We start from the raw sequence: 43,238 nt of genomic DNA on the forward strand, positions 1-43,238 counted from the left end.
AGCTGTATTGCTGATACCAACTGCTCTGGCATTGATGAGCATAGGACTTAATTACAACTTTAAATGGTTTGTAACCATCGTAATGGACTTGCTTATTGTAAGTGATGGAATTTCTATCATCAGCAATATTATTGCCATAAAGACAAAAAAAGAAGTAGAAAATTTCGACGCAATGACATTAATTCTCAAGTCGGTAAGAAATCGCCTGATCCAACTTTTCAAAAGACTTCTGATCACAATCGATCCAAAATATCACATCGAAAAATAGAACAATCCCAAGACAATATTTTTTTACAATTACCATCCACTATTAAAATATAACAATCCTCTAATTTACTTTTCAAACCCATTAAATAATGGAGATAGTATAAAAATGATACGATTGACTTTTATACTATCTCTATTTATTACCGGGTAATACTAAAACTTCCTTTTTTGATAAGGTGTTCCTTCTCCATCTTCACAATAACTTTTCAGACTTAATAAAAACATTGCCCAATTGTAATTGCACCATTGGTAAAACTCAGTAAGTTCGCGCCAATCAAAATGTTTAAGGACAACCGCGGTTACTCCGTCCTTTTCTGTAAGGTCGAATGAAATTCCTGTCCCGATCCATTCCGGGTCAGAATCTACACATTCCCATACTATTCTTTTATTTGGAGACAATTCGACCACTTTCATTTTTGTATCATAATTATCGTCGAAATCAAACTCATTGATAAACCCCACTTCCGGCTTAACAATCAATTCTGTTGTCCAGACGGCAGCAAGACCTTCCTGTGTTGTCAGTACTTTATACACTTCTGCAATAGGTGATTTGATGTAATTAATGTGTTCGATTTTTTCCATTTTTATGATTGGTTATGGTTAGAAATTCAAAGTTAATAATTTTTATAGTACACAAATACAGTGTGTTTTTCTAAATATATCCGAGCGATTATGGTATTTATATTCAAAAATAGAAGAGCAATCTCAAACAGAATCAGGTGATCTATTTGAAGTTTTTCTCTGTTATGAGGATTAATTTAATTAACTTTAAATTAAATACTATAGTAAAAACAGATTAGGAATTACTTTGTTTTGTCCTGATCTAAAATAAAAGACACTATGAAAACGACTGCAGAAATAACATCCCCATACGATCTGAGTTTTATTAAGGAATTGCCCTTAATCAGTAAAAATGATATCGACAAAGTCCTCAATACCGCTCACAACTTGTTTACCGATCAGTCGAATTGGATTCCGGCGTATAAAAAAATTGAAATACTGGAAAAAACAGCTTCAATAATGACGGATCGAATCGAAGATTTATTAGTTACCGCAATAAGCGAAGGCGGAAAACCATGGCAGGATTCTAAAGCTGAGGTACTGCGCGCTATCAAAGGTGTAAAATTAGCCGCAGAACACATATCTCAAATAAAAGGGGAACAAATACCAATGGGGCTTACTGACGCCTCTTTAAACAGGATTGCTTTTACATCAAAAGAACCTATAGGAGTTGTAGCAGCTGTAAGTGCCTTTAATCATCCTTTAAATTTAGCTGTTCATCAAATCGTTACCGCAATTGCTGCGGGTTGTCCTGTAATTTTCAAACCTGCAACGGCAACTCCGTTATCCGGTTTCGCCCTTGCCGATATTCTAAAAGAAGCAGGATTGCCTACCGGATGGCTTCAGGTGATATTGTGTGACAATGAAACCGCAGAATTACTGGTAACAGATCCGCGTATTAATTTTTTATCCTTTATTGGGTCGGCAAAAGTAGGCTGGTATCTTAAAAGCAAGCTATCTCCCGGAACAAGATGTGCCTTAGAACATGGCGGGGCTGCTCCCGTTATTGTTGAAAGTGATGCTGATTTTGATGAAATGATTCCTTCTCTGGTAAAAGGAGGTTTTTATCATGCCGGACAAGTTTGTGTTTCGGTTCAGAGAGTGTATGTCAATCAGGAAATCTGTGATGCTTTTATTGAAAAATTTGCAGCGGCAACCAAACTATTAATTACGGGAGATCCGCTGGATAAAAAAACAGATGTAGGTCCGCTTATTACACCTAAAGAAGTTGATCGTGTCGAAGAATGGGTGAACGAAGCCATAAAAAAAGGAGCAACCTTAATAACAGGCGGAAAAAGAATTTCGGCTACTTTTTTTCAGCCTACTGTTTTGTTTAATCCTTCAGAGGATTCTCTTGTTTCTACTAAAGAAATCTTTGGTCCGGTGGTATGTATCTATCCGTTTATAGATCGGGACGAAGCAATAAAAAGAGCCAATGCTTTAGACGTTCATTTTCAGGCTGCTGTTTTTACAAAAAATATAGATATTGCTCTGGATACCGTTAAAAAACTAAATGCTACCGCAGTTATGGTTAATGATCATACGGCATTTCGCGTAGATTGGATGCCATTTGGAGGCAGGGATTCTTCAGGTATCGGAATGGGTGGAATTTCATATGCTATAAATGAAATGACCAGAGAAAAACTAATGGTTATTAAAAGCAAATTTTTATAATTTTTTCGTTGAGTATAATTTATAAACACATAAAAACATAGCTTTCATTTAGAAAAAAAAGTAACAAAAAGAAACTCATTTCTTTCAGATAGCTATGTGTATTTCAAATAAGTGAAACGCTTTTTATAAATAAACAAAAACTATGTTTCTATATGGTTAAGATCACACGCAACAGGTTCAACGTACTATAAGTAACCGAATTTAAATTCTAAAAAAAGAAAAAGTTTTAAAATATGGATACAAACATTGCAGGACAAAACAATGAAACAATAAAAAAAGTATTACCGCTCATTTTAGGGACTTCCATTTTTATGCAAATGCTCGATTCTACTATTCTTAATACATCGATCACTTCTATTGCCAAAGATCTCCACGAGTCGCCGCTTGATATGCAGAATGCCATTATCAGTTATGTTTTGACTCTTGCACTATTTATGCCTGTTAGTGGCTTTTTATCGGATAAATTTGGAACTAAAAAAGTCTTCATTTTTGCTTTGTTACTCTTTAGCATTGGCTCTTTATTTTGTTCTCTTTCTCAAAACCTAACTCATCTGATTTTTTCGCGTGTTATTCAGGGTATCGGAGGAAGTTTAATGACTCCGGTAGGCAAACTGGCGCTTATTAGAACATTTCCTAAAAAAGAATTATTAAAGGCAATGAATTTTGCTATTATTCCTGCCTTAATTGGTCCTGTATTAGGGCCGTTGGTGGGCGGATATATGGTCGATTATTTATCCTGGCACTGGATTTTCCTGATCAATATTCCTTTTGGGATTATTGGTATATTATTAAGTCTGAAATACATGCCGGATTACAAATCTCCAATAATCGATTTTGATTTAAAAGGCTTTTTAATCTTTGCAGCGGCTTCACTGCTCTTATCTATTTCTTTAGAATTATTTGGCAATACAGTTCGTCTAACCCCGGTTTTACTGATCTTAATGTCAGGATTCCTGATGTTGTACTGGTATTACCGCCACGCTGTTACGGACAACAACCCTCTTTTTCCTCTCAATTTATTTCAGGTGAGAACCTTTCGTGTCGGGATTGTAGGTAATCTGGCTACGCGTCTGGGTTTTAGTTCGATTCCGTTATTATTACCTATGATGATTCAAATCGCTTACGGACAATCGGCTGTTACTTCTGGATGGATTGTTGCTCCTATGGCTCTTACTGCAATGTTTGGAAAATCAGCTGTTATTGGGATTTTAAATACGTATGGTTACAGAAAAACTCTAATGGTCAACACTTTTATTATTGGTGTATTAATTTGCGCATTAGCCATTCCTTCTATTCATACCTCGATTTATTGGTACATTCCCATTATCTCGGTATTGGGTTTCTTTAACTCGATACAATTTACGTCTATGAATTCGATCTCTATTGCAGATTTAAGGGTTTACCATACGAGTAGTGGCAACTCTTTGGTTTCTGTAAATCAACAGCTGGCTATTGGTTTTGGAATCGCTTTTGGGCTTTTAGTACTTAAAATTTTTCAGGGTGATACAAAACTCATTCATAACGAAATACACAATGCTTTTCGATATACATTTTTAGTTGTAGGTTTTCTGACCATTCTTTCCGGATTCGTTTTTAGAAGACTTCATGATAAAGATGGTGACAACTTAAAATCAGCTAATTAATAAAAAACTAAAGCCCAATCTTTTACAATTGGGCTTTAGTTTTTCGTAAAATTCTTTATTTTTTTAGTTCCAGCCGCCACCAAGCGCACGATATAGATTTACAACAGCATGCAATTTCTGACTTTGATCGTCGATACCTCTTAATTGTGCGGTTAATAAATTCTGTTCGGCCGTTAGTACATCTGTATAATTAGTCGTTGAATTATTTAATAATTCTTTATTAAATTCTACCGCTTTGAATAAAGCTTCTAACTGTTTCTTTCTTTTTTCTTCTTTTAAAGCGGCATTATCATATTTTGACAAGGCATTAGAAACTTCCTCACTTGCTTTTAGCATTGAAAATTCAAAATTGTAAAGCGCTTCTTTTTGAATGGATAAAGCAGTAGCCAATCTTGCCTTATTAATTCCTTTATTAAAAATAGGCTGCGTAAGTCCTCCCGCGATATTACCAAAAAGTCCGCCGTTTGTAAACCAGTCTTTCAATCCAAAGCTTGAAAAGCCTGCCGCTCCGCTAATGTTTAAAGCAGGATAAAAATAGGCTCTTGCGACATTACTTTCTTCAAATGCCATTCTAAAATTATATTCGGCCTGTTGCACATCTGGTCTGTTTGCCAAAAGTTGCATAGGAACCCCAATTTTAAGATCGTACATCAGCTTTTGCTTTTCGAGAACACTACGCTCAATTTTAGAAGGTGATTTTGCCAGAAGTACACATAAAGCATGTTCCGTTTCGGTTATCTTTTGTTCGATATCCGGAATAGCCAATTCGGCTTCATAAAAATTAGCTTCACTTTGTACCACCGCTACTCCATTTATAATCGAATTTTCGAACAGTACTTTAATCGTCTCTGCATCGGTTTCTCTATTTTTCGCTGTCTTTTTAAGCACTTTTAGTTGTTCGTCTAGAATTAGCAACTCATAATACGAATTGGCAATATCAGCAATCAGCTGTGTCTGAACAGCACGTTTGGCAGCATCTGTAGCCAATAAATTGGCCAGGGCGCCTTTTTTAGTACTTTTTAATTTACCCCAAACATCTATTTCCCATCCGGCAGCAATACCCAAATCATATTGTGTCGACTGATCGAAAAGTCCAAATCCTTGCGGGAAAGCCAGTCTCGATTCTTTTACGGATAAATTCCCATTTACCGACGGTAGAAAAGCGGCTTTACTCAGTTTAAGAGTGATTCCTGCCTGATTGATTCTTTCTACCGCAATCTTCAAATCCAGATTTGCAGCCAATCCCTCAGCAATAAGTTGTTGCAAAGCAGGATCAGTAAATAATTCCGACCATTTCATGGTTGCCATGTTAATCGTGTCTTTGTTGTCAGGTTGACGATAATTTACAGATGTTGTGGGTTTTGTATAGGATTTCGTGATTTTGCACGAACTCCATATACCGGCAACCAACAGTACAATGGCTATTAGTTTATAATTGTATTTGTTCATTATAATATATTTTTATTTATTATTTATTTGACTGAAATTTAACCGCTAAGTCCGCAATCCCGATAACTATCGGGATACAAAAAGTTCACAAAGCTAACTCAGCACAAAGCTTTACGAACTTTATGTTTTTATAAAAACTATCCTTGTAAAAAACTTTGTGTGCTTTGCGGTAAAATAATCTGCTTGGTTATGAAATAAGATTTAACCACAGAGTTCACAATCCCGATAGCCATCGGGATACACAAAGTTCACAAAGCAGCTTCAACACAAAACTTTGCGAACTTTGTGTTGTTATAAACCATACATGTAAAATACTTGGTGTTCTCTGTGGTAAAATAATTTGCTTAATTATGAAATAAGATTTAACCACAGAGTCCACAATCCCGATAGCTATCGGGATACACAAAGTTCACAAAGCTGACTCAATACAAAGCTTTGCGAACTTTATGTTTTTATAAAAACCATCCTTGTAAAAAACTTTGCGCTCTTTGCGGTAAAATAATCTGCTTGATGTTGAACTGAGATATATCGCTCCGCTGAAGCTTTAATTACAGAAACGTGTATATTAGCTATAAATATTACGCTCCGCTGGAGCTTTACTCAATGACTCTAGGCTCATGAACCGGTATTTTCACCCCTCCAATCTTTTCTTGCAATGACTGAAAAATGATAAATAGAACCGGAATTACAAAAACTCCGAATAACGTCCCAATCAACATTCCGCCTACAGCAGCTGTACCAATTGACCTGTTGCTTAATGCCCCTGCACCAGTAGCAATCATCAACGGAATTAACCCGAAAATAAAAGCAAAGGAGGTCATTAAAATAGGTCGTAATCTGGCTTTTGCTCCAAATATCGCCGACTGCACAAGGCTTCTTCCACTTAAGCGATGTAATAAGGCAAACTCAACAATAAGAATTGCATTTTTCGCCAAAAGTCCAATCAGCATAATCAAACTGATCTGAAGGAAAATATTATTATCAACTCCAAATAGATTTGCAAATATAAAAGCACCTGCAAGTCCTATTGGTAAGGATAACAATACCGAAAGTGGTAAGATGTAACTCTTGTATTGCGCACTTAATAGGAAGTAAATAAAGATCAGACAAAGTGCAAAGATTAAAGTTGTCTGGCTTCCGCTGGAAAGTTCTTCTTTTGTCAAACCTGAAAACTCATAGGTATAACCTCTTTCTAATGTTTGTGCAGCTACTTCTTCGATTGCTTTTATCGCATCACCGGAACTATATCCTGCATTTGGTGAACCTGTAACTGTTGTTGAGGTAAAGAGATTGAAACGGTTTATAAATTCAGGACCATACGTTTTTTTCAAGGTTACAAATTCAGAAATTGGTGCCATTGCCCCTTTATCTGTTCGAACAAAAACTTTATTGATATCACTTTCTTTCGCTCTGTAATCTGGATGAGATTGCAACATTACTCTGTATTGTTTTCCGAATTTATTGATATCAGAAGCATAGATTCCGCCAAAATATCCCTGAAGCGTGTTGAGAACCGTATTTACACTTACGCCCGCATCTTTACACTTCGCTACATTTACGCTGACTTCCATTTCCGGAAAACCAATGTCAAACGGACTTGTGGCGTACATAATCTCTGGCCGCTGATTAATCGCTGCCATAAACTTCCCGATATTCTTATCAAAATCTTTATAACTGCCACCAGTTTTGTCCTGCAGTTGTACCTCGAATCCGTTGCTGTTTCCAAATCCCTGTAAAGTTGGTGCAGCAAAGAAAATAATATTTGCCCCTTTTATATGAGCTGTTTTTGCAAACAACTGCCCAACGATTGAAGTAACATCCTGATTTTTTCCTTTTCTCTCCTTCCATGGTTTTAGCCTGATAAACAATGCGCCATAAGAACCTCCGGATCCGTGAATTAAATCCATTCCGGAAAGTGTTGATGAAAGTTCAATCTCCGAAATACTTCTCGCGGCAAGATCTATTTCTTTTACAATTTCCTCTGTACGTTCTAATGTCGAAGAAGCGGGTAAAACTACATTTCCGTAAATTGCTCCTCCATCGTCATTAGGTACAAAACCAGTTGGCGTTGTTTTGATCAATACATAAAACACCATTCCAAATAGTGCGATTGCTACTAAAGAAATCCATTTTCTGCGGATTAGGAATCGGACTGCTCCAATATATTTATTCGTGACTGCATCGAAAGCAGCATTAAAGCCGGCATAAAATTTAGGCAAAAATCCTTTGGGATGATTTGACTTTTCAGAATCATGTGGTTTTAATAAAATAGCACAAAGCGCAGGACTTAACGTCAAGGCATTCACTGCCGAAATTAAAATTGCTACTGCCAATGTTAATCCAAATTGTTTGTAGAAAACACCAGCAGAACCTGTAATAAAAGTAACAGGAATAAATACTGCCGACATAATTAAGGTAATGGAGATAATCGCTCCGCTAATTTCGCTCATCGCATGAATAGTCGCTTTTTTGGCTGATTTTGCTCCCTGATCTAATTTTGCATGAACAGCTTCAACCACGACAATGGCATCATCGACGACAATACCAATCGCTAAAACCAAAGCAAAAAGGGTCAGTAAATTAATGGTGAAGCCAAATAATTTCAGAAAAAAGAAGGTACCAATAATCGATACCGGAACTGCAATTGCAGGTATCAGGGTCGATCTGAAATCCTGTAAAAAGATAAATACAACAATAAAAACCAGAATAAAAGCTTCAATAATTGTGTAGATTACTTTCTCGATAGAAGCATCCAGAAAGTCATTGGCATTCAGGAATGTATGGTATTCTAATCCCGGAGGAAAATCTTTGGACGCTTTTTTTAATATGTCTTCGCAAGCTATAATTAGCTCTCTCGCATTCGACCCTGAAATCTGACTGATCGCTCCTCCTGAAGATACATGCCCCTGAGTAAGCAATGAAGTCGAATAATCTAAAGCTCCAAATTCGATATCTGCTACATCTTTTAAGCGTAATAAGCTTCCTTGTTTACCGCTTCTGAGTACAATGTTTTCAAATTCAGCAGGATTTTCGAGTCGGCCTGTAAACTTCAATGCATATTGAACTGATTCTTTGCTGTTTTCCCCAATTTTACCCGGTGCAGCTTCGATGTTTTGTTCTTGCAGCGCTTTAATAATATCATCAGGAACTAAACGCTGATTGGCCATTGCATCCGGTTTTAACCAAATACGCATTGAATATTCCTGACTGCTGTAAATTTCCGTTGCTCCTACACCTACGACACGTTTCATCTCGGGCATAATATTTATCCTCAAATAATTATCGAGGAATTTTTCGTCATATCTCCCGTCTTTACTGTATAATAAAAAACTCAGCGCCGTACTGCTTAACTGTTTGCTTGTTGTAATACCAGACTTAATCACCTCGGCAGGAAGCAAACTTGTCGCTTTTGTAACTCTGTTCTGAACATTTACGGCCGCCATATCAGGATTTGTTCCCTGCTTAAAGAATACGGTAATCGAAGCACTACCATTGCTACTGGCTTTAGAAGTCATATAAGCCATATTCTCGACTCCGTTTATTTGTTCTTCCAGAGGAACAATTACACTTTTCAAAACCACATCGGCACTTGCTCCCTGATACGAAGCGTTTACCACAACCGTTGGAGGTGCGATTTCGGGGTATTGTGATACAGGCAAGGATGCTAATCCCAGTAATCCTAAAATCACTATTATGATCGATATTACCGTAGATAATACCGGATTTTCTATAAATTTTCTAAACATCTCTTTTTATTTTTTTGATGAAGCCACTATCGGTGCGATTTTTACTCCATCCCTTAAATTCCCAATTCCATTAATGACAATAGTATTTCCGGATTGTACTCCTTCAGTTACTACATATTCTTTTTCAGTGGCTGTGTTTCTTATTTTTATTTCGGTGTTGTGCACTACATTTTGTCCGTCTGTTGTAAAGACAAAATAGCGTCCCTGCTGTTCAAAGACTGCTTTTTTAGGAACCAGGATCGCATCAGAAAATTGGGTCGGAATAACAATTGTTGCACTTGCACCACTCCATAATTTGCCTTCAGGATTTGGAAAAACGGCTTTAAAATTTGCTGAGCCTGTACTTGCATTCAGAACACCGCTTAAAGTTTGAATATTTCCTTTTTGCGCATAGGTTTCTCCATCAGCAGTGACTAAGGAAACTGCCGGCATATTTCTGAATTTGTCCTTTAATTGATTGCCTGAATATTGGCTTAAGAATGAATTTAGCTGTTGCTGACTTAGCGAAAAATAAGCATAAATATGTTTGGTATTCGCAACGGTGGTTAAAGGATCCGGTGCCGAAATACTAACCAAACTCCCAATTTTATAAGGCAGACTTCCCACAACTCCATTAATTGGACTTACTATATTAGTAAAAGCAAGTTTCGATTTTGCTGCTGATAAATCTGCATTTGCCTGACTTAATTCTGCTCTTTTTACCCGCTCTACGTTTTTGGCAGATGTTAGTTCGTAGGTATTTATAATTTTCTTTTCTGCCAGTGCTGCTGTTCTTTTGGTCTGGATAACCGCTGTTTCCAAACTTGCTTCGGCGGCGAGAATTGCTGCTTTTTTATTATTTACTTCCTGCAGATAACTATTGGCATCTATTTTAAACAAAACTTGTCCTTTGGCTACAGCCGCACCTTCTTCTACATAAACCTGCTCAATATAGCCATCGATTTTAGAACGTATTTCTACAGTTTGCTCTCCTTCTAAAGTTGTTGGATATTGTACAGAAACATTCGCTTTTTGAGCTTTAAGTGTAAGCGTTGGATAAGACGCGGGACTTTGTGTTTGTTCTGTATTTTTTTTGTTACATGAAACGGTCAAAAGCGTTCCAAGAAACAATATTGCTATTATTTTTTTCATTATTTCGTTTATTTTCTTTTGTAAATCATTAGAGGTGAACCTGCTTCGCCCCACATTAAGGTTTGTACATATTTTATTAACTGACTTGTAGCCAATACGAGAATTTCTTCCGGTATGGATGAATTTGCTTTGAGCACCACTTTTTGACTGATAAAAGCCGAAAATTCTATTTTTCTTATTCGTTCGATCCATAAAAGACCTTCGTGATTTCCGGTTGTAGAATACACTACGATTGAGGTATGTGGAGCCACTAATGCGCTGATCAATACATAGGCCCAAAGTGGAACGATGGCATCATTAGAACAGCAAATGACTACTTCTTTTCCTGAATATTGGCTCCAGTCTATACTGGCCATTTCTGAACGAAAGGCTTTTTCCTGCAGTAGAAAATCTTCTAAAAGAAAGGGAACAATATCAAATACAACAAAGTCATTTTTGTCCGGTTTATAAGACCTGAGATCGAGAGTTTGTATGCCTGAAGCTTCTATTTTATTTAGTATTTCCATATTTATGACGATTAAAAAATTTGAATTATTTGCTGATTTTTAGGCATAGATATCCCCCGCCCAACCTGAATATTGTTTATCAGGTATGCTGAGCACATTGTAAAGCGTTTTATGCTTTAGCTAGAAGTTTTTGAGATTTTTAAAATCTTTGTTATAGATCTTATTTATAGATTTTTCATTAATACATTCCAGTACGGAACGATAGAGACTGGTAAATTGATCCTGTAGCAGGAAGTGGTTGAGGAAGATTGTAATTCTGGTACCATAATCTATATTTTGTATTAATAAATTCTGTAACTATCAACGTTCATTGCAATTAGGATAATAATATCTTAGAATGCGCTTTGATAAGTTATGCAAAATTAATATTTTTGCATAATAAAACAACTAAATACTTGTTTTATTAATTTATGACTACAAATAAGATTTTAATGTTGCTCAAAATGCGAGGTCCCCTTACGGCTCTCGAGATCGCCCATGAGCTTAAGATAACGAAGGAAGGCGTTAGACAACAGCTAGTTAAACTTACCGAAGAAGAACTCATTGAACCTCAGGAAGAATCAAAAGGTGTGGGCAGACCGCAAAAAACGTTTAGTCTTACAGCAAATGGAAATGCTAAATTTCCTGATACTCATGCCGAATTGACCTTAAAACTGATCACTATTATTAATGCAATGGGCGAAAACACCATGCAGGCGGTGATTGATGTCTATGAAGAAACAGGGAAAAAGAAGTATCATGAAGAAATTGATACGATACATAATCTGGAACTGAAAATAGAGAAATTGGTCGAAATAAGAACCCGAGAAGGTTATATGGCAGAATACTCTAAAAATGACGAAGGCTATCTTTTGGTCGAAAATCATTGCCCTATTTGTGCAGCGGCAACAATTTGCCAGGGTTTCTGCTCATCTGAATTAAATACGTTCAGATCTGTATTAGGAAAAGATGTTCTCATTAATCGGGTAAGTCATATTGTTTCGGGCGAAAGAAGATGTGCTTATCAAATTACTTTAAATTAATATACAATAAAAAAAATGCCTCTTCAGGCTGTCCCTGTTCACAAATACTAAAAATCAAATTGAACACGAATTACACCAATTCTAAAGGGTTGATTTTGTTTGTGAAATTAATTTCACAAACAAATAGTGTAAATTGGTGTAATTCGTGTTTGCATTTATTTTGAGGCAGACGAAAGAAGCGATTTTTATCTCTAAAACAGCAATTTATTTCTTAGCTAAAACTGCTAAAATCTTAGTATAAATTTCGGTGTTCTGATACACTCCCATAAATTTTTCAGCTCCTGGCCCGTAAGCAAAAACCGGAACCGGAACTGCCGTATGATCGTTAGTACTAAAACTGCCGTGCACATATCCCTTTTCTATATTTCCGTCAATTAAAGAAAGTCCACCCGTTTCATGGTCAGCGGTTACGATTAATAACGTTTCCGTATTCTTATCTACAAATTCCATAGCTTGTCCAACCAATTTATCAAAATCAAGCATTTCGCGAACCACATATTCTACATTGTTTTTATGTCCGCCGTAATCGATTTGCGCACCTTCTGCCATGATAAAAAATGGACTTTTTGTTTTAGCAAAAGTTGAGGTTGCTTTCGCTAGGGATTTCGCTAGAAAATCACCTCTTCCGTCTTTCATAGAAACTACTGCAGCGTCATCTAAAACAATAAATTTAGAGTTTTTGATGGTATCAAGACTATTGAATTTATCTGAAAAAGTATATCCTTTTTGCTTCAGTATTTTAGATAAGTCTTTGCCATCTTTTCTTGATGTAAATTCCTTTGTTCCTCCACCAATCAAAATATCTGATGGATTCGATAAAAAATCTTCGGCTATTGGTTCGCTGTAACTTCTTTCCGGCTGATGTGCATAAAAACACGCTGGCGTAGCATCTGTAATATTCCCTGCCGAGATAATAGCTGTTTTGTAATTTTTCTTTGCCAATTGTTGTATGATTAATTCCAGCGGTTTCCCATTTTCATCAACACTAATAAATCTATTATTGGTTTTATGCCCTGTTGCCATAGCAGTCGCTCCTGCGGCAGAATCTGTGATATAACTGTCTGAAGATTTTGTGACAGACAATCCCTGAGTTGGAATATTAAATAAACTCAACTGACCTTTATTAGCGGTGTAACCGGAGTAAATCTGTGTCAATCCCATTCCGTCACCAATAAGAAGGATTACATTTTTAGGTTGTTTTTTAGAAAATCCCAATCCGTTTCTAGGAATATAAGCTTCGTGAAAATCGGTATTTTGATAAAATGTCGATTTGATATTGTTGATAAAATGCGTCAATTCAGCAACGTTATCTGTCCCAATAAAATCAACTTTTAAGTTCATCAATGTCATCCAGGTATTTACATTATCCTGAGTTGCCCAGAATCGTACTTTTTTGTTCTGATCGTGTACTTTTTTAATAATCGATTGCACTTTTTCAGCATCCGTTTGTGTCATCACGCCTTTCCCGTTCCAGATTGTGATTTCTTTTAAATCTTCGCTGATCATTTCAACACGGGACAATTGTTCCGCAGAGTAATTTTCATTTAGCCTTCCGTCAAAATAAATAAATTCAGGATAGTCTTTCCAGTTTGCCAGAGAAGGTCTGTTTCCCGAAATTACCACTTTTATATTTTTATTCGAAATAATATCAGGATAGGTTTTAAGCTGCTGCGCAATTAATCTCAGCGTAGCATCACCTTCTGTTTTTATATCGATCATTAAAATCAAAGGTTTATTGCCTTGGTAAGCTTTTCCTCCTAAGCTTTTTAATTTTATAGTAAGCGGATCAAGATATTGTGTCTTAAGCGTATTCTGCGGATTAATTTCTTTGGATGTATGGGCAACAAAAAGCTCGTTATTGACTAAAAAAACATCGGCTTCAATAACGCCGGCTTCATTAGAATAGGCTTCATAAAAGGGTAATTTGCTGGCATAATCATTATGCGAATGAATGTTAGATGAACTGTATTCCTGTGCTTGTGCAATCAGCAAAAATTGGAGGCAAAAAAGGGTGATTATTTTTTTCATGAGAAAATTGGGTTTGTTTATTTTTAGAACTGTAGGATTTTAAATTGTTGAGGTTTATTTAAACACATTGGGACATAATTTTTTACAGCTAAATAAAAAGGTGTTTTACTTGTTTTTAATGCACATAGTTCATCCCGTTTTGTCATTTAATTATTAAAGCTCCGAAGGAGCGGTATATTTACAGCAATTATAGATTTCCATTTATTAAGCTCCAGAGGAGCGACATATTTATAGCAATTATAGATTCCCTACATTAAAGCTCCAAAGGAGCGACGTATATGCCACCCCGATGGGGTTTGGATCCTTTTTATCAAAAATTAATTGCTATAAATATATCGTCCCGCTAGGACTTACCTACTATTAGCGTAAGATTTTAAAATCATTTTTTTTATTTAACGAAGGAGAAATCACACGCGTAACTCGACAAAGATTGGCGATTTTCTTTGCAGATTTCTGATGCGATTTCTCTCCTGAAGCTTCGGGATCGAAATGACAATATTGGGGTTACCTTCTTCATGATTTTATCATTATTAAACCTCCGGATGAGCAATATATTTATAACAATTATAGATTCCCCCCATTAAGCTCCAGAGGAGCGACATATTTATAGCAATAATAAATTCCCATACATTAAAGCTCCAGAGAAGCGATATATATGCCACCCCGATGGGGTTCAAATTCTTTTTATAAAAATTAAATTTCTATAAATATATCGTCCCGCTGGGACTTGGTTTATGATTAATTAAAATGGGGCAAAATCATTTTTTTCATTTAACGAAGGAGAAATCACACGCATAACTCGACAAAAATTGGCGATTTTCTTTGTGGATTTCTGGTGTGATTTCTCCTGCGTCGAGATGACAACATTGGGGGTTACTACTTTATATTTCTTTTAAATACAAACCAGTCTTTTTCCTAAAAAAAGACTGGTTTATGTTTATATCTGAAATTCATTTGCTATTTTTTACAACTGCAAGCTCCGACAAGCTTGCAGTGTAAAAAAACTAAACAAACAAAATGAAACTACAAACTACCAACCTTTATTTTGCGTCAGTGCTCCTTTGCTTACTGCAATTTCATCCGGTGGTATTGGCCAAACTTTGTGAATTGCAGGGTTAAAATTACGAGCAGGATAAATCACGGTTCCGTTATAATGGTGTAACGGTTTTGCATAAGTTGCCTGAGCATCGCCCCAACGTACTAAGTCAAAATGACGGTCTGTCCATTCTCCGGCCAATTCACAACGTCTTTCTCTTTTTAGATCGGTTAATGTTGCTCCGGCAAGATCTCCAAGACCTGCACGACGACGGATCATATTAATTTCTGTATCGGCATTCAGGCCTTTCATAAGTTTGGCTTCTGCCAACATCAAAATCACATCGGCATAACGCAAAAGAGGAACGTTTAAAGCTGTCGAAGGTTTATCTCCGTTGGCATTTACATAACGAATATCAATCCCGCCCGAAGTTGTTTTGGCATAACCAAACGGCTCCATATATTTATTGAACTGATATCCGGTTCTATTACTGGAACTTACAAGATATTTACCTTCATTAAAAGTTACTAATTCACCAAAATACAGGAATTTATCACCTTTTTGCAAAATAGTCGCGCTGCGTCTTTTATCTTTTGGATCATAGGTATCAAATAATTCTTTGGTAGGATAAAAATTTCCCCAACCATTATAAACTCCCCAACCTTTGTCTTCTAGGCATACTCCCGGAAAAATAGATCCTAAAGAAGTATTCTCTGCACTTGACGTTACTGACCAAATGTATTCTGAAGACCAGTTGTTCTTGATTTTAAATACATCTTCAAAATTATCCAGCAACTTATGTTTTCCACTATTCACGATCATATTGGCATATTTTATTGCGTTGTCCCAATCTTTAGCATACAAATAGGTACGTACTAAATATCCCCAGGCAGCTGTTTTATGAGCACGTCCGTAATTATCAGAAGTCAGCTCATTAAAATAAGGTAGTAAATCGGCTGCTTTTACTAAATCGGCTGCGATGTAGGCATAGTTTTCAGCTACATTTTTAGCTCTTGGCACATATACATTTGTTGGGTCTTCGCGATCCTGAATCGGGATTCCGGCGCGATCATCTCCGTAATGATAAGCCAGTTCTAAATGCATTACAGCATGATTGAAGTACGCTTCTCCCAACATCCCATTCTTTGTTTTTTCGTCTAAGGAAATCTTAGGAATATTGCGAATAACATCGTTGCAGCGTTTCATTATTTCGTAGTGAATTCTCCAGATATCTTTGGTATCAGATTCTGCACCATCAACAATAAAATTCTTAATACGTTCTGCATTTTGTCTTGGCTTGGTTCCTATATCATCACTGGCGTTATTCAGCCAGAAAAAACCACGACCGTACATATTATCATCAGAATATAAAGCATAAATAGCGTTTACTCCTGCTTTTGCATCTGCTGGAGTTTTCCAGAAATTTCCGCTTGACGGAGCTCCTTGCGGCACCAAATCAAGTTCGCTTTCGCACGCTGTCGCGCCCAGTAAAAGCACAAAACTCAATACTAAAAGACTTAAATTTTTCATTTTATTTGTTTTATATTTTTTTAAAAAGTTGCATTTACACCGGTCATATAAATACGGGAAAGCGGATATTTTCCTAAGTCCATACCAAAGTTTTTAAGCCCTATTTCCGGATCCATTCCTGAATACTTGGTGATCGTGAAAAGGTTTTGAGCTGAGATAAAAAATCTCAGTTTTGCTTTTCCGTTCAGCCATTGATCTTTTACTGTGTATCCTATCGAAAGGTTTCTTAATCTTACGAAAGAAGCATCTTCGATATAAAAATCAGAGATTCGCCCGAAGTTATTATTGTTGTCTGTTGATGAAAGTACCGGAATATTGGTCTTTGTATTGGTTGGCGACCATGCATTTTTAGATTCTGCCAATAAGTTATATCCAGGAAATGAACCGTTTAGACCGGTGTGTTTTACAGCATTAAAAACACTATTTCCTGCTGCTCCGCTAAAAAAGACATTCATATCAAACCCTTTATATCTAAAGTTCATATTTAAACTGAAAGTCGTTTTAGGAAAAGGATTTCCAAGCACTACTCTGTCATTGTTATTGATGACACCGTCTCCATTTATATCTTTAAATTTAATATCTCCTGCAACCGCATTGGGCTGATATACTTCGCCTTTAGCGTTTACATATGCTTTTGCTTCAGCATTACTCTGAAACAGTCCATCTGTCGAATAACCGTAAAAGGCACCAACAGGGCTTCCTACCTGATAAATATTCGCTAAAGGCAAACTACGAACCCTGCTTAAATTTAATGGTTCAAGAGAAGTCAAATCATCTTTGATCGAAACAATTTTATTACTTAAAAATGATGCATTTGCTGTAATATCAAATTTAAAATCGCCACGCGTTTTTTGGTACATCAAACTTGCCTCAATACCTTTGTTTTCTACATCTCCAGAGTTTACGATTCTACCTTTTGGAGTCCCTGAAACACCCGGAAGCTGATCGCGAACCAACATGTCTTTGTTTGTTTTTACGTAAGCATCTACGGATCCTGACAAAGCATTATTGAACATTGTGAAATCTAATCCTACGTTGGTTTGCTCTGAACTTTCCCATCTTAAATTAGGGTTTGACAATTCGCTTTCAGAATATCCGTAGTTAATTACCGGACTTGACCCGATTAAAGATTGTGTCTGGTTTAATGGTACACTAAACTGGTAAGGCCCAAGGTTTCCTAAGTTTCCTATTTGTCCCCAGCTTGCACGTAATTTTAAGTTGCTGATTATTGGATTAATATTTTTCATAAATCCTTCTTCAGATACTAACCAACCTGCAGAAACAGAAGGATACACTTTCCAACGGTTCTCAGAAGTCAATTTTGAAGTTCCGTCGCGACGCACAATTCCTGAAATTAAATATTTTTGATTAAAGTCATAATTCAGCCTCCCAACATATGATGAGATAATTTCTTCGGCCATACCTGCCTCTATTTGTTGTACCAATTTGGCGTTTAATAAATAGCGCTGCGATGCATCTTCGCTATCAAAACCTGTTCCCTGCACGGTATAAAAATCTCTTTTGGTTTGTTGATATGTATAGCCGGCCAAAGCTTTAAAATTATGTTTGCCTAATGATTTTTCGTAAGAAACCGTTTGTTCCCCTAACAAATCTGTTGTTGTCGAGTTTGTTAAAGTCAATCTGTTGAAATCGAATATTTTTCCCGGCTCAGTAATTTTTGTTGCAAATTCTGTTGCATTGTTTTGTATTCTTGTATAACCCAAATTTGACTTTAGCTTTAAACCTGAGACAACTTCCCATTCGACATACGGATTAATTAAAACTGTCGAAATAGGATTTCTGTTGTCTAATCTTTTTAAATAAGCCACCGGATTTATTACATCTCCGTAAGAACCTATGTATTTCTCCGGAACACCACCAAATTGTCCTGAACCATCTTCTCTGTAAATGGTAGCATTTGGCGGATAAAAAATCGCCGCCAGAATCGCTCCTGTATAAGCATTTGAAGTATTGGCTGACTGACCATCTGTTAAGGAATACGAAAAGTTTTCTCCAAAGGTAAAATTGGGAGCTAACTTAAAAGAAGAATTTGCTCTTGCTGTATATCGGGTTCCAAAAGTATTCAATAAAATCCCTTCGTTTTTTCTATAACTTCCTGACAAAAAGAAATTAGATTTCTCTGTTTTTCCGTTTACAGAAATAGACAAATCCTGTATTTCGCCTGTACGAAAAATTTCGTCCATCCAGTTCGTTTTTGTTGTTCTAGCTGTTGGCTCAAATGCAGGATCAAAAGCGGGGATTCTAGGCATTCCCGCATTATCTCTGGCTGTATTCATAGCATCTGCATATCCTGCAGCGTCCAGAACATTTAATGTCTTTGCTACACTTTGAAAACCTCCCTGATAATTTACATTTACATTGATATGATCAGAAGTTCCTTTTTTAGACGTAATCAGAATTACACCACCAGAAGCTCTTGCACCGTAAATTGCCGCAGAAGCTGCATCTTTTAGCACGCTGATCGAAGCAATATCATTAGGGTTTAAAGTGTTTAAAGATCCGCTGTAAATAATTCCGTCTAAAACAATCAAAGGAGTTTCGGCGTTTAATGAACCAATACCACGAATGTTAATTGTTGGCTCTGCTGTAGGATCTCCACCATTATTGATCACCGTAACACCGGCCACTGTACCTTGCAATAATTCGGCTGCACTGTTATAGGTTCTGCTTGACGTTTCTTTCATAGAAACAGTTCCAACAGCTCCCAAAACTTCGTTCTTTTTTACAGAACCATATCCCATTACTACAACTTCCTGTAGTTGCTTCATATCAGCTAATAATCTGACACTGATATTTCTAGTCGACTGATTTACTTTTACTTCCTGAGTAATATATCCCACGTACGAAAAAACAAGTATGGCTTCAGCTGAATTAACTCCCATTTTAAAAGTTCCGTCAAAATCTGTCGTTGCTGTGGCATCAGAATCTTTGTCCTTAATACCAACTCCCGGTAAAGGCATTCCGTCATCGCCACCAAAAACAGTTCCTGAAATGCTTATTTTACCTTGTCCGGCATCAGTCAGTTTTTGATTCTTTTTGATTACAATATTGTTGTTTACAATTTCATATTTAAAGAAAAAATTACTGCATATTTTGTCCAATGCTTGTTCTAATGTTACGTTACTCAGTTTCAAACTAATTTTTTGATTCGTATTAACTTGATTGGTTTCGTACATAAAATGTACATCTGCCTGTTTTTCTATTTTCTGAAAGACAGTCTTTATACTTTCGTTTTCAACTTTTAAGGTTACTCTTTTACCAATGTCAACACTGCCTGCTTTTGCTGCTAATCCTATAAAAAATAAAGCAGTAAAAATGAGCGCTTTAGTCAGTACAGATCTTGTCATGTTTTGACTGTTTCTGACATACCGCATTTGTTTTTGATTCATGATTGTGTGTGTTTTTTAATTGTTTTTGGATTATTTATAGGCTTCTACGTAGATGTTTTAATTTGATTTTTACTTTGCCAGACCTAACAGGTTTTAAAAACCTGTTAGGTCTCTCTGGATACATGTTACTATATGGTCAAATCTATTTTTAGTTATCGTATGATATAAGTTCCTGATTCGATTTTATAATTGGCATTGATAATATTACACACTAGGGCCACAACCTGACCAACAGGAAGTTCTTTGAAATAGGCGCTAATTTTTAGATTGTTGAGATTTTTGTTTTCGATCTGGATCGCCACATTATAATTGCGATTGATTGTTGCAATAACTTCGGGTAAAGGCGCATCTTCAAAAACGATAATGTTTTTTCGCCATAGCGAAATAGAGTTCACCGGAATATCCGTAAAGGCTTGCAGTTTATTATTCTGCGATTTAAAAACTACTTTTTGTCCGGGCGTTACATAAACATTTTCTTCGGTAAAAGTCGATTTTACATTTACTCTTCCGGTTAAAACCGAAACTTCTTGTGTAGCATGATCCGGATAAGCCTGAACATTAAAACTGGTTCCTAAAACTTTGGTATCCATTTTATCGGTATGAATAATAAACGGATGTTCTTTGTCTTTGGCTACATCAAAAAATGCTTCTCCTGTTAAATACACTTCACGTGTTCCTCCTTTAAATTTTGCGGGATATTTTAGAAGACTTCCTGCATTGAGCCATATTTGGGTTCCGTCGCTTAGTGTTATTTTAGAATGTTCTCCTGATTTTGTAGCGTATTCTTTAGTTATAGTCTGCACAGATGACAAATAAAAGAAACAGGATAATCCCATTAAAAAGATTAGAGAAGCTGCTATAGCCCAATTTCTGTTTTGAAGAAAAATAACCGTATTTGTTTTCTTAATTTGCCTGATTTCCTTCTTTAGTTTTAAGCGATCAGATTGTATAAGGTTTGTAGTATCTGTTATTTCGTCCGGGTGATCATACCAGTTATTCCATAATTCTTCTCCTTTTAGAGAAGTCTTACCTTCTAAAAAAAGCTGTATTTCTTGATGTGGTTTTTCAGGCATTATAATGTGTTTATCTCTTTAATAGTATGTCTTAGAATTTTTACTTTTGGGTAGGCGGATGAGGTTACGCTTTTGTTAAGAAAAGAAAATGCACCTCACAATTTAGAAACCTCCCATCAGTTAAACTCACCTAAATAGTTTCGCATAAACTTTAGCGCATAAGCAATATGATACTTTACGGTTTCATGCGATACATTAAGTTCTTCGGCTATCTCTTTGTTTGTATAATGTTTGATGCGGCTCAGGATAAAAACTTCTTTGGATTTTTTAGGAAGTAATAATGTGGCTTTATCCACCGCTTGTTGCAGTTCCTGATAATGAATAGCATCTTCGGTTGTATTACTGCTGGTATAATCGTCATTGCTTCGATCAGTAACCTCCTTTATATATTGGTCTGTAATGGTGTGCGATTTTATATAATCTAAAGTCACATATCGAACGGAAGTATAGATGTAGGCTGCAAATTTCTTTTGAATAACCAAAGTCTTTCGACGTTCCCAAATAGTGGTAAAAACTTCCTGAACAATTTCTTCAGAAACCGGAATCGATTTCATTCTCATATAAACAAAGCGAACTAACAAATCCCGATACCGAAAGTACAATTCATCAAACGCTTTATCTTTTCCTTGTCTCAATAATTCAACAAGCTGCTCATCAGTAAACGCTTTATACATGACAGGCTTCTTTTTTATTATTGGGCGAATGAATAGCGCTTTGTAAAACACTTATTCCTTTTATTTTTCTGCGATGTATTCTTGATTTAAAAAATGACATATACTACAAGTGTGTTGTTTATAATATGTCTCCAAAATTAGAAATGAGGGTAGGTCTGCAAGGTTACGTTTACATTAATAAAACATCCTATTTATAAAGCATTATATTAACATTTCGTCTCTTATACGTTATGCGGCAAATTTTGTGCAGAAGCAGCACTATCTTTTTAGGGAGTATGTAGTTTAAAAATGTTTTCCTTATTTTTAAAACACGAGCTACATTAAAAAAATATTTTAATAATTAGATCCAATTCTTATAATTATTTAAAAATTATAGTAAGTTTGTAAGAGACACGTAATTATAAAAAACGATGAGTTTAAAAGATTTATTAGACAATAGTAAAGATAAAAGTCTTTCCGGCCAGAAATGGCATATGCTAAGACAATCGATAACAAAACGTTTACTTTCAGGAGGTAATTCTACAATTGCCGAATTAAGTACAGAATTACAATCAAGTGTTCCAACGGTAACCAAAGCTGTCAACGAATTACTAACCGAAGGTTATGTAGTCGACATGGGAAAAATTACCAATAGTGGCGGACGAAGACCTTCCTTATACAGTATCAACCCTACTTGCGCTTACTTTTTAGGTGTTGAGGTTGGCATCAGCAGTATGTCTATTGGACTGCAAAATATCAAAAATGAATTGGTTAGTGTTGATCTTGGCACTTCTTTCATTTTAGAAAATACTCAAAAATCATTATTAAAATTCTGTGACCTCATCAATTCTTTTATCGAAGATAGCTCTGTCGAAAAGAAATTGATTGTGGGGGTTTGTATCAACTTTTCCGGACGTATTAATTCGATGGAAGGTTTTAGTTATAACTATTTCTTTAGCGAAAACCGACCTTTAAACGAAATCATTTCTGAGCAATTAGATCTACCGGTTCACTTAGAAAATGATACGCGCGCAATGGCTTTTGGCGAATATTGCGAAGGCGTTATCGACGACGAACAAAACATCATTTTTGTCAATTACAGTTGGGGTGTTGCCATCGGGATGATTACTGATGGTAAGTTATATTACGGTAAATCAGGATATTCAGGCGAATTTGGTCATAGTACTATTTTCAATAATGAAATCATGTGCCAATGCGGAAAACTAGGTTGTCTTGAAACCGAAATTTCCGGCTGGTCACTCATCAACCAATTCAAAGATGCCATAAAAGAAGGCAAACAATCAAAAGTCATTCTTGACGAAAACTCTTCTACACTACAACACAATGCGATTATTGCCGGAGCTGTAAATCTCGAAGACACTCTTTGTGTCGATTTGGTAACCCAGCAAAGCGAAAAAATGGGACGTTATTTATCTATTTTATTAAATATCTTCAACCCTGACTTACTGGTAATTGGTGGAGATTTCGCACAATTAGGCGACTACGCCTTACTCCCAATTCAATCTGCATTAAAAAAATATTCACTCGGTTTAGTTAACCGTGATATGAAACTTAAAAAGTCTGCTTTAGGCCGTCGTGCGGGCGTTATTGGTGCCTGTTGTGTCATTAAAGAAAAGATGTTATTCCCTCTAATTAATAACTAAATTTCCCAACCACTTCCTTATTATTAAAATATTTTAATAACTAAACTTGTTATATTAAAATATTTTATATCTTTACTTCATAATAATAAATTAATTTATTCATAAGATTATCATAACATTTATTCATATTATGTTTTTTCATTGTTAAAAGGTAATAATAATGATAGCTACATTTTTAAAATATCCATAAATATTAAAATACATTTTTCGTAAAAAAAAGAAGGTATTTGCTTTTTATAGATAGAGATAAAATAAAAGTCAAGTAATGCGAACTTATCATGATGTTGTGTGAATAAATTTTAAAAAAGAGAATATCAGTTTTATATAGAGTAAGAAAATTAAAGATCAACTATAAATATCAACACTAATCATCGCATAAAAAACATTTGTTTTTAAGTCATAAAAAAGCCAGCTAATGCAGGAACATTGCTGGCCGGTTCCTTAATAGGAACAATGACTTGAAAATTAATAAACAGACCTTTAACAAAGTTATTATTAACCAAACCATTACAAAAGTATGAAATTATTGCCAAAAAGTAAACCTATAAATTGTAGGTTTACTCCTAAACACGTAAAAGTTATAAAACTAACATCTGCGTTGCTTTTAGTTTTTACAATGCAGTTAACCGCTGCAGAAACAGAAAAAAGTACCATACTTACAGATAAAAATGTAAAAAAGAATGACCTAATTCAAAAGAAAGTTACCGGAACAGTTACCAATGAAAAAGGAGAAGCTTTACCAGGTGTAAACATTGTAGCCAAAGGAACTCAGTTTAGCGCACAAACAGATTTTGACGGAAAATTTACTATCGAAGTACCGGATAATGCGACTACTTTGATCGTTTCTTATATTGGTCTTCAGGAACAAGAAGTTGCGATAGGTACTGCACCTCTTACTATTGTTCTTAAAGAAATAGGACAACAAATGAATGAGGTAATTGTAGTAGGATATGGTTCTCAAAACAGACGAACTTTAAGTACTGCGGTTTCTAAACTGGACAAAAAAGTATTAGAAAATGTACCGTATTCAAACGTAACACAATCTTTGCAAGGTAACGTAACCGGTTTGGTAGTAAAAACGTCATCCGGACAACCGGGGAAAGCTTCGAACATTCTGGTTCGTGGAGGAACTTCTATCGATAATCCTGCCGGAGCTACACCTTTATATATAGTAGATGGTGTTATTCGGACTCAGATAGATGACATTAACTCTTTTGATATTGCTTCGCTTCAGGTACTTAAAGATGCTGCTGCAACTTCAATCTACGGAGCTCGTGCATCAAACGGTGTTATTATTATTACGACAAATACAGGTAAATCAGGTAAAATGAAAGTGACTTATAATGTCTCTACTCAAAGTAGCCGAATTGGTAAAAAATACGATTTCATGGACGGTGGGGATTATATCAAATTTCAACGTCAGGGTATTTATAATGCCGCAGAACTTGCCGGACTTTCTACTACGACAGGTATCGCAAGACTGGGTCAGTTAACGGGCGCGACTCCCGCTGGTACTGGAAACAACCTTCAAAACAACACTCCGTTTGCTACTTTATTAAAGTCCAGTTTAACACCGGATTCAGTAGCACAGCTACAGGCAAAAGGCTGGCAGGAACTTCAGGATCCTTTAAATCCTAACAGTACTATTATGTACAAAAGTACAGATTGGAATGATGTTTTGTTTCAAAATGCCCTTACACAAAGTCATAATCTTGGGATAAGCGGAGGTAATGATACTGGAGTTTTTGACTTAAGTTTAGGATATTTAAAAGGTGACGGTATTACGATTTTTACAGGATACCAAAGATTTACAAGTAAATTAAATGCTTCGCTAAAAGTAGCTGACAATTTTACTATCAATGGCCGTATGTTGTTCTCTAAATCAAGCAATAATCAGGTGGTTGCCAATAGTGTCGTTTTCAACAGATATTTAGGAAACTCACCCACTACAAAATTATATCTTGAAGACGGAACATTGGCTCCGGGTCAAAATAACATTAACGGAAATCCATTGTACCAAATGGGGAAAGTTAAGGGAATCAACGAAAATAATAAATTACAAATAGGCGTAGATGGTGAATTAAAACTAGCCAAAGATTTCACCTTCACTCCTTCTATGTCTCTTTATAGCGAAAATGAAAATGACAACACTTTTCAGCAGGCGTTCTTAAGCGGAAGCAGTGGTTTAGTAGACAATACACGTACTGCAACAAGATTAAGCAACCAAATTTCGCAAGTACAATACGAAGGAGTTTTTGCCTATAAAAAAGGATGGGATAATATTGGAGATTTTGATGCCAAATTAGGAGTTTCAAAATACGACAGAACTATAAAATCTTTTAATGCTTCAGGAAAAGGAAGTCCTTCAGATCTAGCGCAGACTTTAGACTCTTCTCCAATTCCGGTTTCTGTTTACAGCAACAATACAAAATTGGTTTTAAACAGTGTTTTCGGACGTGTTAATTACGATTACAAAAACAGGTATTTCGCAACAGCATCTTTCCGTTATGACGGTTCATCAAGTTTAGGACCTGACAACAGATATGGTTTCTTTCCTGGGATCTCTGCAGGATGGAACATTCAGGAAGAAAAATTCTGGGAGAAAGCAATGCCAAAATTCTTCTCTTCTCTTAAACTTCGTGGAAGTTATGGTGTAAATGGTAACTTGGGAACTCTTGGAGATTTTCAGGCCGGAGGATTATACTCAGGTTCTACAAATGGTGTAGCAAATAGTTACAACGGACAATCTGCGATTATCAACTCACAAATTGCAAATCCGGGATTAAAATGGGAACAATCTGAAACTGTAAATGGTGGTTTCGATTTCGGTTTCAACGAAGATAAAATCAGAATTATTGGAGATTTTTATAACAAATTAACTTCTGATTTATTAACGAATCTTACTTTACCATCAAATAGTGGTTTCTCTACGGTATTAACAAATCTTGGAGGATTAAGAAGCAAAGGTTTCGAATTAGAAATACAAGCGAATCTTTACAATAAAAACGACTGGAAAATTAATGTTGGAGCAAACGTTTCTCACAATACCAATACAATTGAAAAATTGCCATCAAACGGAAATTTAAACAACAGAATTGGCGGAACAGAGATTTTCGATCAAAAAAGCGGAACATATCAATATGTTGGAGGTTTGCAGGAAGGACAAAAAATTGGAAATTTCTACGCACACAACCAATTGTATATTCTTTCGACTCAGGCAGAAGCAGATGCATACAACTTAAAAGTGCACGATACTTATGTAACTAAAACGGCTGCAAATGGCGGAAATCCTGAAGGTAAAAAATTCGCCGGAGATGCTGTATTTGAAGACACTGATGGAAACGGAGTAATCGACAGCAGAGACAGAAAGTATATGGGAAATATGTTCCCAACATTTGTAGGAGGATTTAATTTTGATACTTCATACAAAGGATTCTCACTTACAGTAAGAACAGATTACTCATTGGGAGCTACAATTTACAACGAAGCAAGAGCACGTTTCTTAGGTCAGTTTCAGGGTAATTACGGATTATTGGCAGAAAGTGCACAATCATGGCAAAAAGAAGGCGACATTACAGATGTACCTCGTTACCGTTGGGCAGATCAAACCAATCAAAACAACTTGTTCAGATCAGAAGCTAGCGGAGCAGCGTATAACACCAATATGTTTCAGGGAAATAGCCGTTACTACGAAAGTGGAGATTACTTATGTATCAGAGAAATCACTTTTAGTTACAACTTGCCTAAAATGTTAATCGACAGAGCAAAACTAACATCGGTTCGTGTTTATGTAACCGGAAGCAACTTATACTACTTCACAAAATACAAAGGATTAAGCCCTGAAGTACAAGGTATCGACGGAGGATCTAGTTTAGGATTATCTGCCGCAGGATCAACAGGTACATATCCTGTTCCAAGAAACATTATCCTTGGTTTAAATATCAGTTTGTAAATTTTAATACTAAAATCATGAAAAAGAAATTTCTTATATATACACTACTTTTTACTACTCTATCGCTATTCAACTCCTGTCAGGATGATTTAGAGCTAACATCTGATAGTGTTATTACATCTGATAGTTTTTGGAAAACCGAAGATGATGCCAAAGCCGGTGTAAACGGAATGTACGTTAACTTCAGAATCCAGACCCAACAAAATTATTATTTATTGGGAGGAGCCAGAAGTGCCGAAATCACTGGTGGTGTCCAATCACCGTTGACTTTGGCCAATTATTATAACAATCAACTTACGCCACAAAATGTCGACGTAGACTGGGCAGGATTATATACTGTAATACATTCTGCAAACTTAGTTTTAAAGTATGTACCACAAATTACCTTTAGCCCAACAACCTTAAATGAGCAAAAAAGATATCTTGCACAAGCGTATTCGATGCGTGCTTTATGCTATTTTATTATGGCGCGTTCGTGGGGTGGTGTTCCACTTGTAACAGATCCTACAGAAAACAGCAATCAGTCACAATATATTATTCCGCGTAATAGTATCGAAGAAACATTTGCTTTCATAAAAAAAGATATTGACGCAGCAATTGCAAATTTTCCTGATGCAACAAATAATAAAATTCAATTGTCGCTTGCCTCTGTTTATGCTTTAAAAGCCGATGTTAATTTATGGACCGCAAAACAATTAGGCGGAGGAACAGCAGATTTAAATACAGCATTAACAGCGATAAACACAATACCGGGAACTCCAACTTTAATGCCTAATTTTAAAGATGTTTTTGCTTATGACAAAAAAGCAAATGCTGAGGTAGTTTTTGCCGTTCGTTATTCTCTTGCAGATTTACCGTCGAATTTAGCCGACAACTGGAATCAGTTTATGTTTGTGGGGCCAAGCGATTTTGCACCATTAACATCTGCAACAGCAACAGCCACTTTTGGAACATTAGGAACCGGTGCCGGAAATGCCGGAATCTCAAGAGTGCAACCGGATATTACAAGATTTAACTTTGCATCAACAGACACCAGAAAAACTGCAACTTACCTGACTTTATACAACGGAGCCGTTCCTGTAGTAACAGGTTTGGTAAAATACAACGGAACTGTTGACGGAACTTTAAGACGTTTTGTAAGTGATATTATCATTTATCGTTGGGCAGATATTTTATTGATGAAAGCTGAAATTAAAAATGCTTTGGGACAAGATCCAACTGCTGAAATGAATTTGGTAATGCAAAGAGCAGATGCTACGGCTTCATTTACAAACGTATCACCAACTGCTAACGATAATGTGATCTTAAATGAACGTTTGAAAGAATTGGCTTTTGAAGGAAAATCATGGTGGGATTTAGTTCGTTTCAACAAAACAAGCTTAGTGCCATCGATGACAGCAGGAAAAGAAGTTTTGTTTCCGATCTCTCAGAACACAATCAACTTTAATCCAAAAATTGTTCAAAATCCTGTTAGCAAATAAGATTCTAAGCATTATAATCTATACGTTGGTGTAATTACGAAAAACGATTTAACACATAGAAACATAGTTTTTAAAAATGTAAAAGAATATAAAAAAGAAACTAGTTTCTTCACACATAGTCCTGATAAGCTATCGGGATGAATTAATACTAGTGAAACGCCTATTATAGCTTTACAAGATCTATTATTCTATGTATTAAAATAATTACATTCAATAAGTTAATTAAAAATTGGACTGAGAATCTAAAAGTTCTCAGTCTAATATCAAAATACAAACAACAAAAAAACATACTCATGAAAATTCAACATTTACAAGGTCTGATTTCTGCTCCTTTTACCCCTTTTGACAGCAACGGAAAATTAGATGTTAGCCTCATTCCCGCTTATTATACTTTTCTAAAAAGAAACGGGATCACCGGAGCTTTTATCAACGGATCAACCGGCGAAGGGGTTTCTATCACTTTAGAAGAAAAAAAGGCAGTTGCACAAGCCTGGGCAGATTGCTCCAACCACGATGATGATTTTAAAGTAATGGTTTTCCTTGGTGGAACTTGTCTGGCTGATTGTATCGACCTTGCAAAACACGCTTACGAAATTGGTTTATACGCTGTTTCTCTAACCGGAGCTTTTTACTTCAAACCAAACAATGTAGATACTCTTGCCGAAATCTGTATTAAAGTGGGAGAAAATGTTCCTAATATGCCATTTTATTATTACCACATTCCTGTACTAACAGGCGTAAATGTTGCGATGTACGATTTGGTAAGAGCTTTAGATAATAAACTGCCAAACTTTGCCGGAGTAAAATATACTCACGAAGATTTTATGGACTTCCAAAGTTGCATGAGCTACGAAAACGGAAAATTTGATATGCTTTGGGGACGTGACGAAAATATGTTATCTGCCTTAGTTCTTGGTGCAAAAGGTGCCGTAGGAAGTACTTTTAACTATGCAGCTCCATTATATTACGATCTAATTGATGCTTTCAATAATAATGATTTGGTTAAAGCAAGAGCGCTTCAGCAAAAATCAATTGATATGATTCGCTTCTTAGGTAAATATGGCGGAATCTCTGTCGGGAAAGCGTATATGAAATTGGTTGGTCATGATTTAGGAGAATTCAGATTACCGGTTAAAAATATGAGTGCTGAACAATTTGAGTTATTCAAAAAAGATGTCGCAGGTCTAAATTTCGATACTTTCAAATCTAAATAATCAAGTTCGTTTTCTCTAAAACAAACCCAATATGAATACGTCTTTTTCTTCCTTAATCATTACTATTTTTATTATGTCAACAACAATTGGTTTTTCGCAAAAAACAAAGATTTCAAATGTCGAATGGAAAAAAGCCGCACAATTGCAAAATGCTGACGGAAGTATTTCACTAGGTTTTGCAGGTCCAATAAACGGAGTCAGCAACAACGTTTTGATTGTTGCCGGAGGAGCCAATTTTCAAGATAAAATGCCGTGGGAAGGAGGGAAAAAACACTATTCGAATGAGATTCATGTTTTAGAAAAAGTGGGCGATGAATATCATTGGAACAAAAAAATCGTAAATACATTACTGGAACCCATTGCGTATCCGGGAAATACAACCACAAATTCAGGAATCGTTTATGTAGGCGGAGAAAATGAAAATGGACTTTCGAATAAAGCCTACATCCTAAAATGGAATCCCGATAAAAACGAAATTGAAACAAAATCATTACCGGATTTTCCAATCGCCATTACCAATATTGCGCTTACACATCATGAAAATATTGTTTACGCAATTGGCGGAGATGACGCAAAACAATCCTCGGATTTAGTTTTTAGTTTTGATTTGAATGCTGAAAAACCGGCATGGAAATCGTTACCAAAATTACCTTTTGCTTTAGCAAATTCGGTTGCAGTAATTCAAAATGATAAAATTTATGTTGTTGGCGGAAGAACCAAAACATCCTCAGGAATCAGTGATTTGCACAACACTACTTTAGCTTTTGATCTAAAAAAACAAGTTTGGGAAACGAAAGCTGATATCTCTGACGGAAAACACACCACCAATTTTTCTGCCGGCGCAGGAGTTGCTGTTGGCAATGAATATATTTTGATTCTTGGCGGAGATAACGGAACTACTTTTCATAAAATAGAAACCTTTTTATCTCAAATTGCAAAAGCCACATCTGAAGAAGAAAAATCAAAACTTATTGCCGAAAAAAATATTTTAAACACGACACACAAAGGTTTTTACAACGCTATTTTAGTATACAACACACATACAAATAAATGGTCAAAAATTGGCGAATTGCCTTTTCTTGCCCAGGTAACAACAACAGCTACAATCTGGAATGATCAAATAGTTTTATCGAATGGAGAAATAAAACCCGGAATTCGTACGCCAGATGTTATGTTGGGAACCATCAAATAAAAAATTAAACACGAATCGCACAAACTATCACGAATTAAAATCATTGTAATCTTTTTAATCAGTGGCAAAAAAATTTAAACACATAGAAACATAGTTTTAATCGAAGAAAGCTGGTTTTAAAAAAATACATTTTTTACACATAGCACTATGAGTTTTATTTGAAGTGAAACGTCTTTTCGCGCTATGCAAACTATGTCTCTATGTGTTTAAAAACCGATTCGTAAATAATTAAACTTAACCAAAGAGACCTAACAGGTTTTAAAAACCTGTTAGGCCTGACAAAGAATTAAAATGAAATCTGTTTATCCCGATAGCTATCAGGAGCGGCAAAAAAATTTAAACACATAGAAACATAGATTTAAAGTCGAAGAAAGATGGTTTTAAAAAACACCTTTTTTTCACATAGCACTATGAGTTTTATTTGAAGTGAAACGTCTTTTTTCAAGACCAACAAGCTATGTTTCTATGTGTTTAAAAAAATACCCAACCAATTAAATAAAATAAATCATATCAAAATATGAAAAACTCTAAATATTATCCGTGGTTAGTCGTAGCGTTACTCTGGATTGTAGCGTTGCTAAACTATATGGATAGACAAATGCTGGCGACCATGAGGCCTTCTATGGAAGCTGACATTCCTGAACTGGTTTCGGGTGAAAATTTTGGACGTTTAATGGCTATTTTCCTTTGGATTTATGCTTTAATGAGCCCTATTTCCGGAATTATTGCCGACAAATTAAATAGAAAATGGTTGATTATTGGCAGTTTATTTGTCTGGTCTGCCGTTACCTACGCCATGGGCTATGCTACAACCTACAACCAAATTTACTGGTTAAGAGCGATTATGGGCGTGAGTGAAGCTTTGTACATTCCGGCAGGTTTATCTTTAATCGCCGATTATCATCAGCAAAAAACAAGATCGCTTGCCATTGGTATTCACATGACAGGGCTTTATGTAGGTTCGGCTTTGGGAGGTTTTGGAGCTACAATTGCTGCAAGATTTTCATGGCATACTACTTTTCATCATTTTGGTATTGTGGGCATTGTGTATTCGGTAGTGTTGGTTTTCTTTTTATACGAGAAAAAAGTATCTACCAAAACATTTGATCCTGAGTTTAATAAAACACACGAAAAAGATTCCCTTTTTAAAGGTTTAGCGTTATTGTTTACCAATATTTCATTCTGGGTGATTTTATTTTATTTTGCCATAATCAGTTTACCGGGTTGGGCCACTAAAAACTGGTTACCTACCCTATTTTCAGACAACTTAGGAATTTCAATGGATCAGGCCGGACCAATTGCTACAATTACAATTTCATTCTCGTCCTTAATAGGTGTTATTTTCGGAGGGATTTTATCAGATAAATGGGTTCAGAAAAATATAAAAGGAAGAGTTTACACCAGCGCCATTGGTCTGAGTTTAACAATTCCTGCATTAATGCTGATTGGTTTTGGGCATTCCTTATTTCATGTGGTTGGAGCTGTCTTATGTTTTGGTATCGGATATGGTATGTTCGATGCCAATAATATGCCCATTATCTGTCAGTTTGTTTCCTCAAAACATCGTGCGACTGCTTACGGAGTTCTCAATATGACCGGAGTTGGTTGCGGTGCTTTGGTAACTTCATTGCTTGGAAAATCTGCAGATTCAGGAACTTTAGGTTTTGGTTTTGCCTTAATGGCCGGAGTTGTATTGCTTGCATTAATAGTGCAAATTAGTTTTCTACGCCCCAAAGTCAATGATTTTGCAGATGCGTAGAACATAAAGTTCATCCCCTTTTTTACAATTTAAGAGTTAGTTGGTTTTTTGAAGTTTTTATAAGCCAGGGCGGAGCTATGCCTTCTGCCCAGCTTATAAATGAGCCTTTTTTTAATAATAGTTCTAAAAAAAATGAGAACAAAAAAACGAAATCTTTTCATGGTTATGCTTTTCATTTCAATGATTTTCAATCTTGAAATGACGGCGCAAACTCCAATAAAAATTGCTTGCATTGGTGATTCTGTTACGGCTGGTTATCTTTTAGCCAATCCAACAACCGAATCTTATCCTTCGCAGTTGCAAATTTTAATGGGAAATCAATATGAAGTCAAAAATTTTGGACATAGCGGAGCAACGCTTTTAAAGAAAGGAAGTACGCCTTATTTTAAAACCGAAAAATGTGCCGAAGCCATTGCCTATCGTCCTGATATTGCCATTATTCATTTAGGATTAAATGATACCGATCCCAGAAACTGGCCGAATTACAGAGAAGATTTTGATGCAGATTATTCGTGGTTAATCGATACTCTAAAAACACAAAATCCGAAGGTGAAAATTTATATCTGCAAAATGACGCCGATATTCAATGAACATCCAAGATTTAAATCAGGAACGAGAGATTGGTTCTGGCAAATTCAGGAACATATTGAAGCAATTGCAAAAGCCAATAATGTCAAACTAATTGATCTTCACGAAAAACTTTATAATCGTCCTGATCTTTTTCCCGATGCTTTGCATCCCACAAAAGAAGGCGCAACAATTTTAGCAAAGACCGTTTACGAAAATATCACGCAGGATTTTGGCGGATTAAAATTATCGCCTGTTTTTACCGATAATATGGTGTTGCAGAGGAATCAACCAATTGTAATTTATGGAAATGCAAATGGCGGAGAAAAAGTCGAAATCACTTTAGACAATAAAAAAGAAATTACCACTACAAATGAATTCGGAAAATGGAAAGTCATTTTTCCTGCCATGAAATCTGGCGGAGTACATGAGATTACTATTTCATCCAAAGAAAAAAATATAGTTCTGAAAAATATTCTAATTGGGGATGTTTGGTTTTGTTCCGGACAATCGAATATGGCATTCCCTCTTTATAAATCAGAAAACGGAATTGCTGAGGTAAAAAAAGCCATCAACAACACCAATCTTCGGTTATTCAATTTTGAAGCCATTGCAGAAACAGATGAAAAAGCGTGGGATTCTATTACTTTAGAAAAAACGAATCGATTAGAATTCTTTTCCGGAAAATGGAAAATCTCTGATTCATTAAGTGCCAAAGATTTCTCGGCCATAGCTTATTACTTCGGACAAAATATTGCTCGCGAAGAAAATGTTCCAATAGGTTTAATACAAGTTGCCGTTGGCGGATCTCCCATAGAATCCTGGATTGACAGATATACTTTGGAACACGATGATAAAGTAGTCGACGTACTGACCAACTGGCGAAAATCTGATTTTATGATGCCGTGGGTAAGATCGCGTGCTGATGAAAATTTAAAAAATGCCAAAAACCCAAAACAGCGACATCCCTACGGACCTTGTTATAATTATGAAACCGGCGTAACTCATTTCACCGATTTTCCCATAAAAGGAATTATTTGGTACCAAGGCGAAAGCAACGCACATAACATCGAATTATACGAACATTTAATGCCTGTGTTGGTTGAGAGCTGGCGCAAAGCCTGGGCAAACTCCCTTCCGTTTTATTATCTTCAATTGTCAGGAACAGATCGTCCAACCTGGCCGTCCTTTAGAGATGCACAAAACAAAATTCAGAAAAATATTGCCAATAGCGGTATGGCGATTAGTATGGATTATGGTGATGCTACAAATGTGCATCCTATTCAAAAAAAGCAGGTTGGAGATCGTCTAGCGCTTTTGGCATTGAAATATACGTACGGAAAAGCGATAACCGCAAACGGACCGTCGCCACAAAAAGCAACTCAAAAAGATGATGTAATTATAGTTTCTTTTTCGAATGCCAAACAATTATCAACAGCCAATAATAAAGAATTAACAGGTTTTGAATTGGTCACCGAAAAAGGAATCCGAATCGAAAGTAAAGCAACAATTATTACAAACGAGGTTTTAATAAATATCCCAAAAGGCGAAAAGATAAAAACCGTTTTATATGCCTGGAAACCTTATACAAACGCAAATCTGGTCAATGAAGCAAATTTGCCGTGTTCGACGTTTCAACTGGATTTAAACAATAAAAATTGAAACACGAATTGCACAAATTAGCACGAATTAAAAAATCATTTTAAATCTGCTTAATCTGCGAGAAAAAAATTAAACACATAGAAACATAGATTTAAATATCAAAAAAGACAATTAAAGAAAATACATTTTTTCACATATCACTATGAGATTTATTTTAAAGTGAAACGCCTTTTTTTTAAGAATTAGAGAGCTATGTCTCTATGTGCTAAAAAAATATACCCAAACAAATACGAAATCAACACTTAGTAAAAAAACTAAGTCTAAAAAATATATAAAATGAGTTATTCCAATACTGATCTCTTACACCTAAAAGATTTTTATCAGAACCAATTACTACAGGATACCGTTCCGTTTTGGTTTCCACAATCAATCGATACGATTCACGGCGGTTATTTATTAATGCGCGGACAGAATGGCGACTTAATCGACGATGATAAATCGGTTTGGTTTCAGGGTAGAACCGCCTGGTTATTATCTACACTTTATAACACGATTGAACCTAAACAAGAATGGTTAGACGGCGCCAAATCCGGAATTGATTTTATCAACCAACATTGTTTTGATACTGACGGAAGAATGTTTTTTCATGTAACCCGCGAAGGAAATCCAATTCGTAAACGCCGTTATTATTTCTCTGAAACCTTTGCCGTGATTGCAATGAGCGCTTACGCGAAAGCTAGCGGAGACGAAGTTGTGGCAGAACAGGCACGCCATTTATTTGGAGAATGCATCAAATTTTCGAGCACTCCGGGTTTATTAGAACCAAAATATACCGGAGAACGTCCGTCGAAAGGAATTGGATCACCGATGATTATGATCAATACGGCACAACAAATCAGGGAGACCATTGGAGATCCGCGTTGCGATGAATGGATCACCAAATGGATTGCCGAAATCGAAAATGATTTTGTAAAACACGACATCGAATGTGTGATGGAACAAGTTGCTCCGGATGGCTCGATTATCGATCATATTGATGGACGCACTTTAAATCCCGGACACGCGATCGAAGGCGCTTGGTTCATATTACACGAAGCAAAACACAGAAACAATGATCCTCATTTAATAGAATTGGGCTGTAAAATGCTGGATTATATGTGGGAACGCGGTTGGGACAAAGAACATGGCGGCATTTTGTATTTCTGCGATGTTTATGGCAAACCTGTTCAGGAATATTGGCAGGACATGAAATTCTGGTGGCCTCATAACGAAGTAATTATCGCCACATTATTGGCGTATACGATGACCGGAAATGAAAAATACGCAACATGGCATAAAATGATTCACGATTATGCGTATAGTAAATTCCATGATAAAGAAAACGGAGAATGGTTTGGGTATTTACACAGAGATGGAAGCGTGGCGCAAACGGCAAAAGGGAATCTTTATAAAGGACCTTTTCATTTACCGCGACAAGAATGGTATTGTACACAAATTTTGAACGAATATCTTGAAAAAACAATGAAACATGAAAATCAAATTATGTAAATCGGTATTGGCAATGTTAGACATTTAGCCATCTATAAATAATGCCTTTTATATTAAGTTTTAGTGTGCCGTTTGGCAAGAAATATTGCTAGAAAACACAGATCAGGATTGAATTTAATGTCCCGTTAGATAATAAATATTTGCTAGAAAATTGATTTACGATCCGTTGGCGTGTGCCGTTAGGCACTACATGTCGGTAGAAATACAGATCAAGATAGGATCGTATGTGCCGTTAGGCACAACATGTCGGTAGAAAAAATACGTTCAAGATCCGTTAGCGTGCCGTAGGTACGTAATATATACGTTTTGTTGCGTACCTACGGCACGCTGGATCTATTGTGATTCTTTTTTCTACCGACATGTTGTACCTGACGGCACAACAAATAACATAACGCTATATGAAAAATCATTATTTTATTAAAAAGAACTTGAACTTAAAAATTTTAAATCTATCCCGATAGCTATCGGGACTATGTGTTAAATAAAAATGACACTAAATAATTGTAATAGTACCACCTATTCCATCAGGATTCTCGAGATTAAACCTTACGCTTATTAACCAATTTTAACCAAAATAAAAACTATGAAAAATTTATTACGCTTATTTTGTTCGTGTTTTATGTGTTTATATGGTATTAGTATCAAAGCACAAAGTGGTAAGGTTTTGAACCTCGATGGAATTTCTACTTATATGACTGTTCCGGATCATCCTGATTTAGACTTCGGCGCAAGCCAAAACAAAACGATTACATGTTGGATAAAAACAACAACTTCAACCGGAACTCCCAGAATTTTTGCCAAAAGAAATGGCTCATCCGGAAACGGATATGAATTTTGGACCGGCAATGGAACCAATGCCGGAAAATTTGCAATGAACATGAGCGGAACCGGAACGCCCAACAATATTAGTACGGCAGGATATTCGGCCAATTCTATTGCAGACGGAACCTGGCATCATATTGCACTGGTTATCGATGCTTCTAGTAATCGAACGATGTACGGTTACATTGATGGCGTTTTGGCCAATACCGGAAAACCTTTTACATCGGTTACTTCGGATTTTTCGAATGCTTTAAACTTTGTGGTTGGAGCGACTTCTGATGCCAGTAACAGTTACAAATGGGCAGGTCAGATCGATAATATTCGCATTTGGAACAAAGCGATGACAGCAACCCAATTGCAAGCTGATATGTCTGCAGTTGTCAATGCTCCGGCAACAGATCTTCTGGCTGCGTGGAATTTTGAAAACATAAGTGGTACGACTGTTCCTGATGTTTCCGGAAATAACCATCCCGGAACGCTGGTTGGATCTCCAACGACATCAAACGCTTTTCCGATGATTTTATCTTTAGATGGTGTTAATGATTATATGTCGGTTGTGAATCATAGTGATTTTAATTTAGCAGCCGGACAAAGCCTTACGGTGACTTGCAAAATAAAAACATCTGATTTTGGTAAACGTATTCTAAGTAAACGCCCTGGCGGAGCAGGAATTGGATATGAATTTATCAATAATACTTCAGCCGGCGGTGGACAATTTGGAGTAAATTTAACGACAAGTGGAGGAGCCGCAGGACCTCCATACGGAACTTCGAATATAGCAAACAATATTTGGCATCATTTGGCTATGGTCGTTGATGTTGCTTCAACCAGTTGTAAAATTTATGTTGATGGCGTTTTGCAACAAACCAAAACTACCACAAATATTGGCGGAACAAATACAGTTTCAAATACCGGAGATTTATTATTTGGAACGCTCAGTAATTTTGCCTCATATATGAATGCCCAACTAGACGATATTCGTTTTTGGAATAAAGCCATGACCACGGCAGAAATAGTAACGGATAAAACAGCGATTGTAAACGGAGCGCAAACCAACTTGATTGCAGCTTGGGATTTTGAAAATGTTAGCGGTACAAACGTTCCCGACATCTCAGGAAACAATCATCCGGGAACTTTAAATAATGGAGCGATGGTGATTGCCCAAACCAACGAAATGCAAATCAATGCAGTTTCATTAGTTCAAACTGAATTACCAACCGGAATTGGCGACACTAACCAACGAATTATTGCTGTAAAAGCTTCTGTTAGCGGCACACTAAATCCGCTTACGGCAAGTGCATTAAAATTTACAATGTCAGGAACTACCAATATTGCTGATGTTACCAATATCAAAATTTACTCCAGCGGATCTACTGCAATTTTCGATTCGGCAACGGCAACATTGTTTGGGAATGTGACTCCGTCAAGCGGAAATCTTGTTGTTAATGGTTCAAAAGCATTGATAAACGGAGACAATTATTTCTGGATTACCTATGATGTTTCGGCTTCAGCAACTGAAGGGAATTTATTAGATGCGACTTGCGAATCAATCGTTGCAAACAATATTACTTATAATACAACAGCTAATACGGTTTCAGGAAATCGTGTTATTTTATTGTCAAATACATTATTATTTACACCCGGAGATGCAGGTTCTGCCAGTTATCGTATTCCGGCAATTATCACCGCTGCCGATGGTTCATTGGTAACCGTAACCGATAAAAGATGGAATGGTTCCGGGGATTTAGCAGCAAAAATTGATCCTGTTGTTCGCCGCAGTACCGATAACGGAAAAACTTGGTCTGCTCCTATTGTCATTGCTAATTTTGGTGCTTCAACCGGAGCGGGAGATGCTGCATTAGTTTTAGATAAAACTACAGGAGAATTATTGTGTCTGGTTTCTGCCGAGAAAGGTTTTTTTGCTTCGACAAATGCGGCACCTGCCAAAGTTTTAGTGATTCATAGTACAGATAATGGCATAACATGGGGAACTCCTGTTGATATTACTAACCAAATTTATGGTCCAAATCCGGGTTGGAAAGGATTATTCGTTGCTTCAGGAAGAGCACATCAATTAAGAGACGGAAAAATTGTCGCTGCCATTGCTGTACGAGAAAATGTTTCAGGCGTTGAACACATTAATAATTATATGATTACCAGTGCTGATCACGGAATTACATGGACAGCATCAACCGGAAGAGCAGAATTAGACGGAGACGAATCTAAAGTTGTCGAACTAAACAATGGCAATATCATGATGAGTATTCGTAATCCGGGAACTCGCCGATTTAATGTTTCGACGGATAAAGGAGCAACTTGGGGAACTGCTTATAATCAAGCAAGTATTACTGACCCAAATTGCGATGGCGATTTTATTCGCTATACTTCTACCCTTGACGGATATGACAAAAACAGATTATTACATTCGATTCCGTTTTCTGGAAGCCGAAAAAATGTGAGTGTACAATTGAGTACAGATGAAGGAACAACGTGGGGATCACCTAAAACTATTTTTAGCGGAGCTTCGGCATATTCAAGTTTAACGATTTTGCCTGACGGAACCATTGGTATTTATTATGAAAACGGAGAAAGTTCAACTTATCAAATGTATTTTGTTCGTTTTAGTTTAAATTGGCTTACCAATGGCACGGATACATTTGTTCCAGCCAGTAGTCCTTCGTTAAGCAAAAAAACACAGGAAAACACCGCAATTGAAAATCAAAAATTTAGTATTGATGTAAATCCAAATCCAATTAATGATGTGGTTAGGATTAAAGTAAACAATGCGAAGGGAAATATTACGTTCAAAATTTATGATTTATCAGGTAAAATAATTCGTACTGAAAAATTAAGTATTAATGAAACAGAAATTTTCTTTTCGTTAGGAAATCAATTGAAAGGTATTTATCTTTTAAATGCAAATGATACCGAGACAACCATTAGCAGCAAATTAATTAAAAACTAAAAAAGACCATCGAATTAATCGTCCAAAAAAGAGCCATCGGCTCGACCAATATTGTAGGGCTGGATTTTAATCCAGTTCAAATAATAAAAAGAACCATCGAATTAATCCGTCCAAACAAGAGCCATCTGCTCGACCAATATTGTAGGGCCGGATTTTAATCCGGTTTAACAAAAAAAGAACCATCGAGATTAATCCCGTTTAAACAATACAAAAAACAATAAAGAAATAAATTTTAAAAATGAAACAAGCGATTATCAATACGACCGTACACACAGGCGATGAAATCATCGAAAACGGAGTTATTATCATCGAAAATGGAAAAATTATATCCGTACAAAAAGAAATCCCAGATGTTATTGAAACGATTGATTTAAAAGGAAAACATATTTCCGCAGGTTTTATCGATATCCAGATTAACGGAGGAGAAAAACTGTATTTCAGTCAAACTCCAACCGAAGAAACGATTCAGGATATTTATGATGCAAGCCTAAAACATGGAACTACACAAGTACTTGCATGTTTGATCTCTTCTTCGCATGAAACAATTCTTCAGGGAATTGAAGCCGTTCGCAATTATAGAAAAAAACACCATAATGGCGTAATCGGAATGCATTTGGAAGGACCGTTTTTGAATCCGTTAAAACGTGGTGCGCATAGTATTGATCAGGTTCGTAAACCAACGAACGGTGAGCTTGAAGAAATTATAAGACTTGGCAAAGATGTTATAAAAGTAATCACGATTGCTCCGGAATGTTTTACAGACGAACAACTGAATATGCTGTTAGAAAGTGACATTCAAATCTCAATTGGGCATTCGACAGTTACATACAAAGAAGCGCAGGTTTACTTTTCGAAAGGTATAAAACTGGTAACGCATTTATTTAATGCGATGACACAATTTGGGCATCGTGAACCGGGTTTGGTGGGTGCCACTTTTGAAAACGAAAATGTATATGCTCCAGTAATTCTTGATGGTGCACATTGTGATTATGCGGCGGCAAAATTAGCGTACAAACTCAAACAGGACAAATTCTTTTTGATTAGTGATGCCACATTTTTAGGCCGAAAGGTTGAAAACTTTAAATGGGATAATTTCGATGCACATCTTGACAATGGTTTTTACAGAAACGACGACGGAAATCTGGCAGGAGCAACAATCTCAATGTTAGAAGCAGTTCAAAATGCCTATAATCATCTTGATGTTTCGGCAGACGAAGCTATTAAAATGGCTACTTCGCGCGTTGCAAGTGCGATTGGTTTACAAGATCAATTCGGAAAAATAAAAGAAGGATTTCCTGCCACTTTTGTACAATTTAATGACGATTTATCTGAAATAGAAACGTTGGATTTTTCTAAAAACAAAACTACTATTTCATAAAATGATCAAAGAAAAAATGCTTCCGATTACTGCTAAAATCAAGGAATTTAAAATCATTATTGCCGGAATATTATTTGCCTTTTTATGGGCATCTGCATCAACGGCAACCAAAATTGGTTTGCATGCCGCACAGCCTTTTGTGATTTCTATTTTCAGGTTTATAATAGCCGGAAGCATTATGCTTTTCATTTCTCATATCGTAATGGCAAAACGATTTCCTCAAAAAAAAGAGTGGGTTCAGATCAGTATTTATGGTTTGTTTAACATCACTATTTATTTGGGGTTGTATGTCATTGCCATGCAAAAAGTATCCGCCGGTTTGGGAAGTCTGGCTGTAGCAACTAATCCTGTTTTTATTGTTTTGATCTCGGCTATTTGGTTATCGCATAAAATCAAGTTCAAAAACATTCTTAGTTTACTGCTGTGTTTTATTGGTGTATTTCTAGCGGCTTATCCTCTATTACAAAACAGTTTTGCAACTCCCGGCGGCATACTTATTTTAGTTACAAGTATGATTGCCTATTCATTAGGAACAATTTATTATTCCAGACAAAACTGGAACGGATTACACATTCTTACCATCAATGGGTGGCAAACCATTATTGGAGCTGTGTTTCTGCTTCCGGTTTTATTTTTAACGTATGAACCTGATAAAAATGTTTTCGACAGCGATTTTTGGTTTTCGACTTCTTGGCTGGCAATTGCGGTTTCTATTGGTGCGGTTCAGTTTTGGTTGTATTTATTAAAAAACAATCCAATCAAAGCTTCGTATTGGCTTTTTCTTTGTCCGATATTCGGATTTTTGATTGCGTATTTTGTGGTCGATGAACCACTTACTTTGTATACGCTTTTTGGAGTTGCATTTGTCATCATCGGATTGTATACTACCCTTTCTTCTGATAAAAAAATTATTAAACAAATAGAAACATAGATTTAGAAACAAATAAAAAGTGCTGCCAATTAGCTCCGGAGGAGCGTAATATTTATAGCCAATTATTAGCATTCACAAAAGCTCCGGAGGAGTGTAATATCTCAAACATTTATATTGTTATAAAAATATGTCACCCCGCTGGGGTTCATATAAGACAACCCGAATTTCTATAAATATAACGTCCCGACGGGACTTGTCCTATTCTAAAATTAAATAACCAAATAAAATTAATAAAAATGGAAACTGATCTAGAAACCAAACCTGATATCAGCTATAAAAGCGCGGGAAAATTTGAAGAGACCAGATTTGAAAAAATCCACAATGAAATCTTCAGAAATTCTACAGAAGCTTCGATAATTGTAGCGCAGGAAATCGCGCAATTAATTAGATCTAAACAAGAAAAAGGAAAATCTTGCGTATTAGGTTTAGCAACA

At 36.1% G+C, this 43,238-nt stretch carries 25 protein-coding genes and 1 pseudogene (1 of these 26 only partly in view); 16 read left to right on the forward strand and 10 right to left on the reverse strand.

The features are described 5' to 3' along the window. Positions 1-268, forward strand: partial view of a phage holin family protein gene (locus tag NJT12_RS12530; RefSeq protein ID WP_271336257.1) — the 3' portion only. 200 nt of this gene lie to the left of the window's left edge; the window shows 268 of its 468 coding nt (coding positions 201-468); its start codon lies off the left edge, out of view; its stop codon occupies positions 266-268. 152 nt (positions 269-420) lie between these two features. On the opposite strand, the gene NJT12_RS12535 is transcribed toward NJT12_RS12530, so the two are convergent. After that, positions 421-849, reverse strand: a complete 429-nt coding sequence (locus tag NJT12_RS12535; protein ID WP_271336258.1) for an SRPBCC family protein — start codon at positions 847-849, stop codon at positions 421-423. 258 nt (positions 850-1,107) lie between these two features. Here NJT12_RS12535 and NJT12_RS12540 point away from each other — a divergent pair, with 258 nt between their 5' ends. Both NJT12_RS12540 and NJT12_RS12545 read left to right on the forward strand, forming a co-directional pair. Continuing rightward, positions 1,108-2,502 (forward strand): aldehyde dehydrogenase family protein, encoded by a 1,395-nt coding sequence (locus NJT12_RS12540; RefSeq protein ID WP_271336259.1) that lies wholly within the window; start codon positions 1,108-1,110, stop codon positions 2,500-2,502. 233 nt (positions 2,503-2,735) lie between these two features. Then, a complete protein-coding gene (locus NJT12_RS12545; protein ID WP_271336260.1) occupies positions 2,736-4,145 on the forward strand; it encodes an MFS transporter in 1,410 nt (469 codons plus the stop codon). A gap of 63 nt (positions 4,146-4,208) precedes the next feature. Here NJT12_RS12545 and NJT12_RS12550 read toward each other — a convergent pair whose 3' ends face one another. From NJT12_RS12550 to NJT12_RS12565, 4 genes are all read right to left on the reverse strand, one after another. Next, positions 4,209-5,594 carry an efflux transporter outer membrane subunit gene (locus tag NJT12_RS12550; protein WP_271336261.1) on the reverse strand — a complete coding sequence of 462 codons (1,386 nt, stop codon included), beginning with the start codon at positions 5,592-5,594 and terminating at the stop codon, positions 4,209-4,211. Between the two features lie 596 nt (positions 5,595-6,190). After that, on the reverse strand, positions 6,191-9,340 hold the full coding sequence (locus NJT12_RS12555; RefSeq protein WP_271336262.1) for an efflux RND transporter permease subunit: 3,150 nt from the start codon (positions 9,338-9,340) through the stop codon (positions 6,191-6,193). Between the two features lie 6 nt (positions 9,341-9,346). Then, a complete protein-coding gene (locus tag NJT12_RS12560; RefSeq protein ID WP_271336263.1) occupies positions 9,347-10,471 on the reverse strand; it encodes an efflux RND transporter periplasmic adaptor subunit in 1,125 nt (374 codons plus the stop codon). An 8-nt stretch (positions 10,472-10,479) separates the two neighbouring features. Next, entirely contained in the window at positions 10,480-10,977 is a 498-nt protein-coding gene (locus tag NJT12_RS12565) for a DUF2480 family protein (protein WP_271336264.1), read from the reverse strand. Positions 10,978-11,387: 410 nt separating this feature from the next. Here NJT12_RS12565 and NJT12_RS12570 point away from each other — a divergent pair, with 410 nt between their 5' ends. Continuing rightward, positions 11,388-11,999, forward strand: coding sequence for a helix-turn-helix transcriptional regulator (locus tag NJT12_RS12570; protein WP_271336265.1), 612 nt, complete (start codon positions 11,388-11,390; stop codon positions 11,997-11,999). Positions 12,000-12,203: 204 nt separating this feature from the next. Here NJT12_RS12570 and NJT12_RS12575 read toward each other — a convergent pair whose 3' ends face one another. From NJT12_RS12575 to NJT12_RS12595, 5 genes are all read right to left on the reverse strand, one after another. Beyond that, a complete protein-coding gene (locus tag NJT12_RS12575; protein ID WP_271336266.1) occupies positions 12,204-14,027 on the reverse strand; it encodes an alkaline phosphatase in 1,824 nt (607 codons plus the stop codon). Positions 14,028-15,057: 1,030 nt separating this feature from the next. Continuing rightward, positions 15,058-16,593, reverse strand: coding sequence for a RagB/SusD family nutrient uptake outer membrane protein (locus NJT12_RS12580; protein WP_271336267.1), 1,536 nt, complete (start codon positions 16,591-16,593; stop codon positions 15,058-15,060). Between the two features lie 20 nt (positions 16,594-16,613). Continuing rightward, the gene (locus NJT12_RS12585; protein ID WP_271336268.1) at positions 16,614-20,003 is read right to left on the reverse strand and encodes a SusC/RagA family TonB-linked outer membrane protein; all 3,390 of its coding nucleotides are present in this window, start codon (positions 20,001-20,003) and stop codon (positions 16,614-16,616) included. Positions 20,004-20,155: 152 nt separating this feature from the next. After that, positions 20,156-21,076, reverse strand: coding sequence for a FecR family protein (locus NJT12_RS12590; RefSeq protein WP_271336269.1), 921 nt, complete (start codon positions 21,074-21,076; stop codon positions 20,156-20,158). Between the two features lie 116 nt (positions 21,077-21,192). Further along, positions 21,193-21,750, reverse strand: coding sequence for an RNA polymerase sigma-70 factor (locus tag NJT12_RS12595; protein ID WP_271336270.1), 558 nt, complete (start codon positions 21,748-21,750; stop codon positions 21,193-21,195). Positions 21,751-22,160: 410 nt separating this feature from the next. Between NJT12_RS12595 and NJT12_RS12600 the strand changes: the two genes are divergently transcribed. From NJT12_RS12600 to NJT12_RS12655, 12 genes and pseudogenes are all read left to right on the forward strand, one after another. Further along, the gene (locus tag NJT12_RS12600) at positions 22,161-23,393 is read left to right on the forward strand and encodes an ROK family transcriptional regulator (protein ID WP_271336271.1); all 1,233 of its coding nucleotides are present in this window, start codon (positions 22,161-22,163) and stop codon (positions 23,391-23,393) included. A gap of 517 nt (positions 23,394-23,910) precedes the next feature. Further along, complete coding sequence (locus NJT12_RS12605) at positions 23,911-27,345, forward strand: SusC/RagA family TonB-linked outer membrane protein (RefSeq protein WP_271336272.1); 3,435 nt, start codon at positions 23,911-23,913, stop codon at positions 27,343-27,345. Between the two features lie 17 nt (positions 27,346-27,362). Beyond that, positions 27,363-28,826, forward strand: a complete 1,464-nt coding sequence (locus tag NJT12_RS12610) for a RagB/SusD family nutrient uptake outer membrane protein (protein ID WP_271336273.1) — start codon at positions 27,363-27,365, stop codon at positions 28,824-28,826. A 293-nt stretch (positions 28,827-29,119) separates the two neighbouring features. Then, the gene (locus tag NJT12_RS12615) at positions 29,120-30,040 is read left to right on the forward strand and encodes a dihydrodipicolinate synthase family protein (protein WP_271336274.1); all 921 of its coding nucleotides are present in this window, start codon (positions 29,120-29,122) and stop codon (positions 30,038-30,040) included. A 31-nt stretch (positions 30,041-30,071) separates the two neighbouring features. Next, on the forward strand, positions 30,072-31,232 hold the full coding sequence (locus tag NJT12_RS12620) for a Kelch repeat-containing protein (protein WP_271336275.1): 1,161 nt from the start codon (positions 30,072-30,074) through the stop codon (positions 31,230-31,232). Between the two features lie 517 nt (positions 31,233-31,749). Further along, complete coding sequence (locus tag NJT12_RS12625; RefSeq protein WP_271336276.1) at positions 31,750-32,991, forward strand: MFS transporter; 1,242 nt, start codon at positions 31,750-31,752, stop codon at positions 32,989-32,991. 132 nt (positions 32,992-33,123) lie between these two features. Next, positions 33,124-35,220, forward strand: coding sequence for a GDSL-type esterase/lipase family protein (locus NJT12_RS12630; RefSeq protein ID WP_271336277.1), 2,097 nt, complete (start codon positions 33,124-33,126; stop codon positions 35,218-35,220). Between the two features lie 276 nt (positions 35,221-35,496). Next, complete coding sequence (locus NJT12_RS12635; RefSeq protein ID WP_271336278.1) at positions 35,497-36,708, forward strand: AGE family epimerase/isomerase; 1,212 nt, start codon at positions 35,497-35,499, stop codon at positions 36,706-36,708. Between the two features lie 583 nt (positions 36,709-37,291). After that, on the forward strand, positions 37,292-40,495 hold the full coding sequence (locus tag NJT12_RS12640) for a LamG-like jellyroll fold domain-containing protein (protein WP_271336279.1): 3,204 nt from the start codon (positions 37,292-37,294) through the stop codon (positions 40,493-40,495). A gap of 238 nt (positions 40,496-40,733) precedes the next feature. Beyond that, on the forward strand, positions 40,734-41,873 hold the full coding sequence (gene nagA / locus NJT12_RS12645) for an N-acetylglucosamine-6-phosphate deacetylase (RefSeq protein ID WP_271336280.1): 1,140 nt from the start codon (positions 40,734-40,736) through the stop codon (positions 41,871-41,873). Position 41,874: 1 nt separating this feature from the next. Next, entirely contained in the window at positions 41,875-42,804 is a 930-nt protein-coding gene (locus NJT12_RS12650) for a DMT family transporter (RefSeq protein ID WP_271336281.1), read from the forward strand. 236 nt (positions 42,805-43,040) lie between these two features. Then, positions 43,041-43,238: pseudogene (locus NJT12_RS12655) on the forward strand (glucosamine-6-phosphate deaminase); the annotation flags it as partial.

This window comes from Flavobacterium azizsancarii (assembly GCF_027980145.1).
Lineage (GTDB): Bacteria > Bacteroidota > Bacteroidia > Flavobacteriales > Flavobacteriaceae > Flavobacterium > Flavobacterium azizsancarii.

Coding starts and splice junctions, on each gene's coding strand:
- NJT12_RS12610 (WP_271336273.1), top strand. CDS start 27,363: ATGAAAAAGAAATTTCTTATATATACACTACTTTTTACTACTCTATCG.
- NJT12_RS12550 (WP_271336261.1), bottom strand. CDS start 5,594: ATGAACAAATACAATTATAAACTAATAGCCATTGTACTGTTGGTTGCC.
- NJT12_RS12620 (WP_271336275.1), top strand. CDS start 30,072: ATGAATACGTCTTTTTCTTCCTTAATCATTACTATTTTTATTATGTCA.
- NJT12_RS12545 (WP_271336260.1), top strand. CDS start 2,736: ATGGATACAAACATTGCAGGACAAAACAATGAAACAATAAAAAAAGTA.
- NJT12_RS12560 (WP_271336263.1), bottom strand. CDS start 10,471: ATGAAAAAAATAATAGCAATATTGTTTCTTGGAACGCTTTTGACCGTT.
- NJT12_RS12575 (WP_271336266.1), bottom strand. CDS start 14,027: ATGAAAAAAATAATCACCCTTTTTTGCCTCCAATTTTTGCTGATTGCA.
- NJT12_RS12615 (WP_271336274.1), top strand. CDS start 29,120: ATGAAAATTCAACATTTACAAGGTCTGATTTCTGCTCCTTTTACCCCT.
- NJT12_RS12555 (WP_271336262.1), bottom strand. CDS start 9,340: ATGTTTAGAAAATTTATAGAAAATCCGGTATTATCTACGGTAATATCG.
- NJT12_RS12590 (WP_271336269.1), bottom strand. CDS start 21,076: ATGCCTGAAAAACCACATCAAGAAATACAGCTTTTTTTAGAAGGTAAG.
- NJT12_RS12565 (WP_271336264.1), bottom strand. CDS start 10,977: ATGGAAATACTAAATAAAATAGAAGCTTCAGGCATACAAACTCTCGAT.
- NJT12_RS12625 (WP_271336276.1), top strand. CDS start 31,750: ATGAAAAACTCTAAATATTATCCGTGGTTAGTCGTAGCGTTACTCTGG.
- NJT12_RS12605 (WP_271336272.1), top strand. CDS start 23,911: ATGAAATTATTGCCAAAAAGTAAACCTATAAATTGTAGGTTTACTCCT.
- NJT12_RS12635 (WP_271336278.1), top strand. CDS start 35,497: ATGAGTTATTCCAATACTGATCTCTTACACCTAAAAGATTTTTATCAG.
- nagA (WP_271336280.1), top strand. CDS start 40,734: ATGAAACAAGCGATTATCAATACGACCGTACACACAGGCGATGAAATC.
- NJT12_RS12540 (WP_271336259.1), top strand. CDS start 1,108: ATGAAAACGACTGCAGAAATAACATCCCCATACGATCTGAGTTTTATT.
- NJT12_RS12600 (WP_271336271.1), top strand. CDS start 22,161: ATGAGTTTAAAAGATTTATTAGACAATAGTAAAGATAAAAGTCTTTCC.
- NJT12_RS12630 (WP_271336277.1), top strand. CDS start 33,124: ATGAGAACAAAAAAACGAAATCTTTTCATGGTTATGCTTTTCATTTCA.
- NJT12_RS12535 (WP_271336258.1), bottom strand. CDS start 849: ATGGAAAAAATCGAACACATTAATTACATCAAATCACCTATTGCAGAA.
- NJT12_RS12595 (WP_271336270.1), bottom strand. CDS start 21,750: ATGTATAAAGCGTTTACTGATGAGCAGCTTGTTGAATTATTGAGACAA.
- NJT12_RS12570 (WP_271336265.1), top strand. CDS start 11,388: ATGACTACAAATAAGATTTTAATGTTGCTCAAAATGCGAGGTCCCCTT.
- NJT12_RS12585 (WP_271336268.1), bottom strand. CDS start 20,003: ATGAATCAAAAACAAATGCGGTATGTCAGAAACAGTCAAAACATGACA.
- NJT12_RS12580 (WP_271336267.1), bottom strand. CDS start 16,593: ATGAAAAATTTAAGTCTTTTAGTATTGAGTTTTGTGCTTTTACTGGGC.
- NJT12_RS12640 (WP_271336279.1), top strand. CDS start 37,292: ATGAAAAATTTATTACGCTTATTTTGTTCGTGTTTTATGTGTTTATAT.
- NJT12_RS12650 (WP_271336281.1), top strand. CDS start 41,875: ATGATCAAAGAAAAAATGCTTCCGATTACTGCTAAAATCAAGGAATTT.